The sequence below is a fragment of the Mesorhizobium sp. M0778 genome, from assembly GCF_040320105.1.
Lineage (GTDB): Bacteria > Pseudomonadota > Alphaproteobacteria > Rhizobiales > Rhizobiaceae > Mesorhizobium.
Map to the genome: position 1 here is coordinate 1 of NZ_JAMYPA010000026.1, position 54,764 is coordinate 54,764.

A 54,764-nucleotide genomic window follows, 5' to 3' on the forward strand; every position below is an offset into this window, starting at 1 on the left:
CAAGAAATGCGCCTGGAACGACGACTATCTCATCAATGCCATCACTCATATGCGATAGCCCTGCCCAAGTGGGGGAGATGTCCGGCAGGACAGAGGGGGGCGCCGTAGAGCGCTGCCATAACCTAGTAGCCCTGCCGCGGTTCTCCTTCTTCCTGGCCCTTGCACCTGTATTCCTGCCCACCCCCGCCTTCGCCCACGCCTCCGACCGCGGCCACGTCCTGCTCCTCCCCACCGGCTACTACGTCGCCGGCGGCGCGCTCGCCGTCGCCGCCAGTTTCCTTGTCCTGGCGCTACTGAGGCCGGACTCCCTCGACCGCTTCTGGCGCAAACGCCTGCCGCTTTTCACCTTCGGCGACGGCGCGCGGACTGCCGTCAGCCTGATATCCTTTGCCGGCTTTGCAATTCTCACTGCCGCCGGCCTGTTCGGCAGCCGCGATCCGCTCTCCAATCCGCTGCCGCTGACCGTATGGACATTGCTCTGGGTTGGGCTGGCTTTGCTGCAAGGGCTCAGCGGCGATCTCTGGTCGTGGCTCAATCCGTGGTACGGGCCTTGCCGCGTCGTCTCGCGCCTGTCCGACAGAACGGAGCCACGGCGGCTGCCCCAGTGGCTCGGCTATTGGCCGGCTTTCGTGCTGTTCTTCGCCTTCGCCTGGTTCGAGCTGATCGACCCGGCGCCCGATGACCCGGGGCGGCTGACCTGGGCCGCCGGCGTCTACTGGCTGCTAAGCTTCGCGGCCATGCAGGTCTTCGGCTACCGCGGCTGGACCCGCAGCGGCGAGTTCCTGACAGTGTTCTTTTCGATGGTGGCGCGCTTCGCCATCGTCGAACGCAACGAGGACGGCCGGCTCAAACTCTGCTGGCCGGGCGCTAAGCTGCTCGAGGATGCGCCGCTGCCGCTCAGCGGCGTCGCCTTCCTGCTGCTTGCGCTGTCGTCGGTATCCTTCGACGGCCTGTCGAAAACCTTCTTCTGGCTAGGCCGGTTCGGCATCAATCCGCTGGAGTTTCCGGGACGCACCGCCTTGATCGGCATCGGCAGTTTCGGCCTTGTGCTGACGCTTGTCGTGCTTGCGGCCGTGTTCGCGCTTGCCGTCTTTCTTGGCCAGCACCTTGCCGGCAGCAAGCATTCCCTCGCTCACGCCGCAGGGCTGCTAGTCTGGTCGATCGTGCCGATCGCGCTCGCCTATCACTTCGCGCATTATCTGACGGCGCTGCTGGTCGACGGCCAATATGCGATTGCCGCTCTCTCCGACCCGTTTGCGCTGGGCTGGAACCTGTTCGGCACCGCTGAACTGCCAATTGAAGCCGGCGTCGTCGCCGGCGCCGGCTCGGCGTGGTGGCTGTGGAATCTCCAGGCCGGCGTCATCATAGCCGGCCACATGCTTGCAGTGCTTGTCGCCCATGGCTTGGCCTGGCGATTGCACCCCATTCCCGCTCGCGCCGCGCTCAGCCAGTTTCCGCTCACGTTGCTGATGATCGCCTACACCGTCTTCGGCTTGTGGCTGCTTGCGACGCCAACCGCCGGGTGAACGAGATGCGCGATGCCCGTCAATCGAACCTTGGGGAAAGCTCGCTTGCCACGTCAGAGCTTTGGTGATTTAGTTTGTACACATGCAATTTTCGGCCCTCTTAGCAAGAGTGGCCCGCCTCGCTACAGCCATTGGTCAAAGCTCAAAAACAAGGGGAACTGCCGTGACTGACAAGAATGGGTTTTTCGATCTCTCCAGATCCGCTCTCACCCGCCGCACGGCGCTGAAGGTCCTTGCCGCCGGCGCCGGTCTTGCCGTCGCGCCGGGCTTCGTGCGCTACAGCCAGGCGCAGAGCTCGGCGCCGATCAAGATCGGCTTCCAGTCGCACCGCACCGGCATCGGCGCCGCCTATGGCCGCTGGTACGAGAAGACCACGGCCGCGGCGGTCAAGGCGATCAACGATGCCGGCGGCATCAACGGCCGGCCGGTCGAGGTGATCATCGAGGATGACGGCACCGATCCCGGCCGGGGCGCCGAAGTGGTCGGCAAATTCGCCTCCCAGCACAAGACCGACATCGTCTACGGCACGCTGTTTTCGCATGTCGTCATCGGCTCGGCGCCGGCCGCCGGCGAGGCCAAGATGCCCTATTTCGTCGTCAGTGAAGGTCACCACGTCGCGTCGACCAAATTGAACCGCTACGTCTTCCAGCCCGGCATCACCGACGTGAAGAGCCAGATCCAGTCGATGGCGCCGTGGATTGCCGCCAATGCCGGCAAGAAGGTGACGCAGATATTCCCCGATTTCGCTTTCGGCTACGATCATCGCGACTACCTGCCGCCGGCGCTGAAGGCGCAAGGCGCCGAGGTCATCGCGCAGATCGCCATCCCGCCGACGGAATCCTCCTTCACCAAATATTTTCCGCAGATCCCGGCCGAGACCGAGGTGATTTACCACGTCATGGTCGGCCCGGCGGTGCTCACCTTCGTCAAGGAACTCGGCGAGTTCTACGGCTCCAACCGGCCGCAATTGTTCGGCTTCATCGATTCGCTCGAAGCCACCGACATCAACAGCCCCGGCCTCGAATTCCTCGACGGCAGCCATTTCTGGGAAGGCTCGCCACGTTATGCGCAGCCCGATGACTCCCCTGCACAGAAGGCCTATCGTGCCGCCGTCGGCATCGACGACAATGGTGCATCTGTCGGCGATCCCAAGGACGTCTCCACCGCCGCGCACATGTTCGGCTGCTGGGAAACGCTCTACGTCGTCAAGAAGGCGATGGAGGATGCCGGCTATAAGGGCCCGGAAGACCGCGCCAAGCTGGTCGAGGCGACCGAGGCGTTGACCGAGTTCGCCGAGGGGCCCGAGCATCCGCAGGGACCGAAAACCTTCAACGGCAAGATCCACCAGTGTTTTGGTATCCAGAACATCTCCAAGGTCGAAGGCGGCCGGCTGAATGTCGTCCACAAGACCAAGATCGAGGACGGCCTCTACGAGCCGGAAGGGGATTACACGACGCAGGCGCTGTGAGCTTGGCTGCTGCAGCAAGCGTGAGCGCCAAGACACCCCCCTCTGGCCAGAGGGGGGTGCTTCGCGCATCCGCCGGTGCTTAGCCGATGCACTTCGGACCCCACCTGCTCCTCGCCGCCCTCGAAGGCCTCGTCACCTCCGCCGTCCTGGCGCTGACGGCGCTTGGCCTGTCGCTGGTGTTCGGCGTCATGCGCGTCGTCAATGTCGCGCATGGCGAGTTCTTCATGCTGGGCGCGGTGCTTGCCTGGGCGATTTCTACGGCGATATCCGGCCATCCGGCGCTCGGCTTCCTGGCCGCCCTGGTGCTGGCGCCGCTGATCGTCGGCTTGATCGCACTGCTCGCCGAACGGCTGGTCCTGCGCCGGCTCAACTACAATCCGGAAGCCACCATCGTCGCCACCATCGGCATGCTCTACATCATCCAGCAATTGGCGCTGACCTTCTACGGCCCGGAGGCGCGGCCTGTGGAGCCGCCGTTCAGCTACCGCATCCTCCTGCCGTGGTTCGGCTATTCCGGCTACAAGCTGTCGATCATCGCCGCATCCGCGCTGCTTCTGGTCGCGACCTGGCTGGTGCTGACGCGCACGAAAATCGGCCTCATCATGCGCGCCACGCAATATGACAGCGAGACGGCGCAGGCCTTTGGCATTCCGGTGACCAGAGTCTATGCCGGCGTCTTCGCGCTCGGCGCCATGCTGGCGGCTGTGGCCGCGGTGCTGATCGTGCCGATCAGCCAGGCCCACTATCTGATGGGACAAGACCCGCTGTTGCTGTCGTTCATCGTCGTCATCATCGGCGGCCTCGGCTCGCTGCGCGGCACGGTCGTCGCCGCGGTGCTGATCGGCCTTTCCGACGGCATCATCTCGGTGTTCTTCTCACCGACGCTGGCCAAGATCATCGCCACCTTGCTCGTCGCCATGGTGCTGGTGTTCCGGCCGCAGGGCCTGTTCGGGACGGCATCGCGATGAAGGATGCTTCGCCGGCAAAGCCATATGCGCTGCACCTCGGCGTCATCGCCCTGCTTTTCGCCCTGAGCTTCGTCTTGCCGGAATACCATCACGGCCTGCTCGCTCGCATCATGGTGCTGGCGGTCTTCGCCATGGGCTACAATCTGCTGTTCGGCTATGTCGGGCTGCTCAGCCTCGGCCATGCCATGTTTTTTTCAGCCGGGCTCTATGGCGCCGGCCTCGCCGTCATTCATCTCGGCTGGAGCGTATCGGCCGCCTTCGCAGCCGGGCTTGCCTGCGGCGCACTTCTCGCGCTGGTGATCGCGCTGCTGGCGCTGCGCACCTCCGGCGTCGCCTTCATGATCGTAACAATGATGTTCGCTCAGGTATTCTATCTCGTCATCCTCTATCTCGCCGCCTGGACCGGCGGCGACCAGGGCATGGTCGTACCGCAGTCGATGCGTGTCCTTGTCCTGGGCAGCACGTCGCTCGACCTCACCAACCCGACCGTGCGCTATATGAGCGCGCTGGCGCTGTTCTCGATCGTGCTGCTTATAAGCCTGGCCATAGTCCGCTCCGGCTATGGCCGCGTGCTGGTCGCCATCCGCGAGAACGAGGAGCGGACAAAAATGCTCGGCTACGATACGTTTTCCAACAAGCTCGCCGCCGTCATCGTCTCCGGCACCATCTGCGCGGGTTCCGGCGCCGCCTATGCGCTGCTGTTCGGCTATGTCGGCTCGAGCTTCGCTTCGGTGCAGTATTCCATCCTGCCGCTGCTCTGGGTGCTGCTGGGCGGTGCTGCCACCACGCTCGGGCCGCTGATCGGCACGCTGTTCATGTACTATGTCATCGACGTCGCTAGCGGCTACACCTCCGCCTATCTGCTGATCGTCGGCATCGCGCTGATCCTGCTGGTTTTGTTTTTCCCAAAAGGCATTCTCGGCAGCATTCGCCAGCGCTGGCTCGGATGGCTGCCATGATGCCGCTTTTGACCACCAAAGACCTGTCGCGCAGTTTCGGCGGCTTGCGCGCCGTCGACGGCGTCGACTTCGCGCTGATGCCGGGCGAGATCCGCGCTGTCATCGGCCCCAATGGTGCCGGCAAGACCACCTTCGTCAGCCTGGTCAGCGGCCGCATCCAGCCCTCGTCGGGCACGATCATCTTCGACGGCGCCGATATCACCAGCCTGCCTGCCTACGCCAGGGTTCGCCTTGGCATCGCCTATACATTCCAGATCACCAGCGTCTTTGCCAATCTCAGCGCCTACGACAATGTTGCCCTGCCGGTGCAGCGCACGCTGACCGACAGCCGCTCGAAGGGCGCGGTTCACACCGGCGTCATGGCGGCGCTCGAGCGCACCGGACTTGCCGACTGGGCGCAAATGCCGGCCGGGCAGTTGTCCTACGGTCACCAGCGCCTGTTGGAAGTGGCGATGGGGCTGGCACTGAAGCCGCGGCTGCTGATCCTCGACGAACCGACGCAAGGGCTGGCCGACAGCGAGATCGACAATTTCATCGAGCTGGTGCGCGAGATCGCCGATAGCGCCACCGTGCTTTTGATCGAGCACAACATGCCGGTGGTCATGCAGCTCGCCGACCGCATCACCGTCTTCAACGCCGGCAGGATTTTAGCTGAAGGCACGCCCGAGCAGATCCGCGCCAATGCCGCGGTGCAGGACGCCTATCTGGGGACGACCCATGGCTGAGGCCCAGTCCAGGGCACTGACGATCTCCGGGCTTGATTGCTTCTATGGCGAGGTCCAGGTGCTCTATGGCCTCGATCTCGTCTTGAGCGAGGGCGAGGTGCTCTGCCTGTTCGGCCGCAACGGCGCCGGCAAGACGACGACGCTGAAGGCGATCATGGGCCTGGTGCCGGCAAGCGCCGGCTCGATCCGGCTCGAAGGGCGGGAATTGACCGGCCTGCCGGCGCACGAGGTGCCCAAGGCCGGCGTCGCCTATGTGCCGCAGGGCCGGCGGCTGTTCGCCGAGATGACGGTGGCTGAAAACATCGAGATCGGCCTGATGGCCCGCAACAAGGGCAAGGCGACGCGCGAAAACGTGCTCGATCTCTTCCCGCTGCTGCGCCAGCGCCTTAGGCAGCGTTCTGGCACGCTATCGGGCGGCGAGCAGCAGATGCTGGCCATGGCCCGCGCCCTGTGTCTGGAACCACAGGTGCTCCTACTCGACGAGCCGACCGAAGGGCTGATGCCGTCGATGATCGCCAAGATCCGCGAAACCGTTTCGAAGCTGCGTGCGCTTGGCGTGTCGACAATCCTTGTCGAGCAGCGCGTCGATGCCGTGCTCTCGGTCGCAGACCGCGTTTGCTTCATCGAAAACGGCCGCAACCGCGGGACGGTCGACGTTGAGGAACTGCGTGCTGATCCCTCGGCGGTCCGCCGCTATGTCGGCGTCGGCTGATCAGGCAAAAAACAGCAAGCCGGCGAGCAGGAAAGTCGGGATCAGCACGGCGCCCGACCACGCCATGTAGCCAAAGAAGCTCGGCATCTTGATGCCGCGATGCCTGGCAATGGCATAGACCATGAAATTCGGCGCATTGCCGACATAGGTGTTGGCACCCATGAACACCGCGCCGGCCGAGATCGCCGCCAGCGTCGAGGCGAGCTCGGACATCAGATGCTGCGCATCGCCGCCGGCCAGCTCGAAGAACACCAGATAGGTCGGCGCATTGTCGAGGAAGGACGACAGGGCCCCGGTCAGCCAGAAATAAGCGAGATTGTCGGGCGCGCCGGTCGGCGAGCTGACCAGCAGCACCAACGGCGCCAGCGCGCCGTCGAGGCCGGCCCGCAATATGGCGACGACCGGCACGATGCAGATGAAGATGCTGGCGAACAGCTTCGCCACCTCGGCAATCGGCCCCCAGCTGAAGGCGTTTGCGCCGCGAAACTCCTTTGGCGAGACGACAAGCGACGTGAAGGCCAGTATCAGGATGGCGGCGTCGCGCACCAGATTCTGCAGCTCGAGGCTGACGCCCTGAAAAGAGAAACTCACTCCCGGCTTCCAGGCAGCGGAAATCAGGATCGCGGCGATCACCCCTGCCAGCAGCGGGATGTTGGCCAGGCCGCGAATGCGCACCTTGCTGTCGGGCGTCGGATCCTTGATCTTCGGCGCGCCTTCCTCCCGGTGATGCATGATGATGTCGATCGCCAGGAAAACCGCCAGCACCACGCCGGCGACGAACAGTGTCTCGGGCAACAGGTGAACTGTCGTCCAGAAGAAATCGACGCCGCGCAGGAAGCCGACGAACAGCGGCGGATCGCCGAGCGGCGTCAGCGACCCGCCGATGTTGGACACCAGGAAGATGAAGAAGATGACGACATGGGCGTTGAAGCGCCGGTTGTCGTTGGCGCGGATGAGCGGCCGGATCAGGATCATCGAGGCGCCGGTTGTGCCGATGATCGAAGCAAGCACAGCGCCGCCCAGCAACAGCCCGGCATTGACCAGCGGCGTGCCGTGGATGTTGCCGGCAACGAAGATGCCGCCCGAAATGGTGAACAGTGCGAACAACAGGATGATGAACGACATATATTCGGTGAGCAGCGCGTGCAGCACCGCCTGCGTTGCCGACGGGATGCCGAAGGCGAGCGCCAGCGGCCCGATCACCAACGCTGCCCAGAAAGCGGCAATCTTGCCGTAATGGTGCTCCCAGGCATGACGGAAGAGCAACGGCCCGGTCGCGATGCAAAGCAATAGCCCGGCAAACGGCAGCACCCACCACAGCGACATGGCGGCGCCCGGCAATTCGTGCGCTTCGGCCGCGAGAACCGCTCCCGGAGAAAAGATTGCGGCAATCAGTGCAGCACTTGCCGTCAACGCCGCAAACCGCATGAAGCCCCTCAAAAGTCTGTCAGGTTCGGCTGGATGACGTTCAAATCAGTGCCACGCCGGCATCGCGCATCCGGCCCAGCATCCTCTCCACGGAGCCGTTGAGATCGATGCCGCGGCAGGCGTCGAGCCGCACGGACGTCTCAAAACCGAGCTTGACCGCGTCGAGCGCCGAAAAGGCGACGCAGAAATCCGTCGCTAGGCCGACCAGGGTCAGCGTCTCGATGTTCCGATCCCGAAGATAGCCGGCAAGGCCGGTCGGCGTCGTCCGGTCGTTCTCGAAGAATGCCGAATAGCTGTCGATCGCAGGACGGAACCCTTTGCGGATCACCAGCTCGGCCTTGCTCCAGGCGAGGCCCGAATGGAAATCCGATCCCAGGCTGCCCTGGATGCAGTGATCCGGCCACAGCGTCTGGTGGCCATAAGGCACATCGATCGTTTCGAACGGTTGCTTGCCGGGGTGGCTGGAGGCAAAGCTGGAATGGCCGGCAGGGTGCCAGTCCTGCGTCAGCAGGACGTGCTCGGTCCGCCGGATCAGGTCGTTGACCAACGGCACGATTTCGTCGCCGCCGGCCACTTCCAGGGCGCCACCCGGGCAGAAATCGTTCTGCAGGTCGATGACGACAAGCGCTTCGTCGGCCATGGAGCCTCCTTATTTTCTTGGTCTTGAGCTTAGGCTCCAATGAAAACGCGACCGGACGCAGAAACTTGACCAGATGGCCGGCTGCGTCAACCTCTCACGGCATAACAAATGCGTTCCGGGCGCACCGGTGCCCATAGCCGTGCAAACTCTGGCTTTGACAATTCCTGCCGGCTTGATATCATTTGCATACGAATGAATTTCCTGCCTTGCATGCTCGGGAAAATCTTTCGGCAGGATCCCCTCTCGGGAAGTCCATTCTGGGAAGGCAAAGCGTGATCCGTTACGCAAAACCCACCACGGTCGACGACGCCCTCGCTTTGCTGGGCGAAGGACAATGGCGCATCCTCGCCGGCGGCACCGACTTCTATCCGGCACAGGGCAGCAAGCCTTTCCGCGACAATGTCCTCGACATCAATGGCTTGGCGGCATTGCGCGGCATTGCCGAAGCCGAGAACCATTGGCTCGTTGGCGCGCGCACCACCTGGACCGATCTCGTCCGCCATCCGCTGCCGGCGGCTTTCGACGCGCTGAAGCAGGCGGCGCGGGAAGTCGGCTCGGTGCAGATCCAGAACGTTGCCTCGATTGCCGGCAATCTTTGCAATGCCTCGCCGGCCGCCGACGGCGTGCCGGCGCTGCTGGTGCTCGACGCCGAGGTCGAACTGCGTTCCTCGGTGGCGACCCGGCATCTGCCCCTTGCAGAATTCATCCTCGGCAACCGTTGCACCGCTCTGCAGCCCGGCGAAATGGTCACGGCAATCCGCATTCCCAAACCCGCGACCGCCGGCAGCTCCGCCTTCGTGAAGCTTGGCGCACGGCGTTATCTCGTGATCTCCATCGCCATGGCCGCCGCACGCCTGGCCATCGAAGATGGCATCGTCAGGAACGCGGTCGTCGCCGTCGGGTCCTGCTCGGTCGTCGCCAGGCGCTTGGCGGGCGTCGAGGCGGCGCTGCGCGGCCGTCCGGTCGGCCCCGCGCTGGCCACTGCCATCCAATCCGCGCCAATGGACGAGCTGTCGCCGATCGGCGACGTGCGCGGCAGCGCCGAATATCGGCTGGATGCGGCGCGCGAGATCGTTGCCCGTGCCGTGCTTGGTGCTGTGGGCGCTATTCCCGGCGAAAGGGCGGCAGCATGATGGGCATGGAGCGCGCCGACATCGCCTTCGAGGTCAACGGCGCCGCCGTCAGCGTTTGCGTGCCGCCGGTGCGGCGGCTATCCGCCGTGTTGCGCGACGAGCTGCGGCTGACCGGCACCAAGATCGGCTGTGATGCCGGCGATTGCGGCGCCTGCACGGTGCTGGTCGACGGCGAGCCGGTCTGCGCCTGCCTGATGCCGGCGGCTTCCGCCTCCGGCACCGTGGTGACGACCGTCGAAGGTCTCGGCGATGGCAGGCTGTCGGCGCTGCAGGCCTCGTTTCTCAGCCATGGCGCAGCACAATGCGGCGCCTGCACGCCCGGCCTGCTGGTCGCCGCAACGGCACTCCTGGACAGGACGCCTTACCCGAGCGAGGCCGAAACGCAGGATGCGCTGGGCGGCGTGCTCTGCCGCTGTACCGGCTACCGCAAGATCGTCGCCGCGGTGATGGATGCTTGGCGCCACGCCGATGGTCTCGATCCGCGCATGCCATTGTCCGGCCATGCCGTCGGCTCCTCTCCGATCCGCCTCGATGGCGTGCCGAAAGTCACCGGCGTCGAAAAATTCGGCGGCGATTCCTTTCCCATGGATGCACTGTCGGTGCTGGTGATCCGCTCGCCGCATTATCATGCGGCCTTCAGCTTCGGCGATCTCGATGGCTGGGTGAAATCCCGTCCCGGCATTGCCGGCGTCTTTACCGCCGCCGACATTCCGGGAAAGAATTGTTTCGGCGTCATCGCGCCCTTCGCCGACCAGCCGGCGCTGGCCGAAGCATTTTCGCGCTTTCGCGGCGAGGCGGTGGCGCTGGTTGCCGGCGAACGCGAGGCCATCGTCGATCTCGACCTTGCTGATTTTCCTGTCAGTTGGACCGAATTGCCCCATTTTCTGGAGCCTTGCGAAGCACAGGCCGGCGGTGCGTCACTGGTCCATGAAAACCGGCCCTCGAACTTGCTCACCTCCGGCTTCGTCGAGCGTGGCGACCCCGAGGCCGCCCTTGCCGGTGCGGCTTTCGTCGTTTCCGGCGCCATCGACACCTCCTATGTCGAGCATGCCTATATCGAACCGGAAGCCGGCTATGCCTTCATGGACGGCGATACGCTGGTCGTCGTCGCCTGCACGCAGGCCCCCTATATGGACCGCGACGACACGGCAAAAGTGCTCGGCCTTGCCCCGGAAAAGGTGCGCATCGTGCCGACCGCCACCGGCGGCGGCTTCGGCTCCAAGCTCGATGTCTCGCTGCAACCGCTCATCGGCCTCGTCGCCATGAAAACCGGCCGGTCGGCGGCACTCGCCTATACCCGCACCGAATCGATGATCTCGACCACCAAGCGCCATCCCGCTCGGATGAGAGCGAGCATCGGCGCCGATGCCGACGGCCGCGTCACCGGCATGGTCTTCGCCGGCGATTTCAACACCGGCGCCTATGCCAGCTGGGGGCCGACGGTCGCCAACCGCGTGCCGGTGCACGCCTCCGGCCCCTATGCGACGCCGAACTATCGCGCCGAAGGCCGCGCCATCCACACCAATGGCCCGATTGCCGGCGCCTTTCGCGGTTTCGGCGTGCCGCAGGCGACGATCATGCAGGAGACCCTCTATGACGAGTTGGCCGACAAGCTAGGCATGGACCGGCTCGACTTTCGCCTGAAGAACTGCCTTCGGAACGGATCCGAAACAGTTACCGGGCAGCGGCTCGAGTCAGGCGTCGGCATCGCCGACTGCCTGGAGGCCCTCCGCTCACATTGGCGGCGTGCCCTTCGTGATGCCGAAGCGTTCAATGCCGGTAGCAGCATCAAAAAACGCGGCGTCGGCGTGGCCTCTTGCTGGTACGGCTGCGGCAACACCTCGCTGCCCAATCCGTCGACCGTCAAGGTCGGCATCTCGGTATCGGGTGAAGTCGTCCTGCATCAGGGGGCGGTCGATATCGGGCAAGGTTCGAACACTGTCATCGCGCAGATCTGCGCCGACGCGTTGGGGCTTCCGCTTGAAAAGCTCCGGCTGAAAGGCGCCGACACGGCGATCACCCCCGACGCCGGCAAGACATCGGCCTCGCGCCAGACCTTCGTCACCGGCAAGGCCGCCGAAAAGGCCGGCCGCGCCTTGCGCGATGAGATCTTGCGTTTCGCCAATGTCTCGGAAAAGGCGGCGATTGCGCTGGACGGCACAAGTCTGAGCATCGGGGAAGGCGAAGCGACGCGCCGCATCGATCTTTCCTCGCTGAAGGCAGACGCCGAAGGATTCGTCTTCCGGGCCGAGGAAAGCTACGACCCGCCGACGCAGCCGCTCGATGCAAAAGGTCAGGGCAAGCCTTACGCCGTCTATGGCTATGGCGCCCAGATCGCCGAACTGGAGGTCGACCTCAGGCTCGGCACCGTGAAGCTGATAAAAATCACCGCCGCGCACGATGTCGGCAAGGCCATCAATCCCTTGCTTGCCGAAGGCCAAATCGAGGGTGGCATCGCCCAGGGCATCGGCATGGCGCTGATGGAAGAATACATCCCCGGCCGCACCGAAAACCTGCACGACTATCTGATCCCGACGATCGGCGACGTGCCGCCGATCGAGACCATCTTGATAGAAGTTCCGGATCCGGAAGGACCCTTCGGCGCCAAGGGTTTGGGCGAGCATGTGCTGATCCCGACGGCGCCGGCGATCCTCAACGCCATACGCCATGCCGCCGGTGTGGTGGTCACCAAGATTCCGGCGACTCCGACCCGCATCCGCGCCGCCATCCTCGACAAGGAGGCGCGCCGATGAGCGAGCTTGCCGAACGCTTCGAGACACACGATCCCGGCGAGAAGCTGGTGGCGGAGAAGATCCGGTGCGATGCCTGTCCGGTCATGTGCTACATCGCCGATGGCCGCACCGGCGCCTGCGATCGCTACGGCAATGTTGGCGGCAGGATCGTGCGGATGGATCCGCTGACCATCCTCGACCACGCGGCCGAGACAGGCGGCGCGGTCGTGCCCTTTGCCGAGGAAGGCAAGGGCTGGGACGGCGAACTGGTCAACACCGGCCGCCGCTTCGTCACCGCGATCGGCGCCGGCACCACCTATCCCGACTACAAGCCGGCGCCCTTCATCGTCAGCCAGGAGGTCGAGGGCGTCGATCTGGTCACCGTCGTCACCGAGGGCATCTTCTCCTATTGCGGCGTCAAGGTGAAGATCGACACCGACCGTCATATCGGCCCCGAAACGGCAACGGTCCGTGCCGAAGGCGAGGCGATCGGCCATGTCACCACCGGCGAATACGGCTCGCAGATGCTGTCGCTGGGCGGCGTGCATCATTTGACCGGCGGCTCAAAGGCTGAAGGGCGCGCCACCTGTGATGCCATGCTCAGGCTGTGCAACCGCAAGCCGGTCGAGCTCGTCATCGACGGCGGCGCCACCGTCATCGTCGAAGCCGGCAAACCGCCTGTCATCGACGGCAAACTTGAGCAGCGCATGCGCGTCGGCTGCGGTTCGGCCACCATAGGCATGTTCGCCACCCAGTGGCGCGGCCTTGTCGACGAGGTGGTGGTGGTCGACGACCACATCACCGGCGTCGTCTCCGAGCATCAGGCGGGCAAGGTGCTTGGCTGGCAGGATACCGGCATCAAGATCATCGGCCGCCGTTCGACGCCGGGCCGCTATTTCAAGGTGTCGGAGCCCGGCCTCGGCTGGGGCGGCACCAATATCTCCGACCCGCTGTCGATCCTTGGTGAATGGAGCGCCAAAAAGGGTGCGCGCCCCGGCATGTCGCTGCTGATGGTCTCGACCACCGGTGAGCAATTCGCCTACTACGAGCTCGACGACGAATTGAAGCCGGTGCAGAAACCGTTCCCGGAGCGGCTGCGGAAGTCGGTTGAACTGATCGAGGACAATTGCGAGCCGGCGCTCTGCACCGTGCTTTTCGTCGGCGGCGCCGGCGGCTCGCTGCGCGCCGGCGTCACCGAGAACCCGGTCAATCTGACCCGCTCGGTGCAGGGCCTCAAGACCTATGTGACGGTCGGCGGCGCGCCGGTCTATGTCTGGCCGGGCGGCGGCATCACGCTGATGGTCGACGTCATCCGCGTGCCGGAAGGCGCCTTCGGCTATGTCCCGACGCCGGCGCTGGTGGCGCCCATCGAATTCACCATGCGCCGCGACGATTATGTCAGGCTCGGCGGCTATGAAGCCGAAATCCGCAGCGTCGACGATATCCTGGCCAAGGGCGGCGAGTATCTCAACCCGCGCCGCGGCAAGGCCGCACCTCGCGACAATCCCTGGCCGCCGCTGGTGCAGCTGCGGCGCGCGACGACAAATGGGGCAGGGTGATGAACGGCCCGCAGGCGCATTGGCTCGAGGACGGCCGAAGGCTTCACCTCAATCATGGGCCGATCGATCTGATCGTCGAGGCCTTCGGCGAGGCGAGCGAATGCCGCGCCGCCTATCATCAGGCGGCAACGCGCTTCCAGACAATCCTGCCCGAACTGGTCGAAGAGTTGCCCGAACTGCGTCGCCAGGCGCCGCTGCGTCCTCGCATGTTTGTCGGCCCGACGGCACGTCGCATGGAAGCGGCGGTCGTTCCGCTAGCGAAACAATTCATCACGCCGATGGCGGCCGTCGCCGGCTCGGTAGCCGACGAAGTGCTTGGCGTTCTGCTCGCCGGCCGCCGGCTCGAGCGCGCCTATGTCAACAATGGCGGCGACAGCGCGATCCATCTCGGCCACGGCCAGTCGATGACGCTTGCCATTGCCGGAACAGGTCACGGACTGGCAGACCGTCTCACGATCCGCGCCGAAGACGGGATCCGCGGCGTCGCAACAAGCGGCTGGCGCGGCCGGTCCTTTTCGCTGGGCATCGCCGACGCCGTCACCGTGCTGGCGCGGACGGGTGCTGAAGCCGACGCCGCCGCGACCTTGATCGCCAACGCCGTCGATCTGCCCGGTCATCCCGCCGTTACGCGCGTACGGGCGCGCGATCTCGCCCCGGACAGCGATCTGGGCGACCGACAGGTGACGCAAGACGTAGGGCCACTGTCCGCCGTCGAAATCGCTACCGCGTTGGACAGCGGGCTTGCCGTGGCGGAAGACTTTCGGCGGCGCGGCCTGATTGCCGCCGCGGCGCTTTTCCTCGACGGTCAGGCGCGCATCGCAGGTCCGATGGCGCTCGCCAATAAAGTTTTAGAGAGGGAAATTGCCCATGCCTGAGTTTCCGATCCGCAAGATCGCCGTGCTGACCGAAGAGATTTTTCACGAAGGCGGGCCGGTGGCGAAGGTGCCGCGGCGCCGCGCCGCGGCCATGGCCGTGGTGAAGAACCCGTTCGCCGGCCGTTACGTCGAGGAACTGCAGAGCGCGATGGAGGATTTGAAGCCGCTCGGGCTGCTGCTCTCCGACAGGCTCATTGCCGCATTGGGCGGCGACGTGAAACAGATCGACGGTTATGGCAAGGGTGCCATCGTCGGCGCGGCGGGCGAGCTGGAGCATGGCGCGCTGTGGCATGTGCCGGGCGGCTATGCCATGCGCGAACGGCTTGGCGACGCCAAGTCGATCGTGCCGTCGTCGAAGAAGGTCGGCGGCTTCGGCGCGCGGCTCGATGTGCCGCTCGGCCACATCAACGCGGCCTATGTGCGCAGCCATTTCGATGCCATGGAAATCGGCATCAGCGATGGCCCGCGTCCCGACGAGATCCTGTTTTGCCTCGCAATGACCTGCGGCCCGCGCGTGCATGACCGCATGGGCGGGCTGGCTGCCAAGGACATCAAGGCATGGGATGGGCTGAGGTGAGCGCCGAAGACAATCTGCTCAAGCTGGTCGAGGCCGAGGAACCTGACGAAAACGACTATCGCTTGCAGGAGCAGGTCGGCTTTATCCTGCGCAAGGCGCACCAGCGCCATGTCTCGATCTTCGCCGCACACATCGCCGATCTGACGCCGCCGCAATTTGCCGCCCTGGCCAAATTGCGCGACGTCGGCGAGACCTCGCAGAACCAGCTTGGCAGCCTGATCGCCATGGATGCGGCGACGGTGAAAGGTGTCATCGACCGGCTGAAAGCGCGAGGCTTTGTCGAACTTAGCAAACACGAAGTCGACAAACGGCGCCTGCTGGTCAATCTGACGGCCGAGGGGCGCGACTCGATCGAGCGGCTGATTCCGCTTGCCCGCGAGATTACGCAGGAAACGCTGGCACCGCTTTCCGCCAAGGAGGCTGCCATTTTCATGAAGCTGCTGGCCAAGCTGGCTTGAGCTGCCACCTGCCGAGCGTTTAGTTGTTACTCCTGCCGGGCGCTGAACGCCCGGCAGGAAAGCCTCGTCTCAGAGGCCGTTGTCCTTCAGGATCTGGGCAGCATTTTCCTTGGTGATCTTCTGCGTCGGCAGGATGATGGTCTTTTCCACCTTCTCGCCGTTCAGGAACTTGATCGCCTGCCGCAGCCCTTCGGCGCCCGGCGTCACATAAGTGAACGTCGCCGTCAGCTCGCCATTGGCGACGAGTTGCACGCCTTCATTGGGCAGGCCGTCGATGCCGATGAACTTGATGTCCTTCTCACGTCCGGCGTCCTTGGCGGCAAGATAGGCGCCATAGGCCATTGGATCATTGTGGCCGTAGACGAGATCGATCTTTTCGTTGTTGCGCAGCGCCGTGGCCATGATGTTGTAGGCCTGGTCCTGCTTCCAGTCGCCCGACTGCTGGTCGAGCAGGTTCTTGATACCCGGCTCCTTGTCGGTGAATTCATGGAAGCCGTCATGGCGGTCATGCGCCGGCTGGGTGCCCATGCCGCCCCAGATTTCGACGACGTTGCCGGCGGCCTTGCCCTTGCCGCCAAGCAGCTCGACGGCATATTCACCGGCAGCCCGGCCGATCAGCTTGTTGTCGCCGCCGACGAACTGCGTGTAGTCGTTGGTTTCGACGTTGCGGTCGAGCACGAAGACCGGGATCTTGGCATCGATCGCCTGCTGCACGACGCCGGTCAGGCCGGCGGACTCTTTCGGCGACACCAAGAGCGCATCGACCTCCTGACGGATCAGGTTTTCGACATCGGCGACCTGCTTCTCGGTCTTGTCCTCGCCGTCGGTTACGATCAGCTCGACTTCCGGATGCTTGGCCGCTTCGGCCAGGATGTCCTTGTTGAACTGGGCACGCCAGGGTTCGATGGTCGTAACCTGCGAGAAGCCGATTTTCCATTTCTTGTCCTGCGCGTGGGCACCGCTGGCAAGCATCGCGGTCGTGGTCAGGAGTGCCGCTGTCAGCGCGGCAAGCTTCAACAATTCACGTCGTTTCATTTCTTGTTTCCTCCAATATTCAGAGACGCGGTCTCTTGCGACGGCCGCTTTGCCGCGGCCGTTTCCTTGTGCGCTTGCCCACCGGGCAATCGCAGATAGAAGAGAAGATCGCCGGCATTGCGCTCCTGTACGAGCACGGTACCGATGATGATCATCCCCTTCAGCACCAGCTGAAGGTTCGAATTGATGTTGTGCAGCTGCAGGATGTTAGAGAGCAGCCCGAAGATCAGCACGCCGCAGAACGTCCCGGTGAGGCTGCCGCGTCCGCCCATCAGGCTGGTGCCGCCGATGACCACGGCGGCGATCGCGTCGAGTTCCAGCCCGGCGCCGGCGTCCGGCTTGCCTTGCCGGTATTGCGCGACATAGAGCACCGCCGCGATGCCGGCCAGCAGCCCCGAAACCGCGTAGGTGGCGATCTTGACGCGGCCGGCGGCGATGCCGGACAGCCGGGCCGCTTCCTCATTGCCGCCGATGGCATAGACATAGCGGCCAAACGGCGTGAAGCGCAGCACGGCGCCGTAGATCAGGATCGCGCCGAGGAAGAACAGGCCCGGCATCGGAATCACGCCGAACACCAGCGAGCGCAGCATTTCGAAATCGGCGGTGGCATTCGAGCCGGTGTAGACCGGCAGCACCGCATTGTTTTGGCCGGCTGTCAGCCGGGCGATGCCGAGCGCAGTGACCATCATCGCCAGCGTCACGATGAAGGGCTGCAGCCGTCCGGCGACGATGATGAAGCCGTTGAGCGCGCCGAACAGCAGGCCGACGCAAGGCGCCACCAGCAGCACGCCGAGCACGCCGAATTTTGAGCCTACCTGCGGCAGCAGGAACCACAGCACCAGACTGCACAGGATCACCCCGACAATGCCGGGGGTAACCAGCCCACGAACGCTATCCAACCTGATGTCGTGCGTGGCCTGCGCGCCGGCGCGGGATTTTTCGATGTTCAGCAGGATGAAACGGGTGACGAGAATGCCGAGGCAAAGGGCTGCCACAGCAACTGTCGGCACCCCCAGCACCACCGCCGGCGTCACGCCGGGGACCGTCAGCAGCATGGCACAGACTACCGTGCAGATCGCCATCAGCGAGCCGACGGAAAGGTCGATACCGCCAGTGATGATTACCGCCGTCATGCCAGTGGCAATCAGCCCCGTGGTCGACACCTGGCGCAGCACATCGAGCAGGTTGCCGTAGGACAGGAAGATGTTGTTGCCCTTGGAGCTGATCGGCGAGCCAAGCACGCCGATCAGGAAGATTGCGATCAGGCCCCAATAGAGCTTCGTCCGGGACAGGATATGCAAAATGCTCATGCAGCAGGCCTCGTCATGGTCCGTCGCGGCGCTGCAAGCCGCATGATGGCCTCCTCGCTGGCTTGCGCGCGGGACAGGATTCCCGTCTGGCGGCCATCGGCCATGACCAGGATACGGTCGGAAAGATGCAGCAGCTCCGGCAATTCCGAGCTGATGACGGCGATCGCCAGCCCGTCTCGCGCCAGCTTGAAGATGAGATCGTAGATTTCCCGCTTGGCGCCGACATCGATGCCGCGCGTCGGCTCGTCGAGCAGCAGCACCCGTGGCCTCGTCGCCAGCCATTTGCCGATGACGACCTTCTGCTGGTTGCCGCCGGACAGCGTGCCGGCCGGCTGCTCGACGGTTTCGCAGCGAATACCGAGCGCCTTGACGGCGTCCCGTGCCAGCCCTTGCTCGCCGGCCAGCGAGCGCAGGCCGAACCGCGCCAGCGCGCCGACCAGCGGCAGCGCGACATTGTCGGTGATCGAGGCCTCGAGATGCAGGCCTTGCGTCTTGCGGTCTTCTGTGACCAGGGCGATGCCGAGCCGGCGCGCATCGCGCGGCGAACGGATTTCTACTGCCTCGCCATCGAGCCTGATCTCACCGCCAGCACGTCCTCCGCTGGACCCGAAGATCGTTTCCAGGATTTCGGTACGGCCCGAGCCCAGCAGCCCGCCGATACCGAGGATTTCTCCTGCGGCAAGATCGAAGCTGACGCCGTCGAGCACGGTGCGCCAGCCATGGCGATTGGGCTTCGATAGCGACAGCTCGCTTACGGAAAGGATGGTGTTGCCACCGGGGATGCGGTGCTCCTGGGAGGAAGCAAGCAGGTTTCGCCCGACCATCGCCGAAATTATGGCGTCTTCGTCGAGCTTGTCCATCGTCTGCGTCAGGACGTGGCGTCCATCGCGAAACACGGTGACCCGGCTGGCCAGATGCATGACCTCGTCGATGCGGTGCGAAATGTAGACGATCGCCACGCCGCTATCGGCGAGCTGGCGGATGATGCGGAACAGCCGCTGGCATTCGGCTGGCGACAGCGCCGAGGTCGGCTCGTCCATGATCAGAATGCGCGCCGACATAGACAGCGCCTTGGCGATCTCGACCAACTGCTGTTCGCCGACGCGCAAGGCACCGACGCGCGCATCCGGGTCGAGCTCGATGCCGAGCCTTTGCAAGAGCGCGCCGGCAGCGCGGCTGCTCGCCTTGCGGTCGACAATCAGCCCGGCGATCAGCTTCTCGCGGCCGAGAAAGATATTGTCCGCGACGCTGAGTTCGGGAACGAGGTTCAGCTCCTGGTGGATGATGGCGATGCCGGCGCGCTCGGCTTCGCGGACGCCGGCAAAGCGCACCGGATGGCCATCGATACTGACCGTTCCGTTATAGTCCGTATAGACGCCGGATAGTATCTTCATCAGCGTCGACTTGCCGGCGCCGTTCTCGCCCATCAGCGCATGGACCTCGCCGCGCCGCAGTTCGAAGCCGACATCGACAAGCGCGGCGATGCCGCCGAAGGACTTGGAGATGTGCTCGGCGCTCAGCACGATAGCCGAGCCGTCCGCCATAACGCCTTCCGCAGGGATGGAATTGCCGTGCTGCATGACAAGGACGGCCTCCCTCCGTCGTCACCGAACGCCTCAAACGCTAATCTAAACGTTTCGATCATGTCAAGCCAATATCTGGTGTCGAAGATTGTTCCATTTCAATTCTTGCGCAAAACCATAAGATTCCGTACGTATTGCTGCCGCGGAGTGGTGAAACGTTTCGAAAATGACAGCGTCAGGACGAAAAAAGCAGCGCAAATCCACTGCACCGACCATGCTTCACGTGGCCGAAGCGGCGCGTGTTTCCGTGGCCACCGTATCGGCGTTGATCAACGGCACCGCGACCGTCAGCCCCGAGCTCAGCCAGCGCATCGAACAGGCGATCCGCGACATCGGTTACAAGCGCAACGCCATCGCCCGCAGCCTCAAGATGGGCACCACACGCACCATCGGGCTCACCGTCCCACACATCACCAACCCGTTCTTTACCGACGTGGTTTCGGTGATCCAGCAGGCTTTCGACAGGGCCGGCTACGCCGTCATGCTGTGCTGCACCGACGAGCACCTGAACACGCAGGACGACCAGATCAGGCTGCTGCTCGACCGGATGGTCGACGGGCTGATCGTCGCGCGTGTCGGCGACGGCGCGATCCTCAAACGGATTGTCGACGACGCCAATGTGCCGGTCGTGCTACTCGACCGTGTTTGCCAGGGTGTCGACACCGATGCCGTCGTTCTCGACAATCAGCGCGCGGTGTTCGACGCCATCACTTATCTGATCGATCTCGGCCATCGGCGCATCGGCTACATCTCCGGCTCGTTCGATATCTCGCCGATGCATGACCGCATGGCGGGATACCGGGAAGCCCTCCAGACCGCGGGCCTGCCGGCCGAGCCCGAGCTCGTCCGCTTCGGCAATTTCCACGAAGTCGATGGCTACAACGCCACCATGCAGCTGCTTTCGCTGCACGACCGGCCGAGCGCCATCTTTTCGGCCAACAACCCGATGGTGATCGGCACGATGAAGGCCATCCGCGATATCGGCCTGTCCTGTCCGGAGGATATTTCGGTCGCCTGCTTCGACGATTTTCCGTGGTCGGATGTGTTCCGGCCGCAATTGACCACGGTCGCACAGCCGGTGCAGGCGATTGGCGAACAGGCGGCCAATCTGCTGCTCGACCGGCTCGCCGGCAACAGGGATGCGCCGCCGCGCAAGCTGACGCTCAAGGGACGCCTGATGATCCGCAATTCATGCCGGCCACTTGGCGCGATCGCACAAAGCGTCAGCGCGTAGCGCTTGGGCTCTGTTCAGAAACGTTGTAATGCCGGACGGACAGCGCTCCCTCTGTCCTGCCGACCCCGGCCCTTTCGCAGCCGCTACGGGCGTTCGTCGTTCGAAAACCGAGCAATTGAAGGACGCGGCGCTGATCGAGCCAAGTGGCCAACAATCAGCCCGCCGACAAGCAGGAAAATCTTGGCAATCGAAGCATGTCGGATTAGGAATATGACGAGATGCGGCTGATCGCTCACACGGGCGCCGGCTTGAGTCATGCGCGTGAAATCGATCCTAATCGGGCTGGTACTTGCTGGGATGGTCGCATTCTTCGGCTGCACCACCGGCGGCGCATTAAAGACTTTCCCCTCGGCCTATGGCGGCCTCACCGACGCCGGTTTTCGCGTTCCGCCGGTTCCGATCTACAAGGTTGACCAAAAGTTCTTTCGGCAGACAGTGCCTTATGCGACTGAAGAGGCGCCTGGCACCATCATTGTCGATACAGGAGCGAAGTTCCTCTACTACGTGTTGGGAGACGGTCAGGCGCTGCGCTACGGAATCGGCGTTGGCAAGGCGGGCTTCGAGTGGCATGGCACTGCTCACGTTGCGAGGAAGCGCGAATGGCCGGATTGGAGCGCGCCGTCTGCGATGATCGTGCGCGAGCAGAAGCGGGGCCGCATCATACCGGCTCATATGGAGGGCGGACTCATGAACCCGCTCGGGGCGCGGGCGCTCTATCTTTTCAACGAGAAAGGTGACACTGGATATCGCCTGCACGGTAGCCCTGAATGGTGGTCCATCGGCAAAGCTGTGTCGGCGGGCTGCATTCGCCTCATGAACCAGGACATCATCGATCTCTACAACCGCTCCACAATCGGCACCAAGGTGATCGTCATTTAGTAGACGCCGCGTTTCCGTCTAACAGACGAGCATGACGGATCGAAAACTCTCCGCGTAAAGCGCGCGAACTGTTCGCGATGTCTTCGCACACCTGTTCGCGATGTTCCCTGCCTAAGGCCGGCCTTGCCCGCAACAGTGCCAAGTGGCGAACCAGCTCTCAGGCAGCTTCCGACAGCGATTTGTGGGCGTCGGTCAGGATCTCGAACGAGCGCACCCGCGCCGCATGGTCGAAAATCTGCGCTGTGACCATCAGTTCGTCGGCGCCGGTGCGGCGCACGAATGCCTCGATGCCTTGCCTGACCGTTTCGGGGGAGCCGACGACGGCGCAGGAAAGCGCCTGGCCGAGCATGGTCTTGGCCATTGGATCGAGGTCGCGCTCATATCCTTCGACCGGCGGCGGCAATCGGCCGGGCCGGCCGGTGCGCAGATTGACGAAGGCCTGCTGCAGCGAGGTGAACAACAGCCGCGCCTCGGCATCGGAAGGAGCAGCGAAGACATTGAGGCCGAGCATCACATAGGGCTTGTCGAGCTGCTCCGAAGGCTGGAAGCGCGAGCGGTAGATCTCCAGCGCATGGTCGAGCTCGGCCGGCGCAAAATGCGAAGCGAAGGCGTAGGGCAGGCCGAGCGTGGCGGCAAGCTGCGCGCCGTAGAGGCTGGAGCCGAGAATCCAGATCGGCACCTTTTCGCCTTCGCCGGGCACCGCGCGGATGCGTTGGCCGTCTTCGGCTGGCTGGAAGTAACCGATCAGCTCGACGACGTCCTGCGGGAAATTGTCGGCGCCAGCGTCGAGGTTGCGGCGCAGCGCCCGTGCCGTGGGCATGTCGGTGCCGGGCGCCCGGCCGAGGCCGAGATCGATGCGGCCGGGATGCAGAGCGTTGAGCGTGCCGAATTGCTCGGCGATGACAAGTGGCGAATGATTGGGCAGCATGACGCCGCCGGCGCCTACGCGTATCGTACGGGTACCTCCGGCCACATGGGCAATGACCACCGAGGTGGCGGCGCTGGCGATGCCTGGCATGTTGTGATGCTCAGCCAGCCAGTAGCGCTTATATCCCAGCCGCTCGGCATGACGGGCGAGATCGAGCGAATTGGCGAGCGACTGCGAAGCATTGCTGCCTTCGACGATCGGCGACAGGTCGAGAACGGAAAGAGCGGTCATCGGCGGGGATTCCTGTGGACCGGACGGATGTAGGAAGCCGTTGCCGGGGCGGCAAATTCAAAATGTTGATCGAGCGCTGTGCGCCTGACGGATGTGCAACCGATGCAAGGTCGTTGATATGCACACCAATCAGTGACGCTTTTGGGCTCTTAAGCCGCTACCTTTTTGGCTCGGAAATCTCTTCATCCTCGATTACCGCCGTGTGCTGCGCCGCGAGGAAATTGCCGAAATGGCTGAGACCGTCGAAATGATCGCAGAATACCTTGATGACGACCAGCAGCGGCACCGCCATCAGCGCGCCGACGAAACCCCATAGCCACGACCAGAAGGCGATGGCGATCAGGATCGCCACGGCGTTGATCTCGAGACGGCGGCCGACCACCGTCGGCGTCACGAACTGGCCTTCGACGACGTCGCATAAGAGGACGAAGGCCGGCGCCAGCAGCGCATAGGAAATCGTGTCGAAGCTGATCAGCGCGATGATCGTGACCAGCGTGATGGTGGTCAGCGCCCCGATATAGGGCAGGAAATTGAGCAAGGCCGCTGCCGCGCCCCAGACCTGCGCGTTGGGCACGCCGAGTGCCCACAGGCCGAGCCCGATGACCACGCCGAGACATGTATTGATGACCGTGACAGTAAGCAGATAGTGCGAGATTTCACGCTCGACGTCATAGACTACGCGCAGCGCCCGCTTCTTTTCGCTTAGACTGGGGAAGGACTGGACGATCTTTTCATAGAACATCGTGCCCGAGGCGAGCAGGAACAGCGACAGGACGAAGACGATGGTGACGCTGGCGCCGGCCGACAGCACATTGCCGGCGGCCTGCGAGAGAATACCCGATGGCGCCATCGCCACCCTCTGAACGCCCGGCTCCTGGGACGTCTGTGTCAGGCCCTCGATCTGGCGCGAAATCTCCACGATCCGTTCGAACGGACGGCGCAGTTGTGCCAGACGTTCGGTAAGCTGCTGGCCGATCGTCGAGGTGTTGTTGATGAGGTCGATGACCGGGCCGCTGAGCAGATATCCCGCGACGGCGACGAGGCAAAACGAAAGCAGCACCAGCAGTGTCGCCGAAATGACATCGGGCATGCCATGCTTGCGCAGGAAGCGAACGATCGGCGTCAGCGTCAGCGCCAGCAGAAAAGCCAGAATGACCGGCATGAAGAAGGCGCGGGCGAAGTAAAGCGCGTAGATCGCCATGAGGATGAAGATGCCGACGAGCAGCGAACGCATCAGATGCGCATCCGCCCGCGCCTCGACGCGCGAATCCGGGCTTTCGGCAGCGCTTGCGCCCGAAGCGGCGGGTTCGGCCTTCATTCTGACCCTCGGCGGCACACCGCGATTGGTGTAGACCGTTGGCGAAAACGCCTCTGCGGCTTCAAGGTTCCGTTAGCCGGCGTCACCGGCAAGGCCGCCTCGCGGCTTTGCTGGTGAATCAGGCAACCGGCGCTGCCGCGGCGACGGCCTTCGCAGTTTCCCGGCGCACGATCGGCGCCACCTTGGTGCCGTAGAGTTCGATAGCCTTCATGACCTTGGCGTGCGGCATGGTGCCGATCGCCATTTGCAGCAGGAAGCGGTCGTTGCCGAATATCCTGTGCTGGGCAATGATCTTGTGCGCCACCTGTTCTGGATTGCCGACGAACAGGGCGCCGTTCGGGCCGCGCGATTGGTCGAAATGAGCCCGCGACGTCGGCCCCCAGCCGCGCTCGCGGCCGATGCGGTTCATCACTTCGGCCTGCGGCCTGTAGAAATCGTCGGCTGCCTGGTCGGCGGTGTCGGCGATGAAGCCGTGCACGTTGAGGCTGGTGGCAAGGCTCGCCGGATCGCTGCCGGCCCGCCTGGCTGCATCCCTGTAGATGTCGAACAGTGGTGCAAACCGCGCCGGTTCGCCGCCGATGATCGCCAGAGCCAGCGGCAACCCGAGTACGCCAGCCCGCGCCGCCGATTGCGGCGTACCACCGATCGCGATCCAGATCGGCAATTTGTCCTGAAAGGGCCGGGGATAGACGCCGCGATCGTTGATCGGCGCGCGCAGACTGCCCGACCAGGTCACCTTGACATGATCACGGATGGCGAGCAGCAGGTCGAGCTTCTCGGCAAAGAGCTCGTCATAGTCTTCGAGATTATAGCCGAACAGCGGAAAGGATTCGATGAACGAGCCGCGCCCGGCCATGATCTCGGCCCGGCCGCCGGACAGAAGATCGAGGGTGGCAAACTGCTGAAAGACGCGCACCGGATCGTCGGAGGACAAAACGGTGACCGCGCTGGTCAGCCTTATGCGCTTGGTTCGTTCGGCAGCCGCCGCCAGCGCCACCACCGGAGCGGAGGCAGCATAGTCGGGACGGTGGTGCTCGCCGAGACCAAAGACGTCCAGCCCGACCTGATCGGCGAGCTCGATCTCCTCGATCAGGTTGCGCAGCCGCTCATGCGCACCGATCGCACCGGGACCCGGTTCCGGGCTGACGTCAGCGAAGGTGTAGAGACCGAGTTCCATAGTGGTGTCATCCTAGCGTTTTGTCTTGGCGCTACAGGTAGCGATCAGTCCGCTGCGCCGCCAGAGGCCTGGATGGTGAACAGTGCGGGTGGCTTTCAGCCGAATTCGATCGAAATGGCGTCTCCCGGTTGCAACAGATCAGAATTTCATGGCTGGCATACCGTTTTGGCGCTTGAACTCTCGGTTTTCACGCGTATGTAAGCCTCGCAAATTGACTCCAGGGAAGTGGACTTGGCTATCTACAGGGAAAAAGACGTTTTCGAGCGGCGCAATGCCGCAAACGAGGCAAAGAAGGCGCTTCTGGAGCGCTTCAAGGCAAAGCCGGCGGCAGATGATCCAGCGGTGCTGGCACGACAGGCCGAGCGCAAGGCAGTCCTCGAGGCCCGCGCGATACGCGAGGCCGAAAAGGCCAGGCTGAAGCAGGAAAAGCTGGCGCGCGAAGCGGCCGAAAAGGCCGAGCGCGAGGCAGCTGCCGAAGCGGCACGCATTGCCGCCGAAGAGGCAGCACAGGCCGAAGCGAAGATCCGGGAAGCTGAAGAGAACGAGCGCATCGCCCGTTTTCTTGCCGACGAGGCCGAACGCAAGGCCAAGCGTGACGCACGCTATGCCGCGCGCAAGCAGCGCACCGGCAGGACGCCGCCCGGCTTCTCCGCCCGATAGCGCCTTCCGGCGCTGATCGGCCGAATTCAAGAATCAGGGCCGCCTTGCAGCGGCCCTGAAGGCGTTTGGTCTGTCGGGCCGACTTAAGCCGCGAGCTTCAGTCCCATAATGCCGCAAACGATGAGCGCGATGCAGGCCAGCCTGATCGCGGTCGCCGGCTCCCCGAGCAGCCATATCCCCAACAGCGCCGTGCCGACGGTGCCGATGCCGGTCCATACCGCATAGGCTGTGCCGACCGGCAGTGCCTTCAGCGCCAGGCCGAGCAAGGTCAGGCTGACAATCATCGAGGCTACCGTCAGGACGGTTGGCAGCGGCTTCGAGAATCCGTCGGTGTATTTTAGGCCGATCGCCCAGCCGATCTCGAACAGGCCGGCGAAGAACAGGAAAATCCACGACATCGGAACGCTCCGTTTCGATGGCTCCCGGCCGATCTCTTGAAAGCGCAAAAACTATCTTCGCCGCATCCATATGGGATGCTCGTGCGCTTAATGAACAACAATACCGGCCGCATTTGCGGCCGGTCGAAATAAGCCAAAACGGTAGCTGCGGCCCTACTTGTCCTTCAGCTTCATCGCCTTCACCGGCGGTGCCTTCAGGGCCGGCGCCGGAGCGGGTTTCTTCGCGTCCTTCTTCGGCTTGCGGGCTTCCTTGCCTGCCTTCATCGCACCTTTAGCCATGATTCGTTCCTCCGGTTGATGTCTGGCGAAGTGAAACAAGAGAAAACGCTAGACTGCAAGAGGCCGCTGCCGTGCAGTCGCCTTGGCCGATGGCTGTCAACCGGTTTCTAATTCCCTCGTAAACCGCAGCGGTCCGTGCGATGGTCCTCTTCGCACTGCAGCATCAGCCCTTGCGTTTCGCCGGCTGATGATCGCGCAGTCCGGTCAGGACGACAATGCGGATCCACATCGGTTGCCAGATGAGCTTCGACTTCCCGCAGGAAACACCGCTGATCGCGATGCTCAACGTCCATTATTCGCGCGCATCCGATCTCGAGCGGCCGGACTTCCTGACGTCGAACCCGCCGGTGCCGATCGAAAGCTATCGCGACAGTTTCGGCAATTGGTGCAACCGTCTCGTTGCGCCGGCCGGGCGCTTTGCGTTCGGCACGGACGCGGTCATCCGCGACCCCGGCTCCTTCGAGACGCGCGAGCTGACGGCATGGCAGCATGAGGTGCGCGATCTGCCGTCGGAGACGCTGCTGTTCCTGCTGCCCAGCCGCTATTGCGAGAGCGACGTGCTGGCGAACGAAGCCTGGCGGCTGTTCGGCAATACGCCGCTCGGCATTCCGCGCGTCCAGGCGGTCTGCGACTTCGTCCATAACCATATCGTCTTCAACTATTTCAATGCACGGCCGACACGCACCGCAGCCGAAGCCTATCGCGAGCAGAGTGGTGTGTGCCGCGACTTTGCCCACCTCGCAGTCGCCTTCTGCCGCGCCCTGAACATCCCGACCCGCTACTGCACCGGTTATATCAGCGATATCGGCCTGCCAAAGCCGTGGTCGGACATGGATTTCGCCGCCTGGATGGAGGTTTATCTCGGCGGCCGCTGGCACGCGTTCGACCCGCGCAACAACGCGCCGCGCATCGGCCGCATCCTGATTGCCTCCGGACGCGATGCCGCCGATGTCCCACTCACCCACATTTTTGGACCGGGCGCGCTGGCTGGCTTCAAGGTCTGGACGGAGGAGGTCATCGAATAGCCTCTCGCGCTGCCCTTTTGAACAACTCGACACTTCGGGCGTTGTTCGAGCTGTGGAGCGTGGGCGTGCTCCGCTAATCTCGGTGCATCAACCAAGGCAGCACACCATGGCGGCGCATGGCGGGTCGAAAAAAGTGATCTATGCGGCGCTCGCCGGCAATCTTGCGATCGCCCTGACCAAATTCGCCGCTGCCTTGTTCACGGGCAGCTCGGCAATGCTCTCGGAAGGCGTCCACTCGCTCGTCGATACCGGCAATGGCAGCCTGCTGCTTTACGGCATGCACCGCGCCGCCCGGCCGGCCGATCGGACGCATCCGCTAGGCCATGGTCGCGAGCTGTATTTCTGGAGCTTCATCGTCGCGCTCCTCGTCTTTGCACTGGGCGCCGGCATATCGTTCTACGAAGGCGTGACGCACATCATGGCGCCGGAGCCGATTGCCAACGCAAAGGTGAACTACGCTGTACTTGGCCTTTCCTTCCTGTTCGAAGGCACCTCCTGGCTGGTGGCGCTGAACGAGTTCCGCCACCAAAAAGGCAGCCACGGCTGGCTCGAGGCGGTGCAGCTCAGCAAGGACCCGAGTGTCTACACCGTACTCTTCGAGGACAGCGCGGCACTTCTCGGCCTCGTTGTCGCCTTCGCCGGCATATTGGCGGCGGAACTGCTGGACATGCCGAAGCTCGACGGCGCCGCGTCGATCGGCATCGCGCTGATCCTGGGCGCGACCGCGATCTTCCTGGCCCGCGAAAGCAAGAGCCTGCTGCTCGGCGAGCCGGCCTCGCCCGAGATGCAAATGAAAGTGCTGGCCATTGTCCAGCAGGACCCGGCGGTGCAGCGGGCAAATGGCGTACTGACGCTCCATATGGGGCCTCAGGAGATCGTCGCCGCTCTGAGCATCGAGTTCGAGGACCACTTGTCGGCGCCCGAGATAGAGACCTGCGTCGAACGCCTCGAGACACGGCTGAAGGCGGAGATGCCGGAGGTCACGCGCCTGTTCGTCAAGCCGCAGACCACCGGCACCTGGGAACGGCGGAGCAAGGCCTTGGCGGCGTCCGGAGGGGAGCCGGCCTGAGGAAAATGGCTGCGCCATCGGGCAGTCCCGGTTATGATTGCGCGCAAAAGCTCCAGGAGGAACGAAGATGAAAATCGACGGCGGGTGTCATTGCGGCGCCATTACTTACGAGGCCGAGGTCGATCCGGAAAAGACCACCATTTGTCACTGCATCGATTGTCAGAAGCTAACCGGAACGGCCTTTCGCGTCACCGTGCCGGCGTCCGAGGACAATTACACGATCACCAAGGGCGCGCCGAAAATCTACATCAAGACCGGTTCGAGTGGTGCCAAGCGCGCTCAGGCATTTTGCGGTGAGTGCGGCTCGCATCTCTACGCCACGTCGGCGGGCGCGGGACCGAAGGTTTACGGCATCAGGGTCGGCACGGCATGGCAGCGCGATCAACTGGTGCCGAGAAAGCAGATCTGGCATCGCTCGGCGCTGCATTGGCTGCCGGAATTCGAAGGCACAACCATCATCGAGGAGCAGTAGCGCCAGACCGGGCGAAGCCTCGGCTCCGGTTCCGGCGTAGCTCTCAATCGTCGCCTTCGACGACCCTTAGCCTCAGCTGCCCGGTTTTCGAATCGGCAACACGCGCGCTGCTTTCCGCTTTTGCTCCGCTGCCATTCGACCCAGCGGTGTCCTCCGCCGGCTGCACGCCAAACTCCAGCGCCTCGATCTTTTGTCCGCGCCTGGTCACCTTCGACGTCGAGACGAGGATGTCCTCGATATCCTTGGCCGATTGGCCAAAATGCGTCTGTAATTTGCGCACCCGCTCGTCGAGCCGAGAGACGTCTTCCATCAGCCGGATGACCTCGCCCTGGATCAGGTGCGCCTGCTCGCGCATGCGTGCATCCTTGAGGATTGCCTGGATGACCTGGATCGACAGCATCAAAAGCGACGGCGAGACGATGACGATCCGCGAACGATGCGCCTTTTGGACAACCGCCTCGAAATTCTCATGGATTTCGGCGAACACCGATTCAGAGGGAACAAACATGAAGGCGGTATCCTGAGTCTCGCCCTGGATCAGGTATTTTTCAGCGATGTCGCGGACATGCACCTCGATATCGCGGCGGAAAGCCTGTGCGGCGGACTTCTGCAGGTCGGCGCCTTCGGCGGCCCGGATGGCATTCCAGGCCTCGAGCGGAAACTTTGCGTCGATGGCAAGCGACGGTGCGCCGTTCGGCATCTTCACCAGGCAGTCGGGCCGGCTGCCATTCGACAAGGTCGCCTGGAATTCATAGGCGCCGTGCGGCAATCCATCGGCGACGATCGCTTCCATGCGCGACTGGCCGAAGGCGCCGCGCGTCTGCTTATTGGAAAGGATCGCCTGCAATTGCACGACCTGGCCAGCCAGCGACTGGATGTTGCCTTGCGCGATATCGATGACCGCCAGCCGCTCCTGCAGCTTGGCGAGGCTCTCATGCGTCGATCTCGTCTGCTCGGTCATGGTCTGGCCTAGGCGGCCGGTCATGGCATCGAGGCGCTGGCCGATCGACTGTGTCAGTTCCGCCTGGCGTGCCCCGAACACTTCTGCGATGGCGCCCATGCGGCCCTGCATTTCCGCCTGGCTTGCCAAGATGCCGGCCATCCGCACCTCGGCGTCGCGGGCGTGGTCGGCGGCTTCGGCGGCCGCCACAGTCCGCGCCTTGGCCGATCGCCACAGCGCAATGACCAACGCCACGAACAGCCCGACGAACAGCACTGCGCCGAAACCCAGGGCATGGCCGAGGGTGATCGTGGTGGCGCCGAGCCGGGCGACAGGTTCGGACAGGATGGTGGCCAGTTCGTTCATGCCGACAGCATAGATGATTCGGAACGTCGGCATAGATCAAAACGTGAACGGCCCGTGGCCGCCCCGGTTGACGCTTTTCGTGCGACGTCTTAGGTGAGACGCCATGTCGATCAAGCCGCTTATCATCCTCCCCGATCCCGTCCTGCGCCAGGTTTCAAAACCGCTCGAGCGTGTCGACGGTGACTTGCGCAAACTGGCCGGCGACATGCTGGACACCATGTATGACGCGCCCGGCATCGGCCTCGCGGCGATCCAGGTCGGCGAACCCCTGCGCATGCTGGTGATCGACCTCGCCAAGGAGGATGAGACGCCGGCACCGCACGTCTTCATCAATCCCGAAATCCTCGAAAGCTCCGACCAGCGTTCGGTCTACGAGGAAGGCTGCCTGTCGATCCCGGATTACTATGCCGAGGTCGAGCGTCCGGCGGCGGTGCGGGTGAAGTACCTTGATCGCGACGGCAAGCTGCAGGAGATCGAGGCCGAGGGGCTGATGGCGACCTGCCTGCAGCACGAGATCGACCATCTCAACGGCGTGCTGTTCATCGACCACATCTCCAAGCTGAAGCGCGACATGGTGGTCAAGAAATTCAAGAAGCTCGCCAGGGACAAGGCGCCGGGCAAGATGGTGGGATAGGGGTCGACCAATGCCCCTGCGTGTCATCTTCATGGGTACGCCCGAATTCTCCGTGCCGACGCTGCGAGCGATCGCCGGGGCAGGGCATGAATTGGCAGCCGTCTACACGCAGCCGCCGCGCGCCGCGGGCAGGCGCGGGCTCGAGCTGACGCCGTCGCCGGTGCAGCGCGAGGCGGAGCGGCTTGGCATCGAGGTGCGGTCGCCGGTGTCGCTGAGGAGCGAGGCGGAGCAGGAGGCGTTCCGCGCCTTGCGTGCCGACGTCGCCGTGGTGGTCGCCTACGGGCTGCTTCTGCCCAAACCTATTCTCGAGGCACCTCGGCTCGGTTGCCTCAATGGCCACGCATCGCTATTGCCGCGCTGGCGCGGCGCTGCCCCTATCCAGCGCGCCATCATGGCCGGCGATACCGAGACGGGCATGATGGTGATGCGGATGGAGGAAGGCCTCGACACCGGCCCCGTGGCAATGGTTGAAAAATGCGCCATTGGACCCGACATGACGGCCGGCGATCTGCACGACCGGCTGATGGTCCTCGGTGCTGCGCTGATGGTGCAAGCGGTCGAACGGCTGGAGCGGAATACGCTGACATTTACCACACAGACGGAGGTGGGGGTGACCTACGCCAAGAAAATCGATAAATCGGAGACTCGCATAGACTGGCTGCGACCTGCCGGCGACGTGCACAACCAGATTCGCGGCCTGTCGCCCTTTCCCGGTGCATGGTGCGAGGCCGAAATCGGCGGCCGCGTGGAACGGCTGAAACTGCTTCGCTCGACGCTCTCGCAAGGCGCCGGCGAATCGGGAGGAATTCTCGATGACCGGCTGACGGTCGCCTGCGGGTCAGGCGCGATCAGGCTGGTCGAAGTTCAACGTGCGGGCGGAAGGCCCATTGCCGCGCAGGAGTTTCTGCGCGGGGCCAAGCTCGAAAAAGGAATGAAATTGTCATGAGCATGATGTCCATACGCGCGGCGACGCCGCGGGACCGCGAGGCGATCCGCCTTGTCGAAGAACACGCATTCGGCCAGCAGGCGGAGGCCGGACTGGTCGACGCGCTGGTCACCGGCGGTGATGCCGTCGTCGAACTGGTGGCGGAGGAAGACGGGCAAGTGGTCGGCCATATCCTGTTTTCACGGCTCTTCGTGCAGAATGGCGGCAAGAGCTTCCCGGCAGTCGCGCTGGCGCCGCTGGCGGTCGAGCCGTCGTTCCACGGCACCGGCATCGGCGGTGCCCTGGTCCGCGAGGCGCATATCCGCCTGAAAGCCGCCGGCGAGACGCTCGCCGTAGTGCTCGGCGATCCGGCCTACTATGGCCGCTTCGGCTACAGCCGCGCCCGTGCAGCGAAATTCGAGAGCGACTACCAAGGCGAGGCTTTGCAGGCGCTTGCCTGGGGCGAGGCGCCGGAGACCGGCAGGCTGGTCTACGCCTCGGCCTTCGGCTCAGCCCTCGCCGCCTGATTTCGCCTCGATCCGGGAATGCCGCGTTTTCGCCTCGACATCGAATATGACGGCAGTCTCTTTGCCGGCTGGCAACGCCAGGCCAATCAGCCTTCGGTGCAGCAGGCGATCGAGCAGGCGATCGAGAAGTTCTGCGGCGAGCAGGTCTCTCTGCGCGCCGCCGGCCGCACCGATGCCGGTGTCCATGCGACCGCTCAGGTGGCGCATGTCGATCTGGTCAAGGCATGGCCCGGCGACAAGGTGCGCGACGCCGTCAATGCGCATCTGCAAGCGGCCAAGGCCCACATCGCCATCCTGAAGGCCGCCGTCGTGCCGGATGGCTTCGATGCGCGTTTCTCGGCGATCGGCCGCCACTATCTCTACCGTATCGTCAACCGCCGCGCGCCGGCAGCGCTCGACAAGGGCAAGATCTGGTGGGTACCGAAGCAGCTCGATGCCGCCGCCATGCACGAAGCGGCAAAAGTGCTGCTTGGCCGGCATGATTTCACCACCTTCCGCTCGACCCAGTGCCAAGCCACCAGCCCGGTCCGCACGCTCGACCGGCTGGATGTCAGCCGGGCGGGCGATTTCATCGAAGTCCGCGCTTCGGCGCGGTCATTCCTGCACAACCAGGTGCGCTCGATGGTCGGCTCGCTCAAACGTGTCGGCGAAGGCGGCTGGACCATTGCCGACCTCAAGGCCGCGCTCGAGGCGCGCGACCGTGCGGCCTGCGGTCAGGTGGCGCCGCCCGACGGGCTGTTTCTAGTCGGCGTCGATTATCCGACGCCTGGCTGATCCGGCACGCTGATACCGAGCAGCGCCTGCAGGCCGAACAGGACGATCAGCGACGCCACGAACATGCCGGCAAAAACAGCGCTGCCGACAGCCGCACCCCTGCCGATGGCAACGTTGGTCATCCGCCAGGTCAATACCATTGACAGCGCGAACAGCAGCAGCGACACCAGCCCGGAGACTTCGTTGGCCGATGTCAGGAAAAGCCGGATCAACGCCGATGGCAGCATCATCCAGGCGATGATCGCCGAGGCCCAGTTGCTGGCGACGACATAATGGACGAAACGGCTGCCGACGCCGACCCGCGGCGCGACCAGGGCCAGGCCGATGAGCGGCAGCACCCAGGCGCCGATATCGACGGTGGCCAGCCGGATCAACATGCTGAAACGGCCGACGAATGCGTCGGGATCGCCGATCTCGTTGGCAATGCCGACCCAGCCGACGATCAATGCCGGCGCCGCGACGACGATGGCAAAAAAGGAGTTCCAGAAACCGTCCGCCGAAAGGTCGAGCAGGCGAAATCCGTCGGCCTTGCCGAGCATCAGCCGCCAGGCGCCGGCAAGCGAAGCATAGGTTTCATCCGCTGAAAGCATCACTAGGATATGTCCTGCGCAAACCAGTCTTCAACGAAGCGCAGATAAATCTGCGTCAGCGTCTCGAGATCGGCAATCGCCACACGTTCGTCGACCATGTGCATGGTCTTGCCGACCAGGCCGAATTCGACCACCGGACAATAATCCTTGATAAAGCGGGCATCGGAGGTGCCGCCGGAGGTGGAGAGCGCCGGCTTCCTGCCGGTCACCGCTTTGACCGAACCGCCAAGCGTCTCGATCAGCCTGTCGTCGCGTGTCAGGAAAACATGGCTCGGCCCGTCGCGCCAGACGATCTCGTAGTCGACCGGCGTCTTCTTGCCGGCGCGGTATTTCTTGCGTTTCGCCGCCCGGTCGAGGCGGTTGTGGATCTCGGCCTGGATCGTCTCGGCGGTCCATGTGTCGTTGAAGCGGATATTGAAGGTAGCTGCTGCCTTCGCCGGGATGACGTTGGTGGCGGGATTGCCGACATCGATGGAGGTCACCTCAAGATTCGTCGGCTGGAAATCCCTTGTTCCGTTGTCGAAGACGGGGTGCAGCAAGGCGTCGACCAGCGTCACCAGGCCGCGCACCGGATTGTCGGCTAGCTGCGGATAGGCGGCGTGGCCCTGGCGGCCGTTGACGACGACCGTGCCCGATAGCGAGCCGCGCCGGCCGATCTTGATCATATCGCCAAGCGCGTCGGGATTGGTAGGCTCGCCGACGATCGAGGCATCCCATTTCTCGCCTTTGGCGGCCGCCCATTCGAGCAGCTTCGTCGTGCCGTTGATCGCCGGGCCTTCCTCATCGCCGGTTATCAGCAGCGAGACCGACCCCTTCGGGCCGCCCTTCTGCTCGACATGTCGCGCCACCGCCGCGACGAAACAAGCAATGCCGCCCTTCATGTCGACGGCGCCGCGGCCGAACATCTTGCCATTGGCGATCTCGGCGCCAAAGGGCGGGTGCGTCCAGGCTGCCTCGTCGCCCACCGGCACCACGTCGGTATGGCCGGCAAACATCAGATGCGGGCCATTGCCGGAACGCCGCGCGTAAAGGTTCTCGATGTCCGGTGTGCCGGCTTCGGAAAACACCGGTCGCTCGACCGCAAAGCCGAGCGGCTTCAACATCGCCTCCAGCGCGCGCAGCGCGCCGCCTTCGGCGGGCGTCACGGAAGCACAGCGGATGAGTGCAGCGAGATTTCTAACCGGATCGGTAGGCAGCATCATGGGCAAAAGCGATAGTCGAAAGCGCAAGGTCTGTCACGGCCAGACGTGAGGGCCAGCCATGCCGCCGACATTATGGTTTTCATGTCGTATAATTGCGGCAAGGTCTCTCGACCAGAACAGGGCCATCGCATGGTCACGCGTGGCAAGACGATCGTAATCGCCGGTGCCGGCAGTATCGGCTGCTACGCCGGCGGCTGCCTGATACTTGCCGGGCGAAAGGTGTTTCTGCTGGCGCGACCGCGCGTCGAGAAGGCCCTGCAAGAAGCTGGATTGCGCATCACCGACCCTGACGGCCGCGACCGTTCTGTCAAACCGGACGCATTGTCGGTCACCGCCGATCCGGCGGTAGCATTCTCCGATGCCGATGTCATTTTGGTAACGGTCAAGAGCGGCGCGACGCAAGACATGGCCGGGCTGATTGCCGCCCATGCCCGACCGGACGTGGTGATACTCAGCCTGCAGAACGGCGTCGACAATGCCGATAAATTGCGAGCCCATCTCACCGCCCAGCCGGTGCTCGCGGGCATGGTGCCGTTCAACGTGGTCCAATCGCCGGAGGGCGAATTGCCGCTTCGCCTGCACCGCGCCAGCGGCGGCAAAGTGATGATCGAACAGGGCTCGGCGGGCCTTGACGAACTGCTTGATGTCGAGGGGTTTGCCGTCGCGACGCATGGTGACATCGACGCGGTGTTATGGGACAAGCTGCTGCTCAACCTCAACAACGCGCTGGTGGCGCTTTCCGGTCTGCCGCTGGCGGCAGAGCTTGCCGATCGCCGCTGGCGGCTGATCCTGGCCGGTCAGATCGACGAAGCATTGGCGGCAATGACGGCGACAGGCATCGAACCCGCTCGCATCGCCAGCCTGCGTCCCGCACTGCTGCCGAAAGTGCTTCGCCTGCCCGACGGGCTGTTCAAGTTCTTGGCGCGGCGGATGCTTGCCATCGATCCGGCCGCGCGTTCGTCGATGTGGGATGACCTGCGGCGCCGCCGGTCGACGGAGATCGGCGAACTGCAAGGCGCGGTCCTGCGTTTGGCCGAAAAGGCCGGCACGCCGGCGCCTTTGCTGAAGCATGTCACTGCACTGGTGCGCGCGGCCGAGCAGGAGAGGCGCGGATCGCCTTGCTTGCCGCCGGAAGCTGTCGCTGCGACCGTCAGATCGTAGCCCGCACAGGCGCCCAATAACGGCCCTTGCCGGTGCGCTTGGCTTCGTAGAGTGCATGGTCGGAACAGGTGAGCAGGATTTCCGGATCGCCGCCGTCGGCGGGTGCGAAGGCGCTGCCGACGCTCAAGCCGACATGGATGGCGGAACCGACCCCGAGGTCGAAAGGCACCGAGACCTTTTCGATGGCCCGCTTTGCCAGATAGGTGGCCTCGATCTCCGAGGTTGCGGGCAAAAGGATGACGAATTCGTCGCCGCCGATACGGAAGACCACGTCCCCCGGCCGGAAGCCGCGCTTCAATCGTTCGGCCACCTTGCGCAGCAGCACGTCGCCGACCGCATGACCAAAACGGTCGTTGACCTGTTTGAAGCCGTCGAGGTCCATGCTGAGCACGGCAAACGGCTTGCCGCCATTGGCGGCCGGCGCCGCAAGGTCGCGGCACATGTCGCGCAATTTTTCCTGCAGGAAGATGCGGTTTGGCAGGCCGGTCAGCGCGTCCTTGATCGCCAGGTCGCGATTGTCCAGCTCGGCGCGGATCATGCGGGCGTTGATTGCGTGGTTCTGAAGCAGCACGATGATGACGCCGGCCACATAGAACGGCGTTTGAATTCCGACGATCGGCATTCCGGGCGCTGCGGAAAACAATGCACCGACCACGTAAGGCAGGCTTACGGCCAACATGACGAATATGGCGAAGCGCGGGGTGGCCGCATTGCGTGACGACACCACGCCAACGACACCTGCGACATTCAAGGCGGCAAGTACGGAAAGCGCCATATTCCCGCTGGCAACACAGCCATAGCAGCCGAGGCCGAAAACGACCGACCATACACCGCTGGCTGCCATCAGGCCCGCCAGCGGCCCTTTCGAGCCGCGCCTGCGGGCCTGCTCGCATTCCCGCATCAGCAGAACGCGGACGACGAAAAGCATCAGGTCGGCTGCGATCCAGGCGTAGGGCCACCAATCCTTCGTGGCAAGTGCGGCGCTGACCGCAACCACCAGAACGCTGATGGTGCCGAACAAGACTGCGAATTTGCGGTCGAAAGTGGTGTCGAGAAGCCGGGCGCGGACGGCTTCCGGTTCCAATCTCATCGGCGAAGAGAACCAGGCAAACAGGCGAGCGGCGGCGCTCCACGTTTTGCGCGGCTCCTTGGTGGTCAGGGATAGGTCGCTTGCCAGTCGAGCGCTCCGTGCCGGTCGACACAGTTTTCGCCGGCATGCTGGGCCAGGGTGATTAACATTCGCTTAGAGCGTCCGGCGCAAAACCGGGGTTTCGGAACTCCCCGCTCTGCCGCTCTAGCGGATCTGCCGCCGGCTCGCGGGTCTTAGCTTGCCGGCCACGGTCGTCTGCGGACTGCAGGCCGACGCGGCGGACCCGGCTCGGGATCGGTTTTCTTCGCATGTGCCGGCTGCCCATGAGGGGTTTCGATCAGCGTGATCTTCTGCCAGATCTTTCGCGACAGGTTCGACGCCAGGTTCTCGATGTCATTGACCCGATCGATGACCACGGCGTCATTGACCGACTGGGCAAACAGCGCGGCGATCTTGCCGGTGATCGACAACATTTCGGAGCAATAGTCGAGATAGCGGGCAAGGTCGGCGGCGTTGGTGATGCGGGCTGGCGAATGTGCAGTCGGCTTGAAACTGGCTGAAAGTGCTGCCGGATCCTTGGTCAGCTGGTGCATGTCGATGACGTGGATGAGCGACCGCAGCCCGTGGAGTTGGCGGAACACCCGCTTGCGCTTGATCCGCTCCTCGGAGCGGATCAGGGCCAGGAAGCCCAGCACGGCGAGGATGATCATGTTGAGGGAGGCTTCGATGCCTTGCACCGACTGGAAGGCATCGTGGTTTCCCGAGATGCGGCCGAGCGGCAGGATTGTGCCGACGAACAGGAACATCAGCGCTCCGACGACGAAAGCGGCGATGATGAGGCCGCGCAGCCACCAGATCGGCGCCTCCAGCGCCTTGGCTGCCTTTGCCAGATCGCGCGACAGCGACGCGAGCTCGGCGGCGACGCCGCGCAGGCCTGCATCGGGAAAGCGCTCGGCGACGCGCTCTTCCAGCCGTTCGGCGGTTTCGAGGATCAGTTTCGAATCAAGCGAGCGGTAGCGCATGACGAAATGTCCGATTGGCGCTCAGGGTTCGGCCGGTGCGTTGGTGCGCTTGCCGTAGCGGTTGGGGCCTGGGTCACTTTTGAAAAAAGCCAGGATAAAAAGCAGGACGAAGCCGATAATGAGAGAGATCAATGCGTAATAGGCAGGCTTGCCGAAATCATGGAACCGCTTCGCCGTTAGCGCAAAGGTCGACCATGTCGAGACGAACACAGCGATCCATAAGGCGAGCGCCCAATACTGGCTCGCGGCAGTGCCTAACGGCGTTCGCGCGAACTGGTAGAGCAGAAAGAGTTGAACGATGACCGGCAAGAGGCCAGCCAAAACATAAGCGCTCGGATTCACCCGCCCAGAAAGGCTGAAGAAAAGCCATAGGAATTGAGGTTTGTCAGTCAACCCGGTGCATCCGTTCTCGGGAGATCAATCGCGCAGCAATTCGTTGATCGAGGTCTTGGAACGGGTTCTTGCGTCGACCCGCTTGACGATGACGGCGCAGTAGAGGCTGGGGCCGGGCTCGTTGTTTGGAAAAGGCTTACCCGGCAGTGAGCCGGCGACGACGACGGAATTGGCCGGCACTTCGCCGTAGAAGATCTCGCCGGTGGCGCGGTCGACGATCTTGGTCGATTGGCCGATGAAGACACCCATGCCGAGCACTGAGCCCTCGCGAACAATGCAGCCCTCGACCACTTCGGAACGGGCGCCGATGAAGCAATTGTCCTCGATGATGGTTGGGCCGGCCTGCATCGGCTCCAGCACGCCGCCGATACCGACGCCGCCCGACAGATGCACATTCTTGCCGATCTGGGCACAGGAGCCGACCGACGCCCAGGTGTCGACCATGGTGCCGCTATCGACATAGGCGCCGACATTGACGAAGGACGGCATCAGCACGGCGCCCGGCGCGACATAGGCAGAGCGGCGCACGATCGACGACGGCACGGCGCGGAAGCCGGCCTTCTCGAAATCGACGGCGCTCCAGCCGTCGAACTTCGAAGGCACCTTATCCCACCATACCGCCTGACCGGGACCACCCTTGATGATCTCCATCGGGTTGAGCCGGAAGGACAGCAGCACCGCTTTCTTCAGCCACTGGTTGACGTGCCATTTGCCGTCGGCCTGCCGCTCGGCGACGCGGGCGACGCCCCGGTCGAGCAGGTCGAGCGCCGATTGGATGGCCTCGCGCGTCTGGCCGCGGGTTGCGGTCGAAATGGTGTCGCGTTCCTCGAAGGCGTTCTCGATGATCTTCTCGAGACTCGCGAGATCGGGCTTCGACATGAATTCGCTCCATTACCAAGCTGTTAAGGGCCGGCGCCTTAACCTGTTTGAAAGTCGCGCGGACCCTATGTGAAGGCTTGGGGAGGGTCAATCGCGGCAGCGTCACGGGACGGCGCAAGTGAATGATTGGACGGGTAAAGCAAATATGACTCCCATGGAAAAGGCGGGGTGGACGCCGCTACCGCATTCGGACGAGGATCTGGAGCGGTCGAAAAGCGTGCCGGACACGCCGCAAACGCGCGCGGAGACATATCGGCTGGCCTGGAACGACCCCGATTTCATGACGCGGCGCGAGTTGCGCGCGGTCAGGCTGCAGCTCGAACTGCTGAAACCGGAGATGATCCTGGCCGAGCGCGGCATCCAATCGACCGTCATCCTGTTCGGCGGCGCGCGCATCCCCGAGCCCGGCGGTGAAGCCTGGGCGGCCAAGAACGAGACGCAGAAGAAGAATCTCGAGCAAAACAGCAAATACTATGAGGAGGCGCGCAAATTCGCCCGCCTCTGCTCGCAGCAGTCGGCCACTTCGTACTATCGCGAATTCGTCGTGGTGACCGGCGGCGGGCCTGGCGTCATGGAGGCCGGCAATCGCGGCGCCGACGATGTTGGCGCGCCGTCGATCGGTCTCAACATCGTGCTGCCGCACGAGCAGGCGCCAAACGCCTACGTGACGCCGGAACTCTGCTTCAACTTCCACTATTTTGCGGTCCGCAAGATGCATTTCGTCATGCGTGCCAAGGCCGTTGCGGTGTTTCCCGGCGGCTTCGGCACGATGGACGAGTTCTTCGAGACGCTGACCTTGATCCAGACCGGCCGCATGGAACGCGTGCCGGTCATCCTGTTCGGCAAGGCTTTCTGGGCAAGGGCTATCGACCTCGACTTCCTCGCCGAGCAAGGCACGATCACGCCCGGCGACCAGGATATCATCGATTTCGTCGACACCGCCGATGAGGCCTGGGGGATCGTCAGCCGCTTCTATAAACTTTGACATGCAAGCAAGGACTTGAAGCGCGCCGGCTGCCTCAAGCGGGGACTTCGACGATCGCCGTGAGAAAGCCGGCGAGATCGTCGGTGACGAAGTCCACGTCGTCCTCGTTGGCCGGGTCGCGTTCCCAGATTTCCGAGAAGGTCGGCTCGAAATTGCGCGGCACCACCAGCACCGTGGTCATGCCCAGCGATTTCGGCACCGACAGGTTGCGGGCGAGGTCTTCGAACATCACCGCATTTTGCCCGGTGACGGCGTGGAGTTCGGCAAATTTCTCGTAGGATTGTCGCGCCGGCTTGGGGTTCAGCCCGGCTGCGACGATATCGAAAATGTCGTCGAAATGCTCGAGAATGCCCAGCTGCCGCGCGGTGCGTTCGGCATGCCGGCGATCGCCATTGGTGAAGATGAATTTGCGGCCGGGAAGCTGGCGTATGGCGGTGCCGAGGACGGGATCTGGCACCAGCCAGGAATAATCGATGTCGTGGACCTTCTCGAGAAAGTCGTCGGGGTCGATGCCGTGGCGCGTCATCAACCCGTTCAGTGTCGTGCCGTATTCCCGGTAGAGCTCCTTCTGCAGCTTGCGTGCTTCCTCGCGCGGCAGCGTCAGCAATTCTCCGACATAGGCGGTCATCTTCACATCGATCTGCGAGAACAGATTGGAATGGTGCGGATAGAGCGTGTTGTCGAGATCGAACACCCAGTCGGTGACATGGGCAAAGCGGGCGGGGTCGGGAAGCGTGGTCATACCGTCCTTATGGCACGAAACGATCTTTCTAACAGGAGGTTTATCCACAACCTATGCGCGCCCTGGGTGGTGAAAATGGTGCCGTGATTAAAATCTTAAGCATCGCCGAAAGGTGACATTCAGCGCTTGCTGGCACCAAGACGGACCAGTGGGAGCAAGCGATGAATCGCATATTTCTAAAGTCTGCCGCCATCGCTTTCGCCTCCGTCGCCGTCTCACTTTTGCTGACGCTGATCGTCGTGCCGGCAATGGGTTTTCCGATCAATCGCACCATCTGGTTGACGTCTACCGTATGCCCGCTGGCTCTTGCCTGGGGCGCCGGCGCCTATACGGTCTGGCAGGGCGAAAGGTTGAAGACCGCGCATCGCGAACTCGCCCGCGCCCATGCCCAGCTCGCGGCCGCCCACAGGCGCTTGGCGGAAAAGGCGAGCCGCGACGACATGACCGGCATGCTCAACCGCGAAAGTTTCTTTGCCGCCCTCGACGGCTCTCGGCGTAAATCCGATCGCGGGGCATTGCTGATCGTCGATGCCGACCATTTCAAGACCATCAACGACAGCTACGGCCATCTGATCGGCGACGAGGCGCTGCTCCTGATCGCAAGTGCGATAGAGCGTGGCGTGCGCAGCGGCGATGTCCTTGGCCGCATCGGCGGTGAGGAATTCTGCGCCTTTCTGATCGGCGCCACCGAACACGAAGCCAGGCGCGTCGCCGAGCGCATCCGCCGTGAAGTAGAGCGTATCCGTTTCCGGCCCGTCGACGAACGAACCGTTCCGCTGACGGTCAGTATCGGCGGGACCACCTGCGGCGAGGACGCCGCAGTGTCGGAGCTGATGCGCGCCGCCGACCAGCGGCTCTACGAGGCCAAGCATCGCGGCCGCAACCTGTCGATCATCGATCGTGACATTTCCGAAGCGGCGTGAGCTCAGCCCTAAGCCTTGTGCTGGAAAAATTCTACCTATCAGAATTCAACCGCGCCGCGGCCAGTGCTGTCAAAATCCGAAGATGGCGATGCGGAACAGCAGGGCAGCGGCCGCCAGCGCGACCAGTGCAATACCAAGGCCAATGGGAGAACCCCAGCCATATCATTCCATCGCCAGCTTGGCGTATTTGAATTCTTCGGCCGGTGTGAGTGGGCCGCGCGTCTGGTTCTGGTTCATTGTCCACTCCTTGCGTGCTGCGACAGGCCGTGCCTTGCGCCCGACGCAGCATATTACTATAATAGCCGTAATGTTAGGCAAATTGATAGTTAGATGATCGAAGTAAATTCGTCAAGCATGAATCGGGCCGACATGAAGACGGCCATCAGCCTCGCCATTATGGGCTGGCAGGACGCGACGCAGGCTTATGACGAGGCAGTAGGCGATAGGCTTGAGCTGAGTACGGCGGAACGCCATTGCCTGGCGCTGCTCTATGGCGGCCCGCAATCGGCTGGCGAGGTCGCGGCCGCAACAGGGTTGACGCCGGCCGCAGTCACCGCGCTGATCGACCGGCTGGAGGCGCGCGGCCTGCTGACACGAACGCGCAGCCTCGAGGACAGGCGCAAGGTGGTCATAGAGGCGACGGAACTCACGCGAGAACTATCGGCGCGCTATTATGGTGCGATCGCGCAGGAGGGAGAAAGGGTGATCGCCACATTTAGCGACACCGAGCTGGCCACGATCCTTCGCTTCGTCACCGCATCGCTCGACCTTCAGCGCGACCAGCTTGCCCGGCTGAAAGCCGAGGCCCTGGAAACAGCCGACAGCCTATAGGCTCGCCGGGTCGAGCGCCGGCTCGCCTTTGCGGCGCGCCACGATCGCCGCAAGATCGGCGGTCTCGAAAGCATCACGCAGCACGTCGAAAGACGGCAGCACAAAATAGGCACGCTGGAACTTGTCGATCTCGTAGCCGGTGCGCATTACGGTTTCCAGGTCGAAGGGGACATCGTGCGCGTCGCCGCCTTCGACCGCGAACTGAAGCTCGGTGAAGGATGACATCAGCCCGGCGCCGAACGCCTTCAGCGGCTGGCCCGGCTCGCGTATCAGCCCGTATTCGACGGTGTACCAGTAAAGCCTGGTGATCATCTCGTCGCCGCCGAGCGCAATCACGCTGTCGGCCCTCTTGCCATACATCTGCATGAAGTCCGCAAAGACCGGCTGCGTCAGGATCGGCACGTGACCGAAGAAATCGTGGAACATGTCGGGCTCGACGATGTAGTCGAGCTCCTTTTGGGTTCGCAGCCAGTTGGTGACCGGGAAGCGGCGGTTGGCGAGGTGGTCGAAGAACGGCTGGGCCGGAATGAGCCCCGGCACCGCGACGATCTCCCAGCCGGTGAGCTTGCGCAGCTTCTCGCTGACCTCACCGAAATCCGGGATCTTGTCGAGAAGGCCGAGCGCCGCAACGCCATCGAGATAGGAATGGTGGGCGAGCTTCCTGGTCAGCTTCGTCTGGCGGTCGCACAGCGTGCGCCACACCGCCTGTTCTTCGTCGCTATAATTGTAGCCCTGCGCCACGGTGAAATCGGCACGGCAGACCGAATAATCGCCGCGAAGGCCTCGCGCCGCGCATTCGCGGGCGTAGTCGGCAACGTTCATCGTCATGGCTTGCTCTCCCTGGAAATCATGATCAGCGGATCGTCGGAAATTCTAGCCGGATGGCGTGAGGCAAATCAGCTTTGATGGTGGCTCAAATGCGGGGTTGGAGGTAAAAGACTCCACGATCGAGCTTTGGGAGAGTGAAAATGCCTCAGTTTGACGAATTCGAGATCAAGATGCTCGACAGCCTGCAGCGCGACGGGCGCAAGCCGGTATCCGAACTGGCGCAGGAGATCGGCCTGTCGACGACACCTTGCGCGCGGCGCTTCGAGGCGCTTCAGCAGGCGGGCATCATCAAGGGCTTCGCCGCGGTGCTCAGCCGTCGTGCCGTTGGGCTGATGGTCGAGGTGTTCATCCAGGTGCGCCTGACCAGCCACAGCGACGGCTCGCCCGAAAGCTTCATCGCCGCCGTCCAGCGGATGGACGAGGTGTCCTCATGCTGGACCATGACCGGCGATCATGATTTCCTGTTGCATGTGATGGTGCCGTCGGTCGACGAGCTCAATGCCTTCGTCATGCACCGGCTGATGCGGCTCGAAGGCGTGCGCGACGTCCACACCCAGCTTGTGCTGCAGAACATCAAGGGGCCGGGCCATGTCCCGCTTGCACATCTCAGACGGTAGGCATTTCTGCGGAAAAGCTGCACACAAACTGCTGAAGCGAGCCAATCTCCAGCGCTAGATCGCCGACTACGACATGCGGACCGCCATTGCATAAGGTCCGCCATGAAAATCGTCCTGATCAACCCGCCACATACGGCCATCGGCAGCCGTGTGCCGGACGACCATCTGCCGCCGCTCGGTTTGCTGGCACTGGGCGGTCCGCTGATCGACGCGGGACATCAAGTGCGACTTGTGGACGCCGAATTCGGGCCGATGCCGCTTGCCACGCTGGTCCGGGACGCCTTGAGCGATCATCCCGACTGTATTCTGATCGGCCATTCCGGCTCGACCTCTGCGCATCCGACAGCCCTACTGATCGCCGGCATGGTCAAACACATCGATCCGGCGACAATCCTGATTTATGGCGGCGTGTTTCCGACCTATCACTGGCGCGACATACTGGCCGAAACGGAGGCCTTCGACTTCATCGTTCGTGGCGAGGGGGAGGCGACCATCGTCGCGCTGGTCGAAGCGCTTGAAAAACGCAAGCCGCTGTCGGATGTGGCGGGCATCGCCTTTCGCGACGATTTGCGCCGGCCTTTTGCCACCAACCCGGCAAGGACGATCGCCAATCTCGACGACTACCGCATCGGCTGGGAACTGATCGATATCACTCGCTATAGCTATTGGGGAGGCAAGCGTGCGGTGGTCATGCAGTTCTCGCGAGGCTGTCCGCATCTGTGCAACTATTGCGGCCAGCGGGGGTTCTGGACGCGCTGGCGGCACCGCGACCCCGTGAAGTTCGCGCGGGAGATTGCCTGGCTATACCGCGAGCACCGCGTCGAGCTGATCAACCTTGCCGACGAGAACCCGACCTCGTCCAAAAAAGCCTGGCGCGCCTTTCTCGATGCGATGATCGCCGAGAATGTGCCGGTGCTGATCGTCGGCTCCACCCGCGCCGACGACATCGTCCGCGACGCCGGCAGCCTGCATCTCTATCGCAAGGCCGGCGTCATCCGCTGGCTGCTTGGCATGGAAAATACCGACGAGCAGACGCTCCAGTTGATCCGCAAGGGCGGCAGCACCTCATCCGACCGCGAGGCGATACGGCTGCTGCGCCTCAACGGCATCTTGTCGATGGCGACCTGGGTGGCCGGTTTCGAGGACGAAAGTTTCCGCGACCTCTGGCGCGGCTTCCGCCAGCTGATCGCTTATGACCCCGACCAGATCCAGGCGCTCTATGTGACGCCGCACCGCTGGACGCCGTTCTTCAGGATTGCCAGGGATCGCAAGGTGATCCAGCTGGACGCCCGCCTGTGGGACTACAAGCACCAGGTGCTGCAGATGACCCGCCTCAAGCCGTGGATGTTGTTCTTCGCCGTCAAGCTGATCGAACTGGCCGTGCAGTCGCGGCCCAAGGCCTTGGCGCGCATCCTGTTCCACAAGGATCCGGAGCAACGGCATTCGATGCGCTGGTACACCAAAATGGGCCGCCGCGTCTGGTTCCGCGAAGTCTGGGGCTTTCTGGTTCGCGACCGCCGCCTGAAGAATGGCCCGACGCTCGCCGAATTCTGGGGCGCGCCGCAGGACGAGGAAGAGGAATCGATGGTGGTCGCGCACCCGGCGCGCAGGCTGACACCGCCTGCGACCACGATTTCGTCGCGCGCCTGACCGGCTCGGGCAATCTTTTAACAAGCATACGCAACGTATGTATATTGACATACGGAATGTATGTACCCACTTCGGGATACGGGACGGATATCAGCGACCGCCCCGGAAAATGGAACGCAGCGATCCAAAACCCCGAAGTCTTGCGGGCGGCTCTCACCTTCTCGGAGAAGCCACATCGCGATGGTCGGGACCGGCCTGCCTTGTCTGATTGGAGTGAAACAATGACCAAACGCGATGCGATCTTCCCTGCCGGTCGGCAGGCCCTCTACGAAGTCAATCGCTATTCGGCGGCGATCCGCTCAGGCGGCTTTCTGTTCGTCTCGGGCCAAGTCGGCAGCCGCGAGGACGGATCGCCGGAGCCAGCCTTCGAAAAGCAGGTCCAGCTTGCCTTTGACAATCTCGCGGCGGTGCTGAAGGCCGCCGGTTGCACGTTTGACGACATTGTTGACGTGACCACGTTCCACACCGACCCGGCCAAACGGTGGGAGGCGATTGACGCCGTTCGACTTAGGGCGATCGGTGAACCGCCCTACCCGAACTGGACCGCGGTGGGGGTGAATTGGCTGGCGGGCTTCGATTTTGAGATAAAGGTCATCGCGCGCCTTCCTCAGCCCGGATGATCGATTGGCGGCGAGCGACGAAGGCGGAGACTACCTAGTCGACCGTTCGCCCGCCCGCCTGTCTCGACAAGCGCTGCGATGGTGATCGGATGGTCTTCCGGTCTGTCGCGGCGTTGAACAGACTGAGGCCACTCACGGCACGATCAGCGTGCCGGCGCCGTGTTCGGTGAACAGCTCGAGCAGCACCGCATGCGGCGTCTTGCCGTTGAGGATGACGACGCCAGCGACGCCGCGCTCGATTGCCTCGATGCAGGTTTCAACCTTGGGGATCATGCCGCCCGAGACCGTTCCGTCCTTGATCAGGGCCTTGGCCTCGGCCACGGTCAACTCGTCGATCAGCTTCTTATCCTTGTCGAGCACGCCGGGCACGTCGGTGAGAAACAGCAGGCGCGTCGCCTGGCAGGCGCCGGCGATGGCGCCGGCAAAAGTGTCGGCGTTGATGTTGTAGGTATGGCCGTCGCGGCCGGGCGCCACCGGCGCCAGCACCGGGATCATTTCGGACCGCGCCAGGAGGTCGAGCAATGTGCGGTCGACCTCGACCGGTTCACCGACGAAGCCCAGGTCGAGCACCCGCTCGATGTTGGAATCAGGATCGATCATGGTCTTGCGCGCCTTTTCGGCAAACACCATGTTGCCGTCCTTGCCGCACAGGCCGATCGCCCACTCGCCCTCGGCATTGATCAGCGCGACGATTTCCTTGTTGATCGACCCGGCCAGCACCATCTCGACAATCTCGACGGTCTTCTGGTCGGTGACACGCAAGCCGCCCTCGAATTTGGATTCGATGCCCATCTTGCTGAGCATGGCGCCGATCTGCGGCCCACCGCCATGCACGACGATCGGGTTGACGCCGGATTGCTTGAGCAGTGCGATGTCGCGGGCGAAGGCTTTGCCGAGCGCGATGTCGCCCATCGCGTGGCCGCCATATTTCACCACGACCGTCTTGTTCTCGTAGCGCTGCATATAGGGCAGCGCCCTTGAAAGCAGCGCGGCCTGCATTTCGGCGGTGGCGGCGACATCCGTCATCGGCTTGGTTCCCGGCTTGGCATGAACGGCGGCGTCTTAGCGGGAATTGCAGCAGGCCGCAAACGGCTTTGCTGTCATGATCGATCAAATCATCCCGCCTCTATGCCGGCACCCGCAGCGGCGCCCGCCGTCCCAGCCATCCAGAGATCTTTTCCATCTGCGCGGCGAACGACAAAAGCGTCTCCTCGTCACCGGGGCGGCCGGCGGCCTGGACGCCGAGCGGCAGGCCGGCATCGGTCACGTAAACCGGAAGCGTGATCGACGGTTGCCCGCTGACGTTCTGGATCGCCGGCCAGTGGGTGAACCAAAGGCTCTTGTCCATCAGCTGGCCGAATAGCGGCTTGAACTTCAGCAGGCCGGCGAGGCGCAGTCTGTCCAGGACATTCTCGATGAATTCGTCGGCGCCTTTCGGGTCCATGGTGCCGCAGGCGAGCGGCGGGTGCGCGATGACAGGCATCAGCACTGCATCATAGTGCGCGGTTTCGGTGATAAGGCGGCGCGAGGTTGCGTGCAGCCGCTGCAGGCCGGCATAGATTTCGCCGGCCGAGAGGATTTCACCGAACCGGCTCATCACGCGCGTGGCGCGTTCGATATCGCCTGAGATGGAGCGGCCGACGCGCAAGGCCTCGCCACGCATCGTGCCGGCCACCGCCGCGGCGACGGTTCTGGCGAAATCGGCGATGAAATCGCGGTCGATATAGGGCAGGTCGATCTCCTCGACGCTGTGCCCGCCTTCGCGCGCCAGCCCAATCGCCGCATCCAGAGCTTTCAAGGTTTCTCCCGAAATCGGCAGGCCGAGCGGCGATTTTCGGTAGAAGGCGAGCTTGAGCTTGCCCGGATCGCGCCCGGCGGCCGCAGTGAAACTGCCGTTCGGCGAGGGTGCCGCGTAGGGCGACAGCGGGTCGGGCCCGTGGGTCAGGTCGAGCAGCAGGGCCGTATCGCGCACCGAGCGGGCCAACGCATGGTCGACGACAAAGCCGTACCAGCTTTCAGTGACGAGCGGCGTCAAGGGCACGCGGCCGCGCGAGGTTTTCAACCCGACCAGCCCGGTACAGGCCGCAGGCACCCTGATCGAGCCGCCGCCATCCGAGGCGTGCGCCACCGGCACGACGCCGGCCGCGACCAGCGCAGCCGCGCCGCCCGAGGAACCGCCGGTCGTGTGAGCGGTGTCCCATGGATTGCGGGTGACGCCGTAAGCCACCGACTCGGTCACCAGCCTCAGCCCGTGTTCGGGTGCGGTACTGGTGGCGATCGGGACCAGGCCGGCGGCCAGATAGCGTTCCGTCATGACCGAGTTAAAATCGGGGGTGTAGGCTGGGATGCGGCTGCCGCCATGCGTCGGCACGCCCTTCATGGCAATGCCGAGGTCCTTCAGCGCAAAGGGCACTCCGGCAAGCGGCAGCTTGTGGTCGCCGGTTTTCGCTCGCGCCCGCGCCGCCTCAAAAAGCGGTTCGGCGATGGCGTTGATCTCCGGCTGGGTGGCCTCGGCCCGGGCGATCGCCGCATCGACGAGATCTTGCGGTGTGATCTCTCCCTTGTGCACGAGTGCGGCCTGGCCGGTTGCGTCATGCTCCCACAGAACCCGCTCGATCGACATGGTCGCCCTCCCGCTCATGGCAAGCTAGCGGGCGGCGATTTCCTTGGCAATCGACGCTGGCGCTGCCGGTGCGGCCAGACCATTTCAGTCGTTGCAAATACATTGCAATCGCCTAATTTGGCGGCCGATGACGCCGCAGGACATCAGCAACCTGATTGTCCGGACCTCGATGAAGGACCGGGCCGCGTTCGATCTGCTCTACCGGCAGACCAGCGCGAAACTTTTCGGCGTCTGCCTTCGTGTATTGAAGGACCGGGGAGATGCAGAAGAGGCGCTTCAGGAGGTCTTCGTCAAAATATGGACGAAGGCGGACCGTTTCGCCGTTTCGGATCTGAGCCCGATCTCCTGGCTGGTGGCCATTGCGCGCAATCATTCGATCGATAGGATCAGGGCGCGGCGAGAGCCTGCCGCCTATATCGATGCCGCGCTCGACGTGGCCGATCCGGCGCCGGGGCCGGAGGCCATGGCCGTGGCGGGCGGTGAGTCCGGACGCATCTACCATTGTCTCGATGAATTGGAAAAGGACAGGGCGGCGGCCGTCCGGGGCGCCTATCTGGACGGCAAAAGCTATGCGGAGCTGGCGGAGCGCTATGGCGTACCGCTGAACACGATGCGGACCTGGCTGCGGCGCAGCCTGTTGAAACTGAGAGAATGTCTGGAAAGATGACGCTGGCTGACGACAATGGACCGGAACGTGGGGGCGACGACCTGTTCGCCGCCGAATACGTTCTTGGCGTTCTGGCCGCCGATGAACGCGAGATCGCGTCGCGCCGCATCGATGCGGACGCCGCCTTCGCGCGCCTTGTGGATGCCTGGGAGGCGCATCTTTCGCCGATGGCCGCCGCCTATCCGGAGACAGAGCCTCCGATCAGGGTCAAGGAAGCATTGGACCGCCGGCTGTTCGCTGCAGAGCCGCGCGCCGGCCTCTGGTCGAGCCTTGGCTTCTGGCGCGGTCTTGCCGCCGCCGCCGCCATTGCGGCGCTGGCAATCTATATTGCCTTGCCTTACGTCAATCCACCGGTCGTCGAGCCGCAAACCCGGCTTGTCGCCTCGTTGGCAGCCGAAGGCAGCGATGTCAAATATCTCGTCGTCTACGACGCCGTCCGTCACGATGTCGGCCTTTCCCACGTCTCCGGCGAGCGGACCGCTGGCAAGGACTTCGAGCTGTGGATGATCGAAGGCAAGAACGCGCCGGTGTCGATGGGCGTCATCCCGGCCGGTGCGACCGCGCATCTGGCCATCCCGCCCGCCGTCCGGGAGAAATTGGCGCAAGGCGCCGTGCTTGCGGTCAGCGTCGAGCCTGCCGGCGGTTCGCCGACCGGCCAGCCGACTGGACCGGTGGTCGCAGCGGGCGATCTGAAGAGCATCTGACCGATTATTGCTTCGGAAGAAGACCTGAAATCTATCTCTCACGAACCAAAATCATGCAAAGCTTGTCGGCGGTGACCGATTAGCACATGGAAAATTGAAGCGACACAATATTTCTTACGTGAGGACGAAACTCCGGCATTTCTGTTGCGTATCTTCTTGCGTTCCCGAACGAGGGGAACGATAACCCAAGGAGATTGAAATCATGCGTAAATTCGCCACCCTTTTGCTTGCCGGCACGGTTGCGATTTCTGCGATCGCCACCATTGCCTATGCCCAAAATCCGATGGTCGGCGGCGCCGCCATGTATGCCCAGAAAAACATCGTCGAAAATGCTGTCAACTCGAAGGACCACACGACGCTGGTCGCTGCCGTCAAGGCAGGCGGCCTGGTCGATACGCTGCAAAGCGCTGGCCCCTTCACCGTGTTCGCGCCGACCAACGAGGCCTTTGCGGCACTTCCAGCCGGCACGGTGGAGACGCTGCTCAAGCCTGAAAACAAGGACAAGCTCGTCAAGATCCTGACTTGCCATGTCATCGGCGCCAAGGCGATGGCCGCCGACGTCGCCAAGATGGTCAAGGATGACGGTGGCACCCACAAGGTCAAGACGGTCGGTGGTTGCGAACTGTCGCTCAAGACCGACGGCGGCAAGGTCACCGTGACCGACGAGAACGGCAATGTCGCTAATGTGACGATCGCCGATGTCGAGCAGTCCAACGGCGTCATCCACGTCGTCGACAAGGTTCTCCTGCCGAAGATGTAACAAACGCACGCTGCCGGCGAAGATATCGCTAAGGGCCTCCCTGCGCACACTCCGCGCCGTTCACGCAAGTGGATAGGCGCGGAGTCCCGCTTTGAGGACAGCGATCGTCACCGGCTTTTGATTTCCGTCTGGCGGTCGAATTTGGCACAAGCAGTAACAGGAGGAATGGCCATGAACCGTCGCGAGCTTCTTTTGAGTGGTGCGGCAGCCATTGGCGTTGTCGCAGGCGCCACCGCGCTGCGCATGGGCGGAGCCCAGGATGCACGCGCGGCCGAGACTTTCGAGGTTACCAAGACCGAGGCCGAGTGGCGCGCCATCCTGTCCGACGCGGCCTTCAATGTGCTGCGCAAGGAGGGCACGGAATACCCGGGCACCAGTCCGCTGCTCAACGAGCACCGCAAAGGCATCTTCGCTTGCGCCGGCTGCGACCTGCCGGTCTATTCGTCAGAGACCAAGTTCGATTCCGGCACCGGCTGGCCGAGCTTCTGGCAGGAAATCCCCAACGCGATCGGCAAGACCGTGGACAGGTCGTTGGGCATGACCCGCACCGAGGTCCATTGTCGCCGCTGCGGTGGCCATCTCGGCCACGTCTTCGACGACGGTCCGCCGCCGACCGGGTTGCGGCATTGCATCAACGGTGTCGCCTTGACCTTCAAGCCGGCGACGGCCTGAGGATGGCTGCGCCCCTTACTTTGTCGGAGCGCGCTAGAGCATCGGACCCAAAAGTGCGAAGCGGTTTTGGGAAAATCCGATGCTCAAACAAAAAGTTGGAGCGGTGGAGTGTCCGCCGCTCCAAGACTTCGTAATGGTTGATTTTGCGCATGACCCCGAAATCGCTTTTCGGGGTCATGCGCGAGGGCGCCAGGCGGGGGATCCAGCGCGCCTCAATGGCCTCCGCCACCGCCGCCCTGAGCGGCTGGCTTGCGGATCACCAGGGTGAAGAGCCCAAGCGTCGCGAACAAAACCGTCAGCATGAAGAATACGTCCATGAACGACAGCAGCGACGCCTGCTGCTGGACCATGCCTGACAGTTTGGAGATGGCCGCCTTGGAGGCGTCGAGCCCGGCGGTCTGCTCGAAGTTGAGCGTCATGTTCTGCAGCTTCTGCTGCGCAGCGGCACTTCCCCATTGCACGTGCTCGGAGAGCCTGGCGTAGTGGAAGGCATTGCGGTCGATCAGCACGGTGTTGATGACGGCCAGGCCGACGGCGCCGCCGAGATTGCGGGTCAGGTTGAACAGGCCAGACGCATTCTTCAGCCGCTCCGGCGGCAGGGTTCCGAGCGCAATGTTGTTGATCGGCACCATGCACAGCATCATCGAGCAACCGCGCAGGATCTGCGGGATCAGCAGTTCATAGAAATCCCAGTCGGCGGTGAGATGCGTCATCCACCAGGTCCCCGTGGCGAAGCCGAAGAAGCCGATCATCATCATGATGCGCGGGTCCATCTTGTTCGACAGGATGCCGGAGATCGGCGCGGTGAAGAACATGGCCAGGCCGCTGACGAACAGCGCCTCGCCGATCATCATCGAATCGTAGCCGCGGATGCGCCCCAGGAACACCGGATAAAGATAGGTCAGACCGTAGAGGCCGATGCCGACGACGAAGGAGAACAGCGAGCCGAAGGCGAAATTGATATTGCTGAAAGCCCTCAGATCGACAATCGGCTCCTCGGCGGTGAACACGCGCCAGAAGAACAGCACCGCGCCGAAGGTCATGATGACGGCGCAGACGAACACCGCCTGATCCTGCAGCCAGTCGTTATTGGGACCTTCCTCCAGCACATATTCCATGCAGCCCAGGAAGGCGGCCATACCGGCAAGCCCCCACCAGTCGAACTTGCTGAACAGCTTGAGATTGGGTTTGTCGAAGTCGATCAGCGACCAGGCGGCCGTCGTCACCAGAATGCCGGGCACGACGTTGACCAGGAACAGCCAGTGCCAGGACATGGCATGGCTGATATAGCCGCCGACTGTCGGGCCGATGGTTGGCGCCAGCGTCGCCACCAAGCCGATCATCGGCGAGACGATGGCGCGACGCGACGGTGGGAAGATGGTGAAGGCGGCTGCAAAGACGCTCGGGATCATGCCGCCGCCGATGAAGCCCTGCACGGCGCGGTAGACGATCATCTGGTCGATATTGGTTGCGGTCGCCGCCAGCGCGCTGGCCGCGGTGAACCCTGCCGCCGAGATCGTGAACAGCACGCGCGTCGACAGCATCCGGCTGAGGAAGCCCGACAGCGGGATCATCACCACCTCGGCAATCAGATAGGCCGTCTGCACCCACGGAATCTCGTCCGAACTGGCGCTCAGGCCCGCCTGGATCTCAGCCAGCGAGGCCGAGACGATCTGGATGTCCAGGATCGCCATGAACATGCCGAACACCATTGCCAGGAAGGCGATGACGCGGCGTGTCGAGATGTGGTCGACCGGCACCGGCATGGCTGGCGCCGGCGCCGATCCTGCAGTTAGGGTTGCGGTCGCCATGACCTTTGCTCCCGGTTCCGCTTTACTTCGATGCCGAAGGCGCCGTGCGGCTGTCGACGGCGACGACGACGCTCAGGCCAGCTCGCAGCTTGCCCGTCTTCAGCACATCCGCTGGCACGTCGATGCGAACCGGAACGCGCTGCACCACCTTGGTGAAATTGCCTGTGGCGTTCTCCGGCGGCAGCAGCGAGAACACTGCTCCTGAAGCCGGCGCCAGCGACGACACGGTACCCTCGATGTCCTGGCCGTCGATCGCGTCGACCGACACTCTGACCTTTTCACCAGGCACCAGCCGGGCAAGCTGCGTCTCCTTGAAATTGGCGACGATGTAGAGCTTGTCCATTGGCACGATGACGGCGAGCTTCTGTCCAGGGCTGATCAGGTCACCCTGCTCGACCGAGCGGTTGCCGACCACGCCGTCATAGGGTGCGCGCAGCACGGTGAAGGACAGATCCCGCACCGCCTTGTCG

The 54,764-nt window shown here is 63.4% G+C and carries 56 protein-coding genes (1 of these 56 running past the window's edge); 33 read left to right on the plus strand and 23 right to left on the minus strand.

The genetic code is table 11. The annotated features are described in order from the left end of the window. Positions 1-77 precede the first annotated feature (77 nt). The 6 genes from NKI22_RS26795 (at position 78) to NKI22_RS26820 (ending at position 6,358) form a co-directional block, all read left to right on the plus strand. A complete protein-coding gene (locus NKI22_RS26795; RefSeq protein ID WP_352816655.1) occupies positions 78-1,526 on the plus strand; it encodes a hypothetical protein in 1,449 nt (482 codons plus the stop codon). Positions 1,527-1,689: 163 nt separating this feature from the next. Further along, on the plus strand, positions 1,690-2,994 hold the full coding sequence (locus NKI22_RS26800; RefSeq protein ID WP_023718162.1) for an ABC transporter substrate-binding protein: 1,305 nt from the start codon (positions 1,690-1,692) through the stop codon (positions 2,992-2,994). An 86-nt stretch (positions 2,995-3,080) separates the two neighbouring features. Then, positions 3,081-3,962, plus strand: a complete 882-nt coding sequence (locus NKI22_RS26805) for a branched-chain amino acid ABC transporter permease (RefSeq protein WP_023718163.1) — start codon at positions 3,081-3,083, stop codon at positions 3,960-3,962. After that, entirely contained in the window at positions 3,959-4,921 is a 963-nt protein-coding gene (locus NKI22_RS26810) for a branched-chain amino acid ABC transporter permease (RefSeq protein ID WP_023718164.1), read from the plus strand. Before NKI22_RS26805 ends, NKI22_RS26810 begins: the two co-directional genes overlap by 4 nt. Further along, positions 4,918-5,646 (plus strand): ABC transporter ATP-binding protein, encoded by a 729-nt coding sequence (locus NKI22_RS26815; protein ID WP_023718165.1) that lies wholly within the window; start codon positions 4,918-4,920, stop codon positions 5,644-5,646. The genes NKI22_RS26810 and NKI22_RS26815 overlap by 4 nt, the downstream gene beginning before the upstream one ends. Continuing rightward, positions 5,639-6,358 carry an ABC transporter ATP-binding protein gene (locus tag NKI22_RS26820; protein WP_352816650.1) on the plus strand — a complete coding sequence of 240 codons (720 nt, stop codon included), beginning with the start codon at positions 5,639-5,641 and terminating at the stop codon, positions 6,356-6,358. Before NKI22_RS26815 ends, NKI22_RS26820 begins: the two co-directional genes overlap by 8 nt. On the opposite strand, the gene NKI22_RS26825 is transcribed toward NKI22_RS26820, so the two are convergent. Continuing rightward, a complete protein-coding gene (locus tag NKI22_RS26825) occupies positions 6,359-7,786 on the minus strand; it encodes a sodium:proton antiporter (protein WP_352816647.1) in 1,428 nt (475 codons plus the stop codon). Positions 7,787-7,826: 40 nt separating this feature from the next. Then, positions 7,827-8,426: a bifunctional nicotinamidase/pyrazinamidase gene (gene pncA / locus NKI22_RS26830; RefSeq protein ID WP_023718168.1), complete on the minus strand. Its 600-nt coding sequence runs from the start codon at positions 8,424-8,426 to the stop codon at positions 7,827-7,829. A 272-nt stretch (positions 8,427-8,698) separates the two neighbouring features. Here pncA and NKI22_RS26835 point away from each other — a divergent pair, with 272 nt between their 5' ends. The 6 genes from NKI22_RS26835 to NKI22_RS26860 are packed head-to-tail and all read left to right on the plus strand — an operon-like array spanning position 8,699 to position 15,760. Further along, a complete protein-coding gene (locus tag NKI22_RS26835) occupies positions 8,699-9,559 on the plus strand; it encodes an FAD binding domain-containing protein (protein WP_023718169.1) in 861 nt (286 codons plus the stop codon). Beyond that, positions 9,559-12,312, plus strand: a complete 2,754-nt coding sequence (locus NKI22_RS26840; protein WP_352548074.1) for a molybdopterin-dependent oxidoreductase — start codon at positions 9,559-9,561, stop codon at positions 12,310-12,312. Before NKI22_RS26835 ends, NKI22_RS26840 begins: the two co-directional genes overlap by 1 nt. Further along, positions 12,309-13,850: a 6-hydroxynicotinate reductase gene (locus tag NKI22_RS26845; RefSeq protein WP_352484339.1), complete on the plus strand. Its 1,542-nt coding sequence runs from the start codon at positions 12,309-12,311 to the stop codon at positions 13,848-13,850. The genes NKI22_RS26840 and NKI22_RS26845 overlap by 4 nt, the downstream gene beginning before the upstream one ends. Then, positions 13,850-14,725, plus strand: coding sequence for a UPF0280 family protein (locus NKI22_RS26850; protein ID WP_352484338.1), 876 nt, complete (start codon positions 13,850-13,852; stop codon positions 14,723-14,725). The genes NKI22_RS26845 and NKI22_RS26850 overlap by 1 nt, the downstream gene beginning before the upstream one ends. Beyond that, entirely contained in the window at positions 14,718-15,302 is a 585-nt protein-coding gene (locus tag NKI22_RS26855) for an amino acid synthesis family protein (protein WP_023718173.1), read from the plus strand. The genes NKI22_RS26850 and NKI22_RS26855 overlap by 8 nt, the downstream gene beginning before the upstream one ends. Continuing rightward, positions 15,299-15,760, plus strand: a complete 462-nt coding sequence (locus tag NKI22_RS26860; protein WP_352484337.1) for a MarR family winged helix-turn-helix transcriptional regulator — start codon at positions 15,299-15,301, stop codon at positions 15,758-15,760. The genes NKI22_RS26855 and NKI22_RS26860 overlap by 4 nt, the downstream gene beginning before the upstream one ends. Before the next feature lie 69 nt (positions 15,761-15,829). On the opposite strand, the gene NKI22_RS26865 is transcribed toward NKI22_RS26860, so the two are convergent. From NKI22_RS26865 to NKI22_RS26875, 3 genes are read right to left on the minus strand one after another with little or no spacing between them, the layout of a single operon-like run. Then, positions 15,830-16,795 carry a substrate-binding domain-containing protein gene (locus NKI22_RS26865; RefSeq protein ID WP_023718175.1) on the minus strand — a complete coding sequence of 322 codons (966 nt, stop codon included), beginning with the start codon at positions 16,793-16,795 and terminating at the stop codon, positions 15,830-15,832. After that, positions 16,792-18,105: an ABC transporter permease gene (locus NKI22_RS26870; protein ID WP_023718176.1), complete on the minus strand. Its 1,314-nt coding sequence runs from the start codon at positions 18,103-18,105 to the stop codon at positions 16,792-16,794. The genes NKI22_RS26865 and NKI22_RS26870 overlap by 4 nt, the downstream gene beginning before the upstream one ends. Next, positions 18,102-19,649, minus strand: coding sequence for a sugar ABC transporter ATP-binding protein (locus NKI22_RS26875; protein ID WP_352548078.1), 1,548 nt, complete (start codon positions 19,647-19,649; stop codon positions 18,102-18,104). Before NKI22_RS26875 ends, NKI22_RS26870 begins: the two co-directional genes overlap by 4 nt. Positions 19,650-19,902: 253 nt before the next feature. On the opposite strand from NKI22_RS26875, the gene NKI22_RS26880 reads away from it, so the two are divergent. After that, on the plus strand, positions 19,903-20,922 hold the full coding sequence (locus NKI22_RS26880; RefSeq protein ID WP_023718178.1) for a LacI family DNA-binding transcriptional regulator: 1,020 nt from the start codon (positions 19,903-19,905) through the stop codon (positions 20,920-20,922). A gap of 255 nt (positions 20,923-21,177) precedes the next feature. Next, the gene (locus NKI22_RS26885) at positions 21,178-21,801 is read left to right on the plus strand and encodes a L,D-transpeptidase (RefSeq protein WP_352790263.1); all 624 of its coding nucleotides are present in this window, start codon (positions 21,178-21,180) and stop codon (positions 21,799-21,801) included. A 157-nt stretch (positions 21,802-21,958) separates the two neighbouring features. On the opposite strand, the gene NKI22_RS26890 is transcribed toward NKI22_RS26885, so the two are convergent. The 3 genes from NKI22_RS26890 to NKI22_RS26900 form a co-directional block, all read right to left on the minus strand. Continuing rightward, on the minus strand, positions 21,959-22,960 hold the full coding sequence (locus NKI22_RS26890) for an LLM class flavin-dependent oxidoreductase (RefSeq protein ID WP_352495038.1): 1,002 nt from the start codon (positions 22,958-22,960) through the stop codon (positions 21,959-21,961). A gap of 157 nt (positions 22,961-23,117) precedes the next feature. After that, the gene (locus NKI22_RS26895; protein ID WP_352548080.1) at positions 23,118-24,278 is read right to left on the minus strand and encodes an AI-2E family transporter; all 1,161 of its coding nucleotides are present in this window, start codon (positions 24,276-24,278) and stop codon (positions 23,118-23,120) included. 118 nt (positions 24,279-24,396) lie between these two features. Further along, positions 24,397-25,455 carry an LLM class flavin-dependent oxidoreductase gene (locus NKI22_RS26900; protein WP_352495037.1) on the minus strand — a complete coding sequence of 353 codons (1,059 nt, stop codon included), beginning with the start codon at positions 25,453-25,455 and terminating at the stop codon, positions 24,397-24,399. Positions 25,456-25,686: 231 nt separating this feature from the next. Here NKI22_RS26900 and NKI22_RS26905 point away from each other — a divergent pair, with 231 nt between their 5' ends. Further along, entirely contained in the window at positions 25,687-26,115 is a 429-nt protein-coding gene (locus tag NKI22_RS26905) for a DUF6481 family protein (protein ID WP_352484331.1), read from the plus strand. A gap of 83 nt (positions 26,116-26,198) precedes the next feature. Here NKI22_RS26905 and sugE read toward each other — a convergent pair whose 3' ends face one another. Continuing rightward, complete coding sequence (gene sugE, locus NKI22_RS26910; protein WP_352484330.1) at positions 26,199-26,513, minus strand: quaternary ammonium compound efflux SMR transporter SugE; 315 nt, start codon at positions 26,511-26,513, stop codon at positions 26,199-26,201. Between the two features lie 153 nt (positions 26,514-26,666). Then, positions 26,667-26,792, minus strand: a complete 126-nt coding sequence (locus NKI22_RS26915; protein WP_013528464.1) for a hypothetical protein — start codon at positions 26,790-26,792, stop codon at positions 26,667-26,669. A 215-nt stretch (positions 26,793-27,007) separates the two neighbouring features. Here NKI22_RS26915 and NKI22_RS26920 point away from each other — a divergent pair, with 215 nt between their 5' ends. From NKI22_RS26920 to NKI22_RS26930, 3 genes are all read left to right on the plus strand, one after another. Continuing rightward, the gene (locus tag NKI22_RS26920) at positions 27,008-27,817 is read left to right on the plus strand and encodes a transglutaminase-like domain-containing protein (RefSeq protein WP_023718185.1); all 810 of its coding nucleotides are present in this window, start codon (positions 27,008-27,010) and stop codon (positions 27,815-27,817) included. 106 nt (positions 27,818-27,923) lie between these two features. Continuing rightward, on the plus strand, positions 27,924-28,886 hold the full coding sequence (locus NKI22_RS26925) for a cation diffusion facilitator family transporter (protein WP_352938596.1): 963 nt from the start codon (positions 27,924-27,926) through the stop codon (positions 28,884-28,886). A 67-nt stretch (positions 28,887-28,953) separates the two neighbouring features. Then, entirely contained in the window at positions 28,954-29,358 is a 405-nt protein-coding gene (locus NKI22_RS26930; protein WP_352484328.1) for a GFA family protein, read from the plus strand. A 43-nt stretch (positions 29,359-29,401) separates the two neighbouring features. Here the strand turns inward: NKI22_RS26930 and NKI22_RS26935 are convergent, their stop codons facing one another. Next, positions 29,402-30,664 carry a DNA recombination protein RmuC gene (locus tag NKI22_RS26935; RefSeq protein ID WP_352816666.1) on the minus strand — a complete coding sequence of 421 codons (1,263 nt, stop codon included), beginning with the start codon at positions 30,662-30,664 and terminating at the stop codon, positions 29,402-29,404. Positions 30,665-30,767: 103 nt separating this feature from the next. Here NKI22_RS26935 and def point away from each other — a divergent pair, with 103 nt between their 5' ends. The 4 genes from def to truA are packed head-to-tail and all read left to right on the plus strand — an operon-like array spanning position 30,768 to position 33,524. Next, positions 30,768-31,298, plus strand: coding sequence for a peptide deformylase (gene def, locus NKI22_RS26940; RefSeq protein WP_352816642.1), 531 nt, complete (start codon positions 30,768-30,770; stop codon positions 31,296-31,298). A 16-nt stretch (positions 31,299-31,314) separates the two neighbouring features. Further along, positions 31,315-32,244, plus strand: a complete 930-nt coding sequence (fmt, locus tag NKI22_RS26945; protein ID WP_352852497.1) for a methionyl-tRNA formyltransferase — start codon at positions 31,315-31,317, stop codon at positions 32,242-32,244. Next, positions 32,241-32,750 (plus strand): GNAT family N-acetyltransferase, encoded by a 510-nt coding sequence (locus NKI22_RS26950; protein WP_352816639.1) that lies wholly within the window; start codon positions 32,241-32,243, stop codon positions 32,748-32,750. Before fmt ends, NKI22_RS26950 begins: the two co-directional genes overlap by 4 nt. An 18-nt stretch (positions 32,751-32,768) precedes the next feature. Next, entirely contained in the window at positions 32,769-33,524 is a 756-nt protein-coding gene (gene truA, locus NKI22_RS26955) for a tRNA pseudouridine(38-40) synthase TruA (protein ID WP_352640283.1), read from the plus strand. Here truA and NKI22_RS26960 read toward each other — a convergent pair. Both NKI22_RS26960 and dapE read right to left on the minus strand, forming a co-directional pair. Then, the gene (locus tag NKI22_RS26960; RefSeq protein ID WP_023718193.1) at positions 33,506-34,114 is read right to left on the minus strand and encodes a hypothetical protein; all 609 of its coding nucleotides are present in this window, start codon (positions 34,112-34,114) and stop codon (positions 33,506-33,508) included. The two genes, truA and NKI22_RS26960, sit on opposite strands and share 19 nt — an antisense overlap. 2 nt (positions 34,115-34,116) lie before the next feature. Then, positions 34,117-35,316: a succinyl-diaminopimelate desuccinylase gene (gene dapE, locus NKI22_RS26965; protein WP_352852492.1), complete on the minus strand. Its 1,200-nt coding sequence runs from the start codon at positions 35,314-35,316 to the stop codon at positions 34,117-34,119. A gap of 129 nt (positions 35,317-35,445) precedes the next feature. On the opposite strand from dapE, the gene NKI22_RS26970 reads away from it, so the two are divergent. Next, a complete protein-coding gene (locus NKI22_RS26970) occupies positions 35,446-36,477 on the plus strand; it encodes a 2-dehydropantoate 2-reductase (protein ID WP_352816634.1) in 1,032 nt (343 codons plus the stop codon). Here NKI22_RS26970 and NKI22_RS26975 read toward each other — a convergent pair. The 4 genes from NKI22_RS26975 to dapD form a co-directional block, all read right to left on the minus strand. Beyond that, on the minus strand, positions 36,467-37,567 hold the full coding sequence (locus NKI22_RS26975; RefSeq protein WP_023718195.1) for a GGDEF domain-containing protein: 1,101 nt from the start codon (positions 37,565-37,567) through the stop codon (positions 36,467-36,469). The two genes, NKI22_RS26970 and NKI22_RS26975, sit on opposite strands and share 11 nt — an antisense overlap. A 233-nt stretch (positions 37,568-37,800) precedes the next feature. Further along, positions 37,801-38,589 carry a hypothetical protein gene (locus NKI22_RS26980; RefSeq protein ID WP_352959196.1) on the minus strand — a complete coding sequence of 263 codons (789 nt, stop codon included), beginning with the start codon at positions 38,587-38,589 and terminating at the stop codon, positions 37,801-37,803. A gap of 21 nt (positions 38,590-38,610) precedes the next feature. Further along, positions 38,611-38,982, minus strand: a complete 372-nt coding sequence (locus NKI22_RS26985) for a DUF805 domain-containing protein (protein WP_031193743.1) — start codon at positions 38,980-38,982, stop codon at positions 38,611-38,613. Positions 38,983-39,006: 24 nt separating this feature from the next. Then, positions 39,007-39,861, minus strand: coding sequence for a 2,3,4,5-tetrahydropyridine-2,6-dicarboxylate N-succinyltransferase (gene dapD / locus NKI22_RS26990; RefSeq protein ID WP_023718197.1), 855 nt, complete (start codon positions 39,859-39,861; stop codon positions 39,007-39,009). 145 nt (positions 39,862-40,006) lie between these two features. On the opposite strand from dapD, the gene NKI22_RS26995 reads away from it, so the two are divergent. Next, positions 40,007-40,846 carry an LOG family protein gene (locus tag NKI22_RS26995; protein ID WP_023718198.1) on the plus strand — a complete coding sequence of 280 codons (840 nt, stop codon included), beginning with the start codon at positions 40,007-40,009 and terminating at the stop codon, positions 40,844-40,846. 34 nt (positions 40,847-40,880) lie between these two features. Here NKI22_RS26995 and NKI22_RS27000 read toward each other — a convergent pair whose 3' ends face one another. Then, a complete protein-coding gene (locus tag NKI22_RS27000; protein WP_023677476.1) occupies positions 40,881-41,588 on the minus strand; it encodes a pyrimidine 5'-nucleotidase in 708 nt (235 codons plus the stop codon). 161 nt (positions 41,589-41,749) lie between these two features. Between NKI22_RS27000 and NKI22_RS27005 the strand changes: the two genes are divergently transcribed. Next, positions 41,750-42,511, plus strand: coding sequence for a GGDEF domain-containing protein (locus NKI22_RS27005; RefSeq protein WP_023718199.1), 762 nt, complete (start codon positions 41,750-41,752; stop codon positions 42,509-42,511). Between the two features lie 330 nt (positions 42,512-42,841). Continuing rightward, positions 42,842-43,342, plus strand: coding sequence for a MarR family winged helix-turn-helix transcriptional regulator (locus NKI22_RS27010; protein WP_352484322.1), 501 nt, complete (start codon positions 42,842-42,844; stop codon positions 43,340-43,342). Here NKI22_RS27010 and phhA read toward each other — a convergent pair. Next, positions 43,337-44,170, minus strand: a complete 834-nt coding sequence (gene phhA / locus NKI22_RS27015; RefSeq protein ID WP_023718202.1) for a phenylalanine 4-monooxygenase — start codon at positions 44,168-44,170, stop codon at positions 43,337-43,339. The two genes, NKI22_RS27010 and phhA, sit on opposite strands and share 6 nt — an antisense overlap. Positions 44,171-44,310: 140 nt before the next feature. Here phhA and NKI22_RS27020 point away from each other — a divergent pair, with 140 nt between their 5' ends. The 3 genes from NKI22_RS27020 (at position 44,311) to NKI22_RS27030 (ending at position 47,057) form a co-directional block, all read left to right on the plus strand. Further along, the gene (locus NKI22_RS27020; RefSeq protein WP_023718203.1) at positions 44,311-44,787 is read left to right on the plus strand and encodes an Lrp/AsnC family transcriptional regulator; all 477 of its coding nucleotides are present in this window, start codon (positions 44,311-44,313) and stop codon (positions 44,785-44,787) included. Between the two features lie 102 nt (positions 44,788-44,889). Further along, entirely contained in the window at positions 44,890-46,437 is a 1,548-nt protein-coding gene (gene bchE / locus NKI22_RS27025) for a magnesium-protoporphyrin IX monomethyl ester anaerobic oxidative cyclase (protein WP_352495033.1), read from the plus strand. Between the two features lie 221 nt (positions 46,438-46,658). Continuing rightward, positions 46,659-47,057 (plus strand): RidA family protein, encoded by a 399-nt coding sequence (locus NKI22_RS27030; protein WP_352816628.1) that lies wholly within the window; start codon positions 46,659-46,661, stop codon positions 47,055-47,057. A 132-nt stretch (positions 47,058-47,189) separates the two neighbouring features. Here NKI22_RS27030 and argB read toward each other — a convergent pair whose 3' ends face one another. Together argB and NKI22_RS27040 are read right to left on the minus strand one after the other, a co-directional pair. After that, complete coding sequence (gene argB, locus NKI22_RS27035) at positions 47,190-48,083, minus strand: acetylglutamate kinase (protein WP_023677482.1); 894 nt, start codon at positions 48,081-48,083, stop codon at positions 47,190-47,192. 100 nt (positions 48,084-48,183) lie between these two features. Next, the gene (locus NKI22_RS27040) at positions 48,184-49,680 is read right to left on the minus strand and encodes an amidase (RefSeq protein ID WP_352852493.1); all 1,497 of its coding nucleotides are present in this window, start codon (positions 49,678-49,680) and stop codon (positions 48,184-48,186) included. Positions 49,681-49,807: 127 nt separating this feature from the next. Here NKI22_RS27040 and NKI22_RS27045 point away from each other — a divergent pair, with 127 nt between their 5' ends. The 4 genes from NKI22_RS27045 to msrB all read left to right on the plus strand — a co-directional run bounded on the left by NKI22_RS27045 (position 49,808) and on the right by msrB (position 52,483). Then, the gene (locus NKI22_RS27045; RefSeq protein WP_352484318.1) at positions 49,808-50,347 is read left to right on the plus strand and encodes a sigma-70 family RNA polymerase sigma factor; all 540 of its coding nucleotides are present in this window, start codon (positions 49,808-49,810) and stop codon (positions 50,345-50,347) included. After that, positions 50,344-51,051 carry an anti-sigma factor gene (locus NKI22_RS27050; protein ID WP_352959200.1) on the plus strand — a complete coding sequence of 236 codons (708 nt, stop codon included), beginning with the start codon at positions 50,344-50,346 and terminating at the stop codon, positions 51,049-51,051. Before NKI22_RS27045 ends, NKI22_RS27050 begins: the two co-directional genes overlap by 4 nt. A gap of 202 nt (positions 51,052-51,253) precedes the next feature. Beyond that, entirely contained in the window at positions 51,254-51,811 is a 558-nt protein-coding gene (locus tag NKI22_RS27055) for a fasciclin domain-containing protein (RefSeq protein ID WP_352790283.1), read from the plus strand. Between the two features lie 171 nt (positions 51,812-51,982). Continuing rightward, the gene (gene msrB, locus NKI22_RS27060) at positions 51,983-52,483 is read left to right on the plus strand and encodes a peptide-methionine (R)-S-oxide reductase MsrB (protein WP_292655897.1); all 501 of its coding nucleotides are present in this window, start codon (positions 51,983-51,985) and stop codon (positions 52,481-52,483) included. 212 nt (positions 52,484-52,695) lie between these two features. Here the strand turns inward: msrB and NKI22_RS27065 are convergent, their stop codons facing one another. Both NKI22_RS27065 and NKI22_RS27070 read right to left on the minus strand, forming a co-directional pair. Beyond that, positions 52,696-54,249, minus strand: a complete 1,554-nt coding sequence (locus NKI22_RS27065) for a DHA2 family efflux MFS transporter permease subunit (protein WP_352484355.1) — start codon at positions 54,247-54,249, stop codon at positions 52,696-52,698. A 67-nt stretch (positions 54,250-54,316) separates the two neighbouring features. Further along, positions 54,317-54,764 carry the 3' portion of an HlyD family secretion protein gene (locus tag NKI22_RS27070; protein ID WP_023718212.1) on the minus strand. 731 nt of this gene lie beyond the right edge of the window, so the window shows 448 of its 1,179 coding nt (coding positions 732-1,179); the start codon falls outside the window, past its right edge; its stop codon occupies positions 54,317-54,319.

Excerpts from the sequence above, each read along its gene's own strand:
- NKI22_RS26795 (WP_352816655.1), top strand. The coding sequence starts at position 78 with ATGTCCGGCAGGACAGAGGGGGGCGCCGTAGAGCGCTGCCATAACCTA.
- NKI22_RS26805 (WP_023718163.1), top strand. The coding sequence starts at position 3,081 with ATGCACTTCGGACCCCACCTGCTCCTCGCCGCCCTCGAAGGCCTCGTC.
- NKI22_RS26810 (WP_023718164.1), top strand. The coding sequence starts at position 3,959 with ATGAAGGATGCTTCGCCGGCAAAGCCATATGCGCTGCACCTCGGCGTC.
- NKI22_RS26815 (WP_023718165.1), top strand. The coding sequence starts at position 4,918 with ATGATGCCGCTTTTGACCACCAAAGACCTGTCGCGCAGTTTCGGCGGC.
- NKI22_RS26820 (WP_352816650.1), top strand. The coding sequence starts at position 5,639 with ATGGCTGAGGCCCAGTCCAGGGCACTGACGATCTCCGGGCTTGATTGC.
- NKI22_RS26825 (WP_352816647.1), bottom strand. The coding sequence starts at position 7,786 with ATGCGGTTTGCGGCGTTGACGGCAAGTGCTGCACTGATTGCCGCAATC.
- pncA (WP_023718168.1), bottom strand. The coding sequence starts at position 8,426 with ATGGCCGACGAAGCGCTTGTCGTCATCGACCTGCAGAACGATTTCTGC.
- NKI22_RS26840 (WP_352548074.1), top strand. The coding sequence starts at position 9,559 with ATGGGCATGGAGCGCGCCGACATCGCCTTCGAGGTCAACGGCGCCGCC.
- NKI22_RS26845 (WP_352484339.1), top strand. The coding sequence starts at position 12,309 with ATGAGCGAGCTTGCCGAACGCTTCGAGACACACGATCCCGGCGAGAAG.
- NKI22_RS26850 (WP_352484338.1), top strand. The coding sequence starts at position 13,850 with ATGAACGGCCCGCAGGCGCATTGGCTCGAGGACGGCCGAAGGCTTCAC.
- NKI22_RS26855 (WP_023718173.1), top strand. The coding sequence starts at position 14,718 with ATGCCTGAGTTTCCGATCCGCAAGATCGCCGTGCTGACCGAAGAGATT.
- NKI22_RS26865 (WP_023718175.1), bottom strand. The coding sequence starts at position 16,795 with ATGAAACGACGTGAATTGTTGAAGCTTGCCGCGCTGACAGCGGCACTC.
- NKI22_RS26870 (WP_023718176.1), bottom strand. The coding sequence starts at position 18,105 with ATGAGCATTTTGCATATCCTGTCCCGGACGAAGCTCTATTGGGGCCTG.
- NKI22_RS26875 (WP_352548078.1), bottom strand. The coding sequence starts at position 19,649 with ATGGCGGACGGCTCGGCTATCGTGCTGAGCGCCGAGCACATCTCCAAG.
- NKI22_RS26880 (WP_023718178.1), top strand. The coding sequence starts at position 19,903 with ATGCTTCACGTGGCCGAAGCGGCGCGTGTTTCCGTGGCCACCGTATCG.
- NKI22_RS26885 (WP_352790263.1), top strand. The coding sequence starts at position 21,178 with ATGCGCGTGAAATCGATCCTAATCGGGCTGGTACTTGCTGGGATGGTC.
- NKI22_RS26890 (WP_352495038.1), bottom strand. The coding sequence starts at position 22,960 with ATGACCGCTCTTTCCGTTCTCGACCTGTCGCCGATCGTCGAAGGCAGC.
- NKI22_RS26895 (WP_352548080.1), bottom strand. The coding sequence starts at position 24,278 with ATGAAGGCCGAACCCGCCGCTTCGGGCGCAAGCGCTGCCGAAAGCCCG.
- NKI22_RS26900 (WP_352495037.1), bottom strand. The coding sequence starts at position 25,455 with ATGGAACTCGGTCTCTACACCTTCGCTGACGTCAGCCCGGAACCGGGT.
- sugE (WP_352484330.1), bottom strand. The coding sequence starts at position 26,513 with ATGTCGTGGATTTTCCTGTTCTTCGCCGGCCTGTTCGAGATCGGCTGG.
- NKI22_RS26915 (WP_013528464.1), bottom strand. The coding sequence starts at position 26,792 with ATGGCTAAAGGTGCGATGAAGGCAGGCAAGGAAGCCCGCAAGCCGAAG.
- NKI22_RS26920 (WP_023718185.1), top strand. The coding sequence starts at position 27,008 with ATGCGGATCCACATCGGTTGCCAGATGAGCTTCGACTTCCCGCAGGAA.
- NKI22_RS26925 (WP_352938596.1), top strand. The coding sequence starts at position 27,924 with ATGGCGGCGCATGGCGGGTCGAAAAAAGTGATCTATGCGGCGCTCGCC.
- NKI22_RS26930 (WP_352484328.1), top strand. The coding sequence starts at position 28,954 with ATGAAAATCGACGGCGGGTGTCATTGCGGCGCCATTACTTACGAGGCC.
- NKI22_RS26935 (WP_352816666.1), bottom strand. The coding sequence starts at position 30,664 with ATGAACGAACTGGCCACCATCCTGTCCGAACCTGTCGCCCGGCTCGGC.
- def (WP_352816642.1), top strand. The coding sequence starts at position 30,768 with ATGTCGATCAAGCCGCTTATCATCCTCCCCGATCCCGTCCTGCGCCAG.
- NKI22_RS26950 (WP_352816639.1), top strand. The coding sequence starts at position 32,241 with ATGAGCATGATGTCCATACGCGCGGCGACGCCGCGGGACCGCGAGGCG.
- truA (WP_352640283.1), top strand. The coding sequence starts at position 32,769 with ATGCCGCGTTTTCGCCTCGACATCGAATATGACGGCAGTCTCTTTGCC.
- NKI22_RS26960 (WP_023718193.1), bottom strand. The coding sequence starts at position 34,114 with ATGCTTTCAGCGGATGAAACCTATGCTTCGCTTGCCGGCGCCTGGCGG.
- dapE (WP_352852492.1), bottom strand. The coding sequence starts at position 35,316 with ATGATGCTGCCTACCGATCCGGTTAGAAATCTCGCTGCACTCATCCGC.
- NKI22_RS26970 (WP_352816634.1), top strand. The coding sequence starts at position 35,446 with ATGGTCACGCGTGGCAAGACGATCGTAATCGCCGGTGCCGGCAGTATC.
- NKI22_RS26975 (WP_023718195.1), bottom strand. The coding sequence starts at position 37,567 with ATGAGATTGGAACCGGAAGCCGTCCGCGCCCGGCTTCTCGACACCACT.
- NKI22_RS26980 (WP_352959196.1), bottom strand. The coding sequence starts at position 38,589 with ATGCGCTACCGCTCGCTTGATTCGAAACTGATCCTCGAAACCGCCGAA.
- dapD (WP_023718197.1), bottom strand. The coding sequence starts at position 39,861 with ATGTCGAAGCCCGATCTCGCGAGTCTCGAGAAGATCATCGAGAACGCC.
- NKI22_RS26995 (WP_023718198.1), top strand. The coding sequence starts at position 40,007 with ATGACTCCCATGGAAAAGGCGGGGTGGACGCCGCTACCGCATTCGGAC.
- NKI22_RS27000 (WP_023677476.1), bottom strand. The coding sequence starts at position 41,588 with ATGACCACGCTTCCCGACCCCGCCCGCTTTGCCCATGTCACCGACTGG.
- NKI22_RS27005 (WP_023718199.1), top strand. The coding sequence starts at position 41,750 with ATGAATCGCATATTTCTAAAGTCTGCCGCCATCGCTTTCGCCTCCGTC.
- NKI22_RS27010 (WP_352484322.1), top strand. The coding sequence starts at position 42,842 with ATGATCGAAGTAAATTCGTCAAGCATGAATCGGGCCGACATGAAGACG.
- phhA (WP_023718202.1), bottom strand. The coding sequence starts at position 44,170 with ATGACGATGAACGTTGCCGACTACGCCCGCGAATGCGCGGCGCGAGGC.
- NKI22_RS27020 (WP_023718203.1), top strand. The coding sequence starts at position 44,311 with ATGCCTCAGTTTGACGAATTCGAGATCAAGATGCTCGACAGCCTGCAG.
- bchE (WP_352495033.1), top strand. The coding sequence starts at position 44,890 with ATGAAAATCGTCCTGATCAACCCGCCACATACGGCCATCGGCAGCCGT.
- NKI22_RS27030 (WP_352816628.1), top strand. The coding sequence starts at position 46,659 with ATGACCAAACGCGATGCGATCTTCCCTGCCGGTCGGCAGGCCCTCTAC.
- argB (WP_023677482.1), bottom strand. The coding sequence starts at position 48,083 with ATGACGGATGTCGCCGCCACCGCCGAAATGCAGGCCGCGCTGCTTTCA.
- NKI22_RS27040 (WP_352852493.1), bottom strand. The coding sequence starts at position 49,680 with ATGTCGATCGAGCGGGTTCTGTGGGAGCATGACGCAACCGGCCAGGCC.
- NKI22_RS27045 (WP_352484318.1), top strand. The coding sequence starts at position 49,808 with ATGACGCCGCAGGACATCAGCAACCTGATTGTCCGGACCTCGATGAAG.
- NKI22_RS27050 (WP_352959200.1), top strand. The coding sequence starts at position 50,344 with ATGACGCTGGCTGACGACAATGGACCGGAACGTGGGGGCGACGACCTG.
- NKI22_RS27055 (WP_352790283.1), top strand. The coding sequence starts at position 51,254 with ATGCGTAAATTCGCCACCCTTTTGCTTGCCGGCACGGTTGCGATTTCT.
- msrB (WP_292655897.1), top strand. The coding sequence starts at position 51,983 with ATGAACCGTCGCGAGCTTCTTTTGAGTGGTGCGGCAGCCATTGGCGTT.
- NKI22_RS27065 (WP_352484355.1), bottom strand. The coding sequence starts at position 54,249 with ATGCCGGTGCCGGTCGACCACATCTCGACACGCCGCGTCATCGCCTTC.